Origin of the sequence: Burkholderia sp. Tr-862 (genome assembly GCF_011753085.1) — a bacterium.
GTDB classification, from domain to species: Bacteria; Pseudomonadota; Gammaproteobacteria; order Burkholderiales; family Burkholderiaceae; genus Burkholderia; species Burkholderia ambifaria.
The window spans coordinates 1-42,779 of record NZ_VWWG01000053.1 but is presented as its reverse complement, the minus strand read 5'-3'; the positions used below and the strand labels follow the sequence as shown (position 1 = coordinate 42,779).

General features: G+C 67.2%; 39 protein-coding genes and 1 tRNA gene. 19 read left to right on the top strand and 21 right to left on the bottom strand.

Annotation, left to right across the window (positions count from 1 at the left end; genetic code table 11):
• The 7 genes from F3J14_RS16790 to recA all read right to left on the bottom strand — a co-directional run.
• On the bottom strand, positions 1-574 hold a 574-nt coding region (locus F3J14_RS16790; RefSeq protein ID WP_166723956.1), incomplete at its 3' end, for a pilin.
• A gap of 97 nt (positions 575-671) precedes the next feature.
• Positions 672-1,376, bottom strand: coding sequence for a TerC family protein (locus F3J14_RS16785; protein WP_166723955.1), 705 nt, complete (start codon positions 1,374-1,376; stop codon positions 672-674).
• 158 nt (positions 1,377-1,534) lie between these two features.
• The gene (gene sucD, locus F3J14_RS16780) at positions 1,535-2,416 is read right to left on the bottom strand and encodes a succinate--CoA ligase subunit alpha (RefSeq protein ID WP_006477916.1); all 882 of its coding nucleotides are present in this window, start codon (positions 2,414-2,416) and stop codon (positions 1,535-1,537) included.
• 69 nt (positions 2,417-2,485) lie between these two features.
• Positions 2,486-3,652, bottom strand: a complete 1,167-nt coding sequence (gene sucC, locus F3J14_RS16775; RefSeq protein WP_006755512.1) for an ADP-forming succinate--CoA ligase subunit beta — start codon at positions 3,650-3,652, stop codon at positions 2,486-2,488.
• Positions 3,653-3,720: 68 nt separating this feature from the next.
• A complete protein-coding gene (locus tag F3J14_RS16770) occupies positions 3,721-4,329 on the bottom strand; it encodes a DUF2889 domain-containing protein (protein ID WP_006755513.1) in 609 nt (202 codons plus the stop codon).
• Positions 4,330-4,474: 145 nt separating this feature from the next.
• Positions 4,475-5,344 carry a recombination regulator RecX gene (gene recX / locus F3J14_RS16765; RefSeq protein ID WP_166723954.1) on the bottom strand — a complete coding sequence of 290 codons (870 nt, stop codon included), beginning with the start codon at positions 5,342-5,344 and terminating at the stop codon, positions 4,475-4,477.
• Positions 5,344-6,423 (bottom strand): recombinase RecA, encoded by a 1,080-nt coding sequence (gene recA / locus F3J14_RS16760; RefSeq protein WP_006755515.1) that lies wholly within the window; start codon positions 6,421-6,423, stop codon positions 5,344-5,346. Before recA ends, recX begins: the two co-directional genes overlap by 1 nt.
• Positions 6,424-6,610: 187 nt before the next feature.
• On the opposite strand from recA, the gene F3J14_RS16755 reads away from it, so the two are divergent.
• The 4 genes from F3J14_RS16755 (at position 6,611) to F3J14_RS16740 (ending at position 11,004) form a co-directional block, all read left to right on the top strand.
• On the top strand, positions 6,611-7,339 hold the full coding sequence (locus tag F3J14_RS16755; protein WP_166723953.1) for a response regulator transcription factor: 729 nt from the start codon (positions 6,611-6,613) through the stop codon (positions 7,337-7,339).
• 16 nt (positions 7,340-7,355) lie between these two features.
• Complete coding sequence (locus F3J14_RS16750) at positions 7,356-8,909, top strand: sensor histidine kinase (protein ID WP_166723952.1); 1,554 nt, start codon at positions 7,356-7,358, stop codon at positions 8,907-8,909.
• Positions 8,910-9,141: 232 nt separating this feature from the next.
• Entirely contained in the window at positions 9,142-10,800 is a 1,659-nt protein-coding gene (locus tag F3J14_RS16745) for an MFS transporter (protein WP_166723951.1), read from the top strand.
• A 127-nt stretch (positions 10,801-10,927) separates the two neighbouring features.
• A tRNA-Met gene (locus tag F3J14_RS16740) sits at positions 10,928-11,004 on the top strand.
• Positions 11,005-11,111: 107 nt separating this feature from the next.
• On the opposite strand, the gene F3J14_RS16735 is transcribed toward F3J14_RS16740, so the two are convergent.
• Together F3J14_RS16735 and F3J14_RS16730 are read right to left on the bottom strand one after the other, a co-directional pair.
• Positions 11,112-12,083 carry a LysR family transcriptional regulator gene (locus tag F3J14_RS16735; RefSeq protein ID WP_166723950.1) on the bottom strand — a complete coding sequence of 324 codons (972 nt, stop codon included), beginning with the start codon at positions 12,081-12,083 and terminating at the stop codon, positions 11,112-11,114.
• A gap of 197 nt (positions 12,084-12,280) precedes the next feature.
• Positions 12,281-13,249 carry a GlxA family transcriptional regulator gene (locus F3J14_RS16730; protein ID WP_166723949.1) on the bottom strand — a complete coding sequence of 323 codons (969 nt, stop codon included), beginning with the start codon at positions 13,247-13,249 and terminating at the stop codon, positions 12,281-12,283.
• Between the two features lie 115 nt (positions 13,250-13,364).
• Between F3J14_RS16730 and F3J14_RS16725 the strand changes: the two genes are divergently transcribed.
• Together F3J14_RS16725 and F3J14_RS16720 are read left to right on the top strand one after the other, a co-directional pair.
• Positions 13,365-14,048: a DJ-1/PfpI family protein gene (locus F3J14_RS16725; protein WP_166723948.1), complete on the top strand. Its 684-nt coding sequence runs from the start codon at positions 13,365-13,367 to the stop codon at positions 14,046-14,048.
• A gap of 83 nt (positions 14,049-14,131) precedes the next feature.
• The gene (locus tag F3J14_RS16720; protein ID WP_166723947.1) at positions 14,132-14,443 is read left to right on the top strand and encodes a cupin domain-containing protein; all 312 of its coding nucleotides are present in this window, start codon (positions 14,132-14,134) and stop codon (positions 14,441-14,443) included.
• Between the two features lie 43 nt (positions 14,444-14,486).
• Here the strand turns inward: F3J14_RS16720 and F3J14_RS16715 are convergent, their stop codons facing one another.
• From F3J14_RS16715 to F3J14_RS16700, 4 genes are all read right to left on the bottom strand, one after another.
• On the bottom strand, positions 14,487-14,771 hold the full coding sequence (locus F3J14_RS16715; protein ID WP_166723946.1) for a PAAR domain-containing protein: 285 nt from the start codon (positions 14,769-14,771) through the stop codon (positions 14,487-14,489).
• A 128-nt stretch (positions 14,772-14,899) separates the two neighbouring features.
• The gene (locus F3J14_RS16710) at positions 14,900-16,102 is read right to left on the bottom strand and encodes a porin (RefSeq protein WP_166723945.1); all 1,203 of its coding nucleotides are present in this window, start codon (positions 16,100-16,102) and stop codon (positions 14,900-14,902) included.
• Between the two features lie 113 nt (positions 16,103-16,215).
• Positions 16,216-17,688, bottom strand: a complete 1,473-nt coding sequence (locus F3J14_RS16705; RefSeq protein WP_166723944.1) for an amidase — start codon at positions 17,686-17,688, stop codon at positions 16,216-16,218.
• A gap of 32 nt (positions 17,689-17,720) precedes the next feature.
• Entirely contained in the window at positions 17,721-19,037 is a 1,317-nt protein-coding gene (locus F3J14_RS16700; protein ID WP_166723943.1) for an MFS transporter, read from the bottom strand.
• A gap of 210 nt (positions 19,038-19,247) precedes the next feature.
• Between F3J14_RS16700 and F3J14_RS16695 the strand changes: the two genes are divergently transcribed.
• The 3 genes from F3J14_RS16695 to F3J14_RS16685 all read left to right on the top strand — a co-directional run bounded on the left by F3J14_RS16695 (position 19,248) and on the right by F3J14_RS16685 (position 24,698).
• A complete protein-coding gene (locus F3J14_RS16695) occupies positions 19,248-20,165 on the top strand; it encodes a LysR substrate-binding domain-containing protein (RefSeq protein WP_166723942.1) in 918 nt (305 codons plus the stop codon).
• Between the two features lie 292 nt (positions 20,166-20,457).
• The gene (locus tag F3J14_RS16690) at positions 20,458-21,345 is read left to right on the top strand and encodes a LysR family transcriptional regulator (RefSeq protein ID WP_166723941.1); all 888 of its coding nucleotides are present in this window, start codon (positions 20,458-20,460) and stop codon (positions 21,343-21,345) included.
• Positions 21,346-21,590: 245 nt separating this feature from the next.
• Entirely contained in the window at positions 21,591-24,698 is a 3,108-nt protein-coding gene (locus tag F3J14_RS16685) for a biosynthetic peptidoglycan transglycosylase (protein ID WP_166723940.1), read from the top strand.
• A 34-nt stretch (positions 24,699-24,732) separates the two neighbouring features.
• Here the strand turns inward: F3J14_RS16685 and F3J14_RS16680 are convergent, their stop codons facing one another.
• The gene (locus F3J14_RS16680; protein WP_166723939.1) at positions 24,733-25,080 is read right to left on the bottom strand and encodes a GFA family protein; all 348 of its coding nucleotides are present in this window, start codon (positions 25,078-25,080) and stop codon (positions 24,733-24,735) included.
• A 154-nt stretch (positions 25,081-25,234) separates the two neighbouring features.
• On the opposite strand from F3J14_RS16680, the gene F3J14_RS16675 reads away from it, so the two are divergent.
• Positions 25,235-25,480, top strand: coding sequence for a DUF1272 domain-containing protein (locus F3J14_RS16675; protein ID WP_166723938.1), 246 nt, complete (start codon positions 25,235-25,237; stop codon positions 25,478-25,480).
• A gap of 27 nt (positions 25,481-25,507) precedes the next feature.
• Here F3J14_RS16675 and F3J14_RS16670 read toward each other — a convergent pair whose 3' ends face one another.
• Positions 25,508-26,212 (bottom strand): FadR/GntR family transcriptional regulator, encoded by a 705-nt coding sequence (locus F3J14_RS16670; protein ID WP_166723937.1) that lies wholly within the window; start codon positions 26,210-26,212, stop codon positions 25,508-25,510.
• Positions 26,213-26,345: 133 nt separating this feature from the next.
• Here F3J14_RS16670 and dgoD point away from each other — a divergent pair, with 133 nt between their 5' ends.
• Complete coding sequence (gene dgoD, locus F3J14_RS16665) at positions 26,346-27,494, top strand: galactonate dehydratase (RefSeq protein WP_006751313.1); 1,149 nt, start codon at positions 26,346-26,348, stop codon at positions 27,492-27,494.
• A gap of 146 nt (positions 27,495-27,640) precedes the next feature.
• Here dgoD and F3J14_RS16660 read toward each other — a convergent pair whose 3' ends face one another.
• Complete coding sequence (locus F3J14_RS16660) at positions 27,641-28,573, bottom strand: CopD family protein (protein WP_166723936.1); 933 nt, start codon at positions 28,571-28,573, stop codon at positions 27,641-27,643.
• Positions 28,574-28,950: 377 nt separating this feature from the next.
• Between F3J14_RS16660 and F3J14_RS16655 the strand changes: the two genes are divergently transcribed.
• The 3 genes from F3J14_RS16655 (at position 28,951) to F3J14_RS16645 (ending at position 32,605) form a co-directional block, all read left to right on the top strand.
• Positions 28,951-29,715 (top strand): c-type cytochrome, encoded by a 765-nt coding sequence (locus F3J14_RS16655; RefSeq protein ID WP_041489853.1) that lies wholly within the window; start codon positions 28,951-28,953, stop codon positions 29,713-29,715.
• Between the two features lie 19 nt (positions 29,716-29,734).
• Positions 29,735-31,033 (top strand): cytochrome c, encoded by a 1,299-nt coding sequence (locus tag F3J14_RS16650; RefSeq protein ID WP_166723935.1) that lies wholly within the window; start codon positions 29,735-29,737, stop codon positions 31,031-31,033.
• A gap of 129 nt (positions 31,034-31,162) precedes the next feature.
• Positions 31,163-32,605 carry a DEAD/DEAH box helicase gene (locus F3J14_RS16645; protein ID WP_166723934.1) on the top strand — a complete coding sequence of 481 codons (1,443 nt, stop codon included), beginning with the start codon at positions 31,163-31,165 and terminating at the stop codon, positions 32,603-32,605.
• Here the strand turns inward: F3J14_RS16645 and F3J14_RS16640 are convergent.
• The 3 genes from F3J14_RS16640 to F3J14_RS16630 all read right to left on the bottom strand — a co-directional run bounded on the left by F3J14_RS16640 (position 32,599) and on the right by F3J14_RS16630 (position 35,958).
• Positions 32,599-33,108 (bottom strand): hypothetical protein, encoded by a 510-nt coding sequence (locus F3J14_RS16640; RefSeq protein ID WP_166723933.1) that lies wholly within the window; start codon positions 33,106-33,108, stop codon positions 32,599-32,601. The genes F3J14_RS16645 and F3J14_RS16640 overlap by 7 nt on opposite strands.
• Positions 33,109-33,174: 66 nt before the next feature.
• On the bottom strand, positions 33,175-34,002 hold the full coding sequence (locus F3J14_RS16635) for a ferritin-like domain-containing protein (protein ID WP_006751307.1): 828 nt from the start codon (positions 34,000-34,002) through the stop codon (positions 33,175-33,177).
• Between the two features lie 315 nt (positions 34,003-34,317).
• Positions 34,318-35,958 (bottom strand): gamma-glutamyltransferase family protein, encoded by a 1,641-nt coding sequence (locus F3J14_RS16630; RefSeq protein WP_166723932.1) that lies wholly within the window; start codon positions 35,956-35,958, stop codon positions 34,318-34,320.
• Between the two features lie 225 nt (positions 35,959-36,183).
• Between F3J14_RS16630 and F3J14_RS16625 the strand changes: the two genes are divergently transcribed.
• Together F3J14_RS16625 and F3J14_RS16620 are read left to right on the top strand one after the other, a co-directional pair.
• Complete coding sequence (locus F3J14_RS16625; protein WP_012364650.1) at positions 36,184-36,963, top strand: DeoR/GlpR family DNA-binding transcription regulator; 780 nt, start codon at positions 36,184-36,186, stop codon at positions 36,961-36,963.
• Positions 36,964-37,263: 300 nt separating this feature from the next.
• Positions 37,264-37,461 carry a hypothetical protein gene (locus tag F3J14_RS16620; protein WP_006751304.1) on the top strand — a complete coding sequence of 66 codons (198 nt, stop codon included), beginning with the start codon at positions 37,264-37,266 and terminating at the stop codon, positions 37,459-37,461.
• Positions 37,462-37,550: 89 nt separating this feature from the next.
• Here the strand turns inward: F3J14_RS16620 and F3J14_RS16615 are convergent, their stop codons facing one another.
• Positions 37,551-37,919, bottom strand: coding sequence for a hypothetical protein (locus tag F3J14_RS16615; RefSeq protein ID WP_006751303.1), 369 nt, complete (start codon positions 37,917-37,919; stop codon positions 37,551-37,553).
• A gap of 162 nt (positions 37,920-38,081) precedes the next feature.
• Here F3J14_RS16615 and glpD point away from each other — a divergent pair, with 162 nt between their 5' ends.
• The 3 genes from glpD to F3J14_RS16600 all read left to right on the top strand — a co-directional run bounded on the left by glpD (position 38,082) and on the right by F3J14_RS16600 (position 42,014).
• Positions 38,082-39,605 carry a glycerol-3-phosphate dehydrogenase gene (glpD, locus tag F3J14_RS16610; RefSeq protein ID WP_166723931.1) on the top strand — a complete coding sequence of 508 codons (1,524 nt, stop codon included), beginning with the start codon at positions 38,082-38,084 and terminating at the stop codon, positions 39,603-39,605.
• Between the two features lie 105 nt (positions 39,606-39,710).
• Positions 39,711-41,213 carry a glycerol kinase GlpK gene (gene glpK / locus F3J14_RS16605; protein ID WP_006751301.1) on the top strand — a complete coding sequence of 501 codons (1,503 nt, stop codon included), beginning with the start codon at positions 39,711-39,713 and terminating at the stop codon, positions 41,211-41,213.
• 84 nt (positions 41,214-41,297) lie between these two features.
• Entirely contained in the window at positions 41,298-42,014 is a 717-nt protein-coding gene (locus F3J14_RS16600; RefSeq protein ID WP_014896123.1) for an MIP/aquaporin family protein, read from the top strand.
• Positions 42,015-42,140: 126 nt separating this feature from the next.
• Here F3J14_RS16600 and F3J14_RS16595 read toward each other — a convergent pair.
• The coding region (locus tag F3J14_RS16595; protein WP_166723930.1) for an oxidoreductase C-terminal domain-containing protein at positions 42,141-42,779 on the bottom strand (639 nt) is incomplete at its 5' end.

Here is a 42,779-nt window from a genome sequence, read left to right as displayed (position 1 = left end):
ATACGCTCGCGGGCAACGTCGCCGCCTCCGCCGGCAACGGGCCCGCGCCCGGCGCCGGCAGCGATGACGCGGCCTTGCCGGCGGCAAAGCACTCCCACGCGATCGCGCCGGCCTGCATCGCGCCCTTTTTAAGCGGCACCCGTGCGGTGGGGGTGTCGGCCTTGTCCGGCGCGGACGGCACCAGGACCAGCGTATTCGCGCCGGCCGCGGCGACGCGGGTGGTGAACGCCACCGTGATCTGGCCCGTATCGGCGTCGATCCGAACGGATTCGACGTTCCGGGTGGCGACCGGCGGGCTGTAGCCGCCATCGAGGCCCGCGCCACTCGCGGCATTGTCGGCGACTGCCAGCCGCGCGGACGACGCGAGCGCGAGCCCCTCGCCGACGCGCGACCGCGCGAGGTAATCCTGGTACGCGGGAATCGCATAGGCGGCGATCACGCCGACGATCGCGAGCACGATCATCAACTCGATCAGCGTGAAGCCGGCCGGCCGCCAACGCGGCGCCGGCCGGCGCGCGCGCCGCAGATCGGCGGCGACACGACGGAACAGGGAAACTGAAAAGGCTTCGAACATGACTGGCTCCGGAAACGAAAAACGCCTGCCGAATCAGGCAGGCGTTTCGATCGTAGCCAGCGGGCCGCGGCCCCGGCAGTCGGCCGGACGGCCAACGTCATTGCGGGTGCGGAACGCCGCGGCGGCGCCGGAGCGCGTATCCGGCGCCAACGACGAACAGTGCGCCGGCGATGCTCGCGCCGTAGATTGCGGCCTGCGTATCGAGCACCGGCCAGCGATCGCCGACCGGGTCGTGCACCATCAGCCCGCCGGCAATCCAGCCGAGCAGCCCGGCGCCCAACGCGACGACGATCGGGAACCGGTCGAGCAGCTTCAGCACCAGCGTGCTGCCCCACACGATGATCGGCACGCTGACGACGAGCCCGAAGATCACGAGCGCCAGCCGGTGCGACGGATCGGCCTGCTCGGCCGCGCCGGCGATCGCGATCACGTTGTCGAGGCTCATCACGGCGTCGGCGATCACGATCGTCTTCACGGCGTCCCACAGCCGGTCGGCCGGCTTCACGTTGTCATGCGCGTCGGCGTCCGGCGCCATCAGCTTGATGCCGATCCACAGCAGCAGCAGGCCGCCGCCGAACTTCAGGAACGGCACGTCGAGCAGCGCGACCGCGAACGCGATCAGCACGACCCGCAGCAGGATCGCGCCGGCCGTGCCCCACACGACGCCGCGCAGTCGCTGATTGGCCGGCAGATTGCGGCACGCGAGCGCGATCACGACCGCGTTGTCGCCGCCGAGCAGGATGTCGATGATGACGATCTGGAACACGGCGCCCCAGTGCAGCGACGTCAGGAATTCAAGCATGAGTGGATATGGGTGCGGGGCGACGACCCTCTGACAGGCGGCCCGGTTCATTACCGGCACATGCATCGCGCATGCCCGGGGCTTACAAATTCATTGCGCGAGCATAACAAAAAACGCCGGCGGAGCCGGCGTTTTTTGCTGGACGAACCACGCGGGAATTACAGCGCCTTCTTCAGCAGACGGCCCATTTCCGACGGGTTGCGCGTGACGGTGATGCCGCACGCTTCCATGATTTCCAGCTTCGCTTCGGCCGTATCCGCACCGCCCGAGATCAGCGCGCCGGCGTGGCCCATGCGCTTGCCCGGAGGCGCCGTGACACCCGCGATGAAGCCGACGACCGGCTTCTTCATGTTGTCCTTGATCCACTCGGCTGCATTGGCTTCGTCCGGACCGCCGATTTCGCCGATCATCACGACTGCGTCCGTATCCGGATCGTCGTTGAACATCTTCATCACGTCGATGTGCTTCAGACCGTTGATCGGGTCGCCGCCGATACCGACTGCCGACGACTGGCCGAGGCCCAGTGCCGTCAGCTGAGCAACGGCTTCATACGTCAGCGTGCCCGAACGCGACACGACGCCGATGCGGCCCTTGCGGTGGATGTGACCCGGCATGATGCCGATCTTCAGTTCGTCCGGCGTGATCGTGCCCGGGCAGTTCGGCCCGAGCAGCAGCGTCTTGCGGCCTTCGCGACGCATGCGGTCCTTCACTTCGATCATGTCGCGCACGGGGATGCCTTCCGTGATGCAGATCGCGAGATCCAGGTCGGCTTCGACGGCTTCCCAGATCGCGGCGGCTGCGCCTGCCGGCGGAACGTAGATGACCGACACGGTCGCGCCGGTTTCTGCCTTCGCTTCCTTGACGCTCGCGTAGATCGGAATGCCTTCGAAATCTTCGCCGGCCTTCTTCGGGTTCACGCCCGCGACGAATGCTTCGCGGCCGTTTGCGTATTCACGGCAGGCGCGCGTATGGAACTGACCGGTTTTGCCGGTAATGCCCTGCGTGATGACCTTCGTGTCCTTGTTGATCAGAATCGACATGTATTTTGACCTCTGTTCGATTGGCGTCGCGTGCAAAACCGCGCCGCCATGCGTATTCATTGAGCGCGCTTATTTGCCTGCGGCAGCCGCGACGACCTTCTGCGCAGCCTCTTCCATGCTGTCCGCCGAGATGATCGGCAGGCCCGAATCGGCCAGCATCTTCTTGCCCAGGTCCTCGTTCGTGCCCTTCATGCGCACGACGAGCGGCACGTTCAGGTTCACGGCCTTCGAACCGGCGATCACGCCTTCCGCGATCACGTCGCAGCGCATGATGCCGCCGAAGATGTTCACGAGGATCGCCTTCAGGTCCGGGTTCTTCAGCATCAGCTTGAACGCTTCGGTGACCTTCTCGGTCGTGGCGCCGCCGCCGACGTCCAGGAAGTTCGCCGGCTCGCCGCCGAACAGCTTGATGGTGTCCATCGTCGCCATCGCGAGGCCTGCGCCGTTCACGAGGCAGCCGATGTTGCCGTCGAGCGAGATGTACGCGAGGTCGAACTTCGACGCTTCGATTTCAGCCGGATCTTCTTCGTCCAGGTCGCGGTACGCGACGATTTCCGGGTGGCGGAACAGCGCGTTCGAGTCGAAGTTGAACTTCGCGTCGAGTGCGATGACCTTGCCGTCGCCGGAGACGTTCAGCGGGTTGATTTCAGCCAGCGATGCGTCGGTTTCCCAGAAAGCCTTGTACAAGCCTTGCAGGATCGCGCGCGCTTGCGGAATCGAAGCAGCCGGCACGCCGATCTTCGCGGCGAGGTCGTCTGCCTGCGCGTCGAGCAGGCCCGTCGACGGCTCGACGATGACCTTGTGGATCAGTTCCGGGTGCTTTTCGGCGACTTCTTCGATGTCCATGCCGCCTTCGCTCGAACCCATCAGCACGATCTTCTGCGAGATGCGGTCGACGACGAGGCTGACATACAGTTCCTGCTTGATGTCGGCGCCTTCTTCGATCATCAGGCGGTTGACCTTCTGGCCTTCCGGACCGGTCTGGTGCGTGACGAGCTGCATGCCGAGGATCTGGTTCGCGTATTCGCGAACCTGTTCGATCGACTTCGCCACCTTCACGCCGCCGCCCTTGCCACGGCCACCCGCGTGAATCTGAGCCTTCACGACCCACACCGGGCCGCCCAGCTCTTCTGCCACCTTGACGGCCTCGTCAACCGAGAACGCCGGCTTGCCGCGCGGTACCGCGACTCCGAATTTCCGCAGGATTTCCTTACCCTGGTACTCGTGAATCTTCATGCGTGATTCCCTTCAGTCTGAGAGTTGGATGAAAAGTCGCTTAAGACGCTTCTTCGAATGATTTCCGTTCATTCCTTCGTGCTGCCTTCACCGGGCACGTCCGGCCGGCTCGCGCCATACCAGCGCGGGTAGTACTGCCGCACGACCTCGCCGTCGAACCGCAACGCCCGGCAGCGGCCGAGCTGGAAAGGCGCTTCGTCGTGCGCGCCGCCGTGATCCGGCCCTTCGCCACCTTCCTCGCGCACGTTCCACACATCGCCGGCGAACGCCTGGATCGCTGCCGTCGGCAGCACGGCGCACAGTTCGGTGAGATGGGAACAGCCTGCGACGCCGGCGAGCAGCCGGTTCGCGTTGCGGCGGAAATTGCGGAAGAGATTGAGCCCGATGAGGGCCCGATAGGCGGGAGAGGCGGATTGACAGTGACCGGGATAGGGAACCCATTCCGAAGACGCTTCGGCGTCGACGACGTTGAGATCACGATCGATAGTCACGCGCAGCCAGAGTTCGTGGATCGGCAGGCCCTGGGGCCGGATGCCCGACGCAAGCGCGACATCGCGCGGCTTGTGGTCGGTCAGGCAGGCTTCGATGTCCCACAAGCCGTCGCCGCGCTCGTAGGCTTCCGCTCGGATTGCGCGTCGATGTCGCAACTGACGGGGCACGGGCTCGGATAGCGGCATGCTGGAGGTTGAGGCCGAAGAGGAAAACCCGTGGATTTTAGCATATCGGGTATTTGAGGCAGCCGGCCGCGACGGCGGGTATTCCCGCCTGTCCGGAAACGGTTGCATTGCAGCAAAATCGCGCGCAGCGCGCGTGACGAGCCGGTCAGTCGTCGACCAGGAAATCGTCGCCGACCTTCAGCAACTTCACGATGATCCCGCTCGAGAAGCCGCGCGCGGCAAGGAAGCGCGCCTGCTTCGCGCGCTCGGCCGGCGTTTGCGGCAGTGCACCGAATTTCTTGCGCCAGACGGCCTGCGCACGTGTCCATTCGGTCTCGCGCAACTGCGCGTTGACTTCCTCGACGAGCGTGTCGCCGACCGCGTGACGCTTCAGTTCGCTGACGATGCGCGCGGCGCCGACGCGCGACGCACGGCGATGCACGAGGCTCTCGGCAAAGCGCGCGTCGGACAGCCAGCCTTCCTTTTCCAGCGCATCGAGCACCGGCTCGACGGATTCGTCTTCGCCGACGTACGGCCCAAGCTTGCGCGCGAGTTCCGCGCGGCTGTATTCGCGCCTGGACAGATAGCCGAGTGCGCGGCCCTTCAACGAACGCGGCGGCTTCGACGACTTGCGCTCGCGGGCGCCGGGATCGTCGCCGGCAGATGTGCTTGAAGATGCGCCGGACGCCCGGCGGGCGCGGCGCGGATGCTGGCTGCTGCGGGTATAGACGTCTTCCCTGGCCGGCGTCGACGCATCGGCTGCGCGCTCGCCGGGGAAGCTGACGCCGGAAACACGACGGCGGGAGCGGTCGTGCGCGTCGAACGATTCGTCGTCGTCGAACGGATCGTCCGGCGCGGCAATCTCAAACGAAACGAGGGCATCGTCGGATGCCCTCGTCGCGGTGCGGTTCGCGGCGTTGCTGCCTGCGACCTGCCGGTCGGCACCCGAGGATCCAGCTCGCCGACCGGAGCGACCCGCCGTTTCGGGCGCGTCGCTCTCCTCCGGCTTGCCTGCCTGACCTCGGCGCCCGACCATCACTCTTCTTCGTCCATCGCCTCGGCTTCGTCGTGGTCCGCAGCCGCACCTTCAGGCATGGTGACCACGCCGAGCGATTCGCGGATACGGTTCTCGATCTCGCGCGCGATTTCCGGATTCTCGCGCAGGAATTCACGCGCGTTGTCCTTGCCCTGACCGATCTTCTCGCCGTTGTAGCTGTACCAGGCACCCGCCTTGTCGACGATCTTCGCCTGCACGCCGAGATCGATGATCTCGCCCTGACGCGAAATGCCTTCGCCATACAGGATGTCGAAAATCGCTTCGCGGAACGGCGGCGACACCTTGTTCTTGACGACCTTCACGCGGGTTTCGTTGCCGATCACCTCGTCGTTCTTCTTGATCGAGCCGATCCGGCGGATGTCGAGACGCACCGACGAATAGAACTTCAGCGCGTTGCCGCCCGTCGTGGTTTCCGGGTTGCCGAACATCACGCCGATCTTCATCCGGATCTGGTTGATGAAGATCACGAGGCAGTTCGTGCGCTTGATCGTGCCCGTCAGCTTGCGCAGCGCCTGCGACATCAGGCGGGCCTGCAGGCCCGGCAGCGAATCGCCCATCTCGCCTTCGATTTCGGCCTTCGGCACGAGCGCCGCGACCGAGTCGATGACGATCATGTCGATCGAGCCCGAGCGCACCAGCGCGTCGGTGATTTCGAGCGCCTGCTCGCCGGTGTCCGGCTGCGAGATCAGCAGTTCCGGCACGTTCACGCCGAGCTTCGCTGCATATTGAACGTCGAGCGCGTGCTCCGCGTCGATGAACGCCGCCGTGCCGCCGAGCTTCTGCAGTTCGGCGACGACTTGCAGCGTCAGCGTGGTTTTACCCGACGATTCCGGACCGTAGATCTCGACCACCCGGCCGCGCGGCAGGCCGCCGACGCCGAGCGCGATATCGAGACCGAGCGAGCCCGTGGACACGACCTGGATGTTCTCGGCCACTTCGCCGTCGCCCATGCGCATGATCGAGCCCTTGCCGAACTGCTTCTCGATCTGTGCGAGTGCGGCCGCCAGCGCCTTGCTCTTCTCGGCGGTCATCCCGGAGCCCTTCTTGCTATCTTCCATGAATCGTCCTTTGCTATGATGAGCAGCGTCTGTAAGAGGCGCGCCCGCTTTCAAGCGCTGCCCATGAATGCAGACACTGTATAAAAAAACAGTGTTTTGTGCAAGCCCGCAATGCAGAGCGTTGTACACGAATAACTTCGGAGACAGCCGCGCCGGCGCGAATGCCCGCCGGCCATCGGTCAGCACCATGCGAATTCTCATCGCCGAAGACGACAGCATACTCGCGGACGGCCTCACCCGGTCACTCCGCCAATCGGGCTATGCGGTCGACCACGTGAAGAGCGGCATCGACGCCGATACGGCGCTGTCGATGCAGACATTCGACCTGCTGATCCTCGATCTCGGGCTGCCGAAAATGTCCGGGCTCGACGTGCTCAAGCGCCTGCGCGCCCGCAATTCCAACCTCCCCGTGCTGATCCTGACCGCCGCCGACAGCGTCGACGAACGCGTGAAGGGGCTCGACCTCGGCGCCGACGATTACATGGCCAAGCCGTTCGCGCTCAACGAGCTGGAAGCGCGCGTGCGCGCGCTGACCCGGCGCGGCGCGGGCGGCGGCCCGACCGTCGTGCGCCACGGCTCGCTCGCGTTCGACCAGGTCGGCCGCATCGCATATGCGAACGATCACGTGCTCGATCTCTCCGCGCGCGAGCTCGGCCTGCTCGAGGTGCTGCTGCAGCGGATCGGCCGGCTCGTGTCGAAGGAGCAGCTCGTCGATCATCTGTGCGAATGGGGCGAGGAAGTCAGCAACAACGCGATCGAAGTCTACGTGCACCGGCTGCGCAAGAAGATCGAACCGAGCGGCGTGCGGATCTCGACCGTGCGCGGCCTCGGCTATTGCCTCGAGAAGGTCGCGCCTGCCGCGCCGGCCGACACGGCAGCGCCCCAGCCCGCGGTGGCCGGCACGCCGCTGCGCTGAAGCCGGGCGCGCCGCGATGGCCACCCCGGCCCATTCCCGCCACCCGAGCGGCACGCCGGCGTCGGCCGCCGACGAGGCACGCGACGCGCGCTACGAGAACCCATTCGCACCGCCCGACGAAACCGATGCGCCCGAGGCGCCGCGCCCGCGCTCGCTGTTCGGTGAAATCCTCGACTGGATGCTCGCGCCGCTGCTGCTGCTGTGGCCGATGAGCATCGCCGTCACCTATCTCGTCGCGAAGACGATCGCGAACGGCCCGTTCGACCGCGCGCTCGAAACCAACGCATACGTGCTCGCGCGGCAGATCCATCCGGTCAACGGCGTCGCCGAGCTGACGCTGCCGCAGCAGACGCGCGACTTCCTGCGCGCGGACAACGTCGACAGCGTGTACTTCCAGGTGCTCGGCACGCGCGGCGAGCTGGTCGCGGGCGAGGCCGACATGCCGCTGCCGCGCGACGAGGACCGCCCGCCGCCGGGCGTCGTCGTGTTCCGCGACGACCTTTTGCGCGGCAACGACGTGCGCGTCGCGTATACGACTGTCGCACTGCCGGAGCCGAGCGGCGCGCAGCCCGTGCTCGTGCAGGTCGGCGAGACGCTCGACAAGCGCAATGCACTCGCGAACGACATCATCAAGGGCGTGATCCTGCCGCAGTTCGTGATCCTGCCGCTCGCGATCCTGCTCGTCTGGTTCGGGCTGTCGCGCGGGCTCGCGCCGCTCAACGCACTGCAGGCGCACATTCGCGCGCGGCGGCCCGACGACCTGTCGCCCGTCGAGGCGCAGCGCGCGCCGCCCGAGATCGAGCCGCTCGTCACGTCGTTCAACGACCTGCTCGCGCGGCTCGAGCAAAACATGGCGTTGCAGAAGCGCTTCATCGCCGACGCCGCGCACCAGATGAAGACGCCGCTCGCGGGGCTGCGCACGCAGGCCGAATTCGCGTTGCGCCACCCCGTGCCGCCCGACGTGCAGCGCTCGCTCGAACAGATCGCGACGAGTTCCGAGCAGGCCGCGCGGCTCGTCACGCAACTGCTCGCGCTCGCGCGCGCCGAGAACCGCGCGAGCGGGCTGACGTTCGAGCCGGTCGAAATCGGCACGCTGGCGCGCCGCACGGTACGCGACTGGGTGCAGGCCGCGCTCGCGAAGCGCATGGACCTCGGTTACGAAGGCCCGGAGGACGACGCGCCGCTCGACGTCGACGGCAATCCCGTGATGCTGCGCGAGATGCTCGGCAACCTGGTCGACAACGCGATCCGCTACACGCCCGAAGGCGGCCGCATCACCGTGCGCGTGCGGGCCGAGCAGGCGGCGCGGCGCGTGCATCTCGAAGTCGAGGACACCGGGCCCGGCATCCCGGCCGCCGAACGCGACCGCGTGGTCGAGCGCTTCTACCGGATCCTCGGCCGCGAAGGCGACGGCAGCGGCCTCGGGCTCGCGATCGTGCGCGAGATCGCGACGCAGCACGGCGGCACGCTGACGCTCGACGATCATGTCTATCAGCACGCGCCGCGCCTCGCCGGCACGCTCGTGCGCATCAGCCTGCCGCTGTCGGAACCCGTCGCGGATCCAGCCTGACACGCGCGGGCCTCCTCCACCGCGCACCACGCCGCGATCGCATCGAAACCAGCGCTTTACCGTCCGTTTGCCACCCGATCGAGGGGCGAAGCGGCTGATTCGGCGCGGGTTAACGCGCAGTCGTTTTGTGCCCGGGAGTCAGTGCGCCGTAAGTTTCCGTGCCAATAATCGTCGACAGGCCCGCCCACCCAAGGCGGCCGCATATCTATATCAAGGGACTTGGAGACGATTCATGGCAACCTTAGGCGGGCAAATTTCGCACTCGCCGATGACGGCCGAAGAAAAGAAGGTGATCTTCGCGTCGTCGCTCGGCACCGTGTTCGAGTGGTACGACTTTTACCTGGCCGGGTCACTCGCGGCCTACATCAGCAAGAGCTTCTTCTCCGGGGTCAATCCGACCGCCGCCTTCATCTTCACGCTGCTCGGCTTCGCGGCCGGCTTCGCCGTGCGGCCGTTCGGCGCGATCGTGTTCGGCCGGCTCGGCGACCTCGTCGGCCGCAAGCACACGTTCCTCGTGACGATCGTGATCATGGGCCTCTCGACCTTCGTGGTCGGCTTCCTGCCCGGCTACGCGACGATCGGCATCGCGGCGCCCGTGATCTTCATCGCGATGCGGCTGCTGCAGGGCCTCGCGCTCGGCGGCGAGTACGGCGGCGCGGCGACCTACGTCGCCGAGCATGCGCCGGCGAACCGCCGCGGCTTCTACACCGCATGGATCCAGACGACCGCGACGCTCGGCCTGTTCCTGTCGCTGCTCGTGATCCTCGGCGTGCGCACGCTCATCGGCGAGGAATCGTTCGGCAGCTGGGGCTGGCGCGTGCCGTTCGTCGCGTCGATCCTGCTGCTCGCGGTGTCGGTGTGGATCCGGTTGCAGTTGAACGAATCGCCGGTGTTCCTGCGCATCAAGGCCGAGGGCAAGACGTCGAAGGCGCCGCTGACCGAAGCGTTCGGCCAGTGGAAGAACCTGAAGATCGTGATCCTCGCACTCGTCGGGCTGACCGCCGGCCAGGCCGTCGTCTGGTACACGGGCCAGTTCTACGCGCTGTTCTTCCTCACGCAGACGCTGAAGGTCGACGGTGCCAGCGCGAACATCCTGATCGCGATCGCCCTCCTGATCGGCACGCCGTTCTTCCTGTTCTTCGGCTCGCTGTCGGACCGGATCGGCCGCAAGCCGATCATCCTCGCCGGCTGCCTGATCGCGGCGCTCACCTACTTCCCGCTGTTCAAGGCGCTCACGCACTACGCGAACCCGCAGCTCGAACTCGCGACGCAGAAGGCGCCGATCACGGTCATCGCCGATCCGGCCACCTGCTCGTTCCAGTTCAACCCGGTGGGCACGTCGAAGTTCACGAGCTCGTGCGACATCGTGAAGAGCGCGCTCGCGAAGGCCGGCCTGAACTACGAGAACGTCGCGGCGCCGGCAGGCTCGACCGCCCAGATCAAGGTGGGCGACACGGTGATCCCGGCCTATGACGGCAAGGCGGCCGATGCGAAGGCGCAGGGCGCGGCGTTCGACAAGACGCTCGCGTCGACGCTGAAGGGCGCCGGCTATCCGGCCAAGGCCGACCCGGCGCAGCTCAACTGGCCGATGACGATCGTGATACTGACGATCCTCGTGATCTATGTGACGATGGTCTACGGCCCGATCGCCGCGATGCTGGTCGAGATGTTCCCGACGCGGATCCGCTACACGTCGATGTCGCTGCCCTATCACATCGGCAACGGCTGGTTCGGCGGCTTCCTGCCGGCGACCGCGTTCGCGATCGTCGCGGCGAAGGGCAACATCTATTCGGGGCTCTGGTATCCGATCGTGATCGCGCTGGCCACGTTCGTGATCGGTCTGCTGTTCGTCAAGGAGACGAAGGACTCGAACATCTACGCGCAGGATTGATGAGGTCGGGCAGGCGGGGGACACCCCGCCTGCAACCCGGGCCGATAGGCGTCGCCGGCAACTTTTTTCGGGGAAGATGAAAAAGGTGTTGACAGCCCGGCGGCACATCTGCATAATTCAATTCTTCGGCGAATTAGCTCAGTCGGTTAGAGCGACGGAATCATAATCCGCAGGTCCGGGGTTCGAATCCCTGATTCGCCACCAAATGCGAAAAGCCGCTGTTCCGCAAGGAACAGCGGCTTTTTTCATTGCTTCATCCGGCACATGCGGTGTCGCACACCGCCCGTCCTTCAGGCGCACGCGCGCGGGCGCTACGCCACCACCGATCCGCGCTCCTCGACAGAATCCGCACGCACCTTCCCGCGCCAGTTCTCGCCGCCCTCCAGCGCGGGCGTCGACTCGAACAGCTCCGCGAGCCAGTCCGCGAACACCCGCACCTTCTGCGACAGATGCCGGTTGTGCGGATACACGATCGAGATCGGCTTGGGCTTCGGATTGCAGTCGGGCAGCACCTCGACCAGAGAGCCATCGCGCAGGTTCGGCAGCACCATGAACAGCGTCGGCTGGATCATCCCGAACCCTTCGAGCCCGCACGTCACGTATGCATCCGAATCGTTGACGGTGACACTGCCGTTCATCCGCACCTCGAGCGGCTTGCCGTCGATCATGAACACCCACGGAATCGCCCGCGCGCCATGGCTCGCGCGGAAATTGACCGCATGATGGTCGGCCAGGTCGGCGATCTCGTGCGGCTCACCGTGACGCGCCAGATAGTCGGGCGACGCGCAGGTCACGCGCTTGAGCATCCCGATCCGCCGCGCGACCATCGACGAATCCTCGAGCGGCCCGACCCGGATCATGCAGTCGATGCCCTCCTCGACCGGATCGACGTAGCGGTCCGACAAGCCGAGGTCGAGCGTGATGTCCGGATAGCGCTGCCGGAAGATCGACAGCGCCGGCAACACCACGCGCCGCCCGAGCGAACTCGGCATGTGCACGCGCAGCACGCCGCTCGGCTTGCGGTTGCCGGTCTGGAAACTTGCGTCGGCCTCCGCGATCTCCGAGATGATCTTCATGCAATGCTCGTAGTACGCGGCGCCCTCCGGCGTCAGCGACAGCCGGCGCGTCGTCCGGTGCATCAGCCGCACGCCGAGCAGCGCCTCGAGATTCTGGATGATGGTCGTGACCGACGCGCGCGGCATCGCGAGCGTGTCGGCCGCGCGCGTAAAGCTGTTCGCGTCGACCACGCGGGTGAAAACTTCCATTGCCTGGATGCGGTCCATGCTGCGCCCCCTTCGAATCGCCAACAGGACAGAATAGAGCGCGCAACGGGCGCGGCACAAGCCCCCGTCCATTGTTCTCCACTTCTGAATAGTCAACGCGCTTCGGACTGGAAAGTAACCGGCTTTCGTTCAGTTCGGCGCGACGATCGTTCCGTCCCCGGCTGCCGCGCGCCGGCCGGCCGCGGCACGCCCGCGCGTTAGCGCACGAACCGCTCGCGATAGCCCTGCGGCGACACGCCGAGCACGCGCACGAAACTGCGCCGCAGCGTCTCCTCCGAACCGAAGCCGCACCGCGTGGCGATCCGCTTGACGGGCCACGCGGTTTCGCCGAGCAAACGCTGCGCGGCCTCGACGCGAATCTGTTCGACCGCGCGCGCGGGCGTGCGGCCGGTCCCCGCGCGGTAGTGACGCACGAAGCTGCGCTCGCTCATGCTGACGCGCTCGGCGAGCGCGGGCACCGACAGGTCGGCCGTCAGGTGCTCGGCGATCCACGCATGCAGTTCGCCGAAGCGGTCGTCGGTGCACTGCATCGACAGCATCGCGCTGAACTGCGCCTGCCCGCCCGGCCGCTTCAGGAACACGACGAGTTCGCGCGCGGCGTCGAGCGCGACCGCTCGCCCGAGATCCTCCTCGACGAGCGCGAGCGCGAGATCGATGCCGGCCGTCACGCCGGCGGACGTCCACAGCGCGCCTTCGCGGATGAAGATCGGATCAGGCTCGACGCGCACGTTCGGGTAGCGCGCCGCGAATTCGTCGCAGCGCGCCCAGTGCGTGACCGCACGCCGCCCGTCGAGCAGGCCGGCCTCGGCGAGCAGGAACGCGCCGGTGCAGACCGACGCGACACGTCGCGCGCGCTGCGCCTGCTGCCGGACCCAGCGCACCATCCGCACATCCTGCGACGCGGCGCGCACGCCCTTGCCGCCGGCCACGATCACCGTATCCGGCCGTCCGGCGGAGCGCAGCGAATCGGCCATCACGACGAGGCCGGACGACGTCTCGATCGGCCCGGCCTCGGCGGCGACGACGCGCGGCGCATACGGCGCGGGCTGACCACGTTCCTCGGCGAGTTCGTTGACGGACGCGAACACCTGCAGCGGCCCAGTCACGTCGAGCAACTGCGCACGGGGGAACGCGAGAATCAGGATCGAGCGCGGCGCGGTAGACATGGTGATTGGCTGAAAACGTGGGTGATATGGCAATTTCGCCAAACACTACGCGCCTAGAATCGATCTGTCCATCGTGCGCCGGTCGCGGCGCCCCCCTTCCCTACGGAGTGTTCGCATGACCCTGCATATCGGCCTTCTCGTGTTTCCGGGCGTCCAGCAACTCGATCTCACCGGCCCGCACGACGTGCTCGCCTCGCTGCCCGACGCGGCTGTCCACCTCGTCTGGAAATCGCGCGACACCGTCGCGTCGAGCAGCGGCCTCGCGCTCACGCCGACCTGCACATTCGACGACTGCCCGCCGCTCGACGTGATCTGCGTGCCCGGCGGAATCGGAATCAACGACCTGCTGCTCGATGCCGAAACGATCGCGTTCGTACAGCAGCGCGCGGCCACCGCGCGCTACGTGACGTCGGTCTGCACGGGCGCGCTGCTGCTCGGCGTGGCCGGCCTGCTGCGCGGACGCCGCGCGACGACGCACTGGGCGTTTCACGGGCTGCTCGAGCCGCTCGGTGCGGTGCCCGTGCACGAGCGCGTGGTGCGCGACGGCAACCTGATCACCGGCGGCGGCGTGACGGCCGGCATCGACTTCGCATTGACGATCGCCGCCGAACTCGCTGGCGACGAAGAGGCGCAGTCGATCCAGCTGGCGCTCGAATACGCGCCCGCGCCGCCGTTCGACGCGGGCTCGCCGGATACGGCACCCGCGTCGGTCCTGAAGCGCGTGACCGAGCGCTCGGCGGCAGCGCTGGAGAAGCGCAAGCAGACGATCGATGCGGCCTTGCGCGCGATGGCGCGCTGATCCCGAACACACTGAATCCGGCGGGCAAGCGACGCGACCATGCCACACCCGCCCTGCACGGCATCCACACTCACGGACCTTCGATGAACATCATCCGCGGCACCGCGTTCACCGCCGAGCGCCCATGGGGCGCGCTGGACGTCGCGAACCTGAACGGCATCACGGTCCGCCTGCACTGGACCGATCAGCCGTACCGATGGCATGTGAACGACGGAGAGGAAGTTTTCGCGGTGCTCGACGGCCGTGTCGAGATACGCTACCGGGAAGCGGGCATCGAGCACGCGACGGTGCTCGAAACGGGAGACGTATTCCACGCGACGATCGGCACCGAGCACGTCGCGCACCCGCTGGGCGAAGCACGCATCCTGGTGATCGAGACCGAAGGCAGCGTCTGACGACGGGCAGCCCGCGGCGGGCGTCGCACCGATTCGACGGGCATCAGCCCGAAATGGTGCCCGTGCCCTGCGACGGGATCAGCTTCGGTTGCGGCGTGCACTGGCACTGGCATAGGTCGTGTTCGAGCGCGACGACCTTGCCCATCACGGTCATCGTCCGCTCGCCGCCGTCGGACACGATCACGCCCTGGGTCTTGCACGCGGCGCAGAACACGGGCGCGCCGAGATAGGCGAGCTCGCGGCCGTCGAACGACGAATTGGCGATGCCGTCGAGCACGACGCCGCCATGGTCGGTCGTGTCGCCCTTCAGAATGAATTTGCGGCTCATGGTTCGGCTCTCCCTCGGAAAACGCCGCGCGGCACGGCGTCGGGCCGCGTCCGGGCAGTCGGTATCCGCCCGTCGGTCGCGGGCGTTTCGCGAGGATATCACCGCGCGCTCGAGCGCCGCCGTGCGGATCAGAACTTGTGCCGCATGCCGACCCGCGCCAGGAACTGCCGGTCGTTCGCGGCTGCACCCGGACCGTTGATCGCCGCGACGGCCGCGTGCCCCGTCGAGTCGGTGCCCGATGCGCGCTGATAGACGGCGCTCACGTAGACGTCGGTGCGCTTCGACAGGAAATAGTCGAGCCCCGCCGCGACCTGGTGATACGTCGCGCCGTCGCGGCCGTTCACGCCGCCGCCGCGCGTGTAGTCGTACGCCAAGCCGCCGAACAGGTAAGGCATGAACTGGTAGCGCACGCTCGCCTCGGCGTTGTTGAACACCGCGTTGCCGGACACGCCGCCCGGGTTCGGCCCGGACGACAAGTCGCCGAGCTGGCGAAACGACGTGTTCGTATACATCGCGCCGAGCGTCATCGCGCCGATCGCATAGGTGCCGCCCACCGCCGCGACCTGCAGCGTGCGCGCGGATGCATAGCCGGAATACACCGGCGACAGCATGTTGTTGCCCGGCACGCCGCCGACGGTTGGCGCAGGGCTGCCGGTCGTGCCGAAGAACGACACGTTCGGGTTGCGCGCATTGAGGTAGCCGGCCGCCACCGCGAGCGGCCCGCGCGTGTAGCCGACCGTGGCCGACCACACCTGGTTGCGCGTCGCCGCGCCCGCGATGCCGCCCACCCCATACATCGCCGCGAAGCGGACCCCGCCGTAGTCGTTGCTCGTGAACTTGATCGCGTTATTGGTCGAGTTCGCGTTGTTCACGTTGTCGAGGTCGCCGGGGTGCGCGACCATGTAACCGCCGAACAGCGCGGCGGCCTCGAGCGGCCCGAGGAAGTCGACGTTGGTGTCGTACTGCCGCCCGAGCGTGACGGTGCCGAACGGCCCCGACAGCCCGACGAACGCCTTCTTGCCGAAGATCAGCCCGCCCTGCCCGAGCTTGCCGGTGCTCGGATCGAAACCGTTCTCGAGCGTGAAGACCGCCGCCAGCCCGCCGCCGAGATCCTCGCTGCCGCGCAGCCCCCAGCGGCTCGCCTGCTGCACGCCACCCAGCATCCGCAGCGCGGGCTTGCCGCTCACCGTGCCGTTCGGGCCAATCGTCGCGATGTTGCTCGCATAGGTCAGCCCCTCATCGATAATGCCGTACAGCGTGACGCTGCTCTGGGCGTGCGCCGCACCCGCGATCAGCGCGACACCCGCGCCGGCCAACAGCTTCTTCTTCATCGAACGATCTCCAGTGCGCGGGTCGAATGGCGACACACGGGCGCACGCCCCCCGCAGGCGCGCGGCCTGCTCCGGTGCAAACCGGAACGGTCGGGGTCAGTCGGGAAAGGCGGTCAGCGCAGTGCGTCGGCAACAACCGGCGGCGGCGTCCAGCGCCGGCCGGCCGCGACTTCGTACGCATGGCCGAACTGCAGCACGCCCCAGTCGTCGCGGTAGCCGCCGACGATCTGCATGCCGATCGGCAGGCCGGCCTCGGAGAATCCGCACGGGACCGACAGGATCGGCGCCTCGGTCGATGACAGCAGCCAGCACACGCGCATCCAGTCGATGTAGGTCGTGTTCTCGACGCCGAGCACATCGGCGGGCACGCGCAGCGCAGCGTCGAACGGCATCACCTGCGTCGTCGGCAGCACGTAGAACGCGTAGCGCTGCATGAACGCGCGCATCCGCTCGAACAGGCGCGTCTTGCGCACGAACAGGCGGCCGAGATCCGCGGCGGCGAGCGAACGATGCAGCCGGTATTCTTCGCGGAGTTCGGGTTTCAACGCCGCGCGCTGCCGCTCGTCGAAGCCGTCCATCAGCGTGCCGATCATCCAGGCACGCTCGATCCGGAACAGGTCTTCGGCTTCGGCGAGATCGGGGTCGTCGAATTCGACTTCGCAGCCGAGCGACGTGAACACGCGCGCCTGCGCATCGACCGCGCGCCGGATCTCGGGATCGACCGGCACGCCGGGCAAGCCGCGCGACATCGCGATGCGCGTGCCGCGGAAATCGCGTTCGAGCGGCTGCGCGAAGCGCGCGCCCGGCTCCGCGATTTCGGTCGCGGTTTCGCCGCTCGGCCCGGCGATCGCGGACAGCAGCAGTGCCGTGTCGGCGACATCGCGCGCCATCGGCCCGTCGACGCCGAGCGTCGCCCAACCGTTCTGGTCCGGCGCGCGCGGCACGCGCCCGGGCGACGGCCGCAGCCCGACGACGTTGTTCCACGCGGCCGGGTTGCGCAGCGAACCGCCCATGTCGCTGCCGCACGCGAGCGGATTCATCCCGCATGCGAGCGCCGCGGCCGCGCCACCGCTGCTGCCGCCGGCGGAGCGCGTCAGGTCCCACGGGTTGCGCGTCGCGCCGAACACCTCGTTGAACGTATGCGAGCCGGCGCCGAATTCCGGCGTGTTCGACTTGCCGATCATCAGTGCGCCGGCGCTCGCACAGCGCCGCACGATCAGCGCGTCGTGCGGCGGGACGTGGTCGGCGAACAGCGGCGAACCGAACGTCGTGCGCACACCGCGCGTCGCGGTCAGATCCTTCTGCGACACCGGCAGCCCATGCAGCGGCCCCTGCCATTCGCCGCGCGCCCAGCGTGTGTCGAGCTCACGTGCGCGGGCGCGCAGCGCATCGGGGTCGACCACGGTGACGAGCGCATTCACGCGCGGGTTGATCATTGCGATGCGCGCGAGATGCGCATCGAGCAGGTCGCAGGCGCTGATCTGCCGGGACTTCAGCAACTCGAGCATGGTGCGCGCGGGCAGGTCGCACAGATCGCCGGCGGCAACGTCGGCCGGCGACGGCGAAAACGAAACGGTGGGGGTCATGGAATGAATCGAAGAAGAAGGAAATCGGTCGGTCAGTGATCCTGATCGCTTCGGTCCGAGGCGAACGCGAGCGCGACGAGCGACAGCAGGCCGCAGACGATCACGTACCACGCGGGCGCTGCCGGATTGCCGGTCGCCCCGATCAGCCAGGTGACGATGAACTGCGCGAAGCCGCCGAAGATCGACACGCCGCCCGCATACGCGATCGACAGCGCGGTCGCGCGCGTGCTCTTCGGAAACAGCTCCGCGAGGATCACGCCGTTCGCGCCCGCATTGATCGAGTGCAGCGCGGCGAGCAGCATCACGACCGCGTACATCGTCGCGATCGACGGCACCGCGCGGATCAGCCAGAAGCCAGGCAGGATCAGCACGGTCAGCGCCACGCGCGTCCACAGCGCAACGCGCTTGCTGCCGACACGATCCGACAGGCGTCCGCCGATCGGTGCGGCGACGAACATCACCGCACCGGACAGGATCCCGCACCACAGCGCGGTATCCATCGACAGGTGCAGCACGCGGATCGCGTACGTCGACATGTAATAGAGGACGATGAAGTGCGCGGCGGTGCCGCCGACCACGAGGCCGAGCGCGGTCAGCACGGCGCCGCCGTCGCGCCGCAGCACGGTGCCGAGCACCGCGGACGAGCGCCGCGCGGCCGCGGCCGGCGCGTGCTGTTCGATCGCATTGAAGCGCGCGCGCAGATACAGGCCGACCGGCGCGATCAGCACGCCGGCGAGAAACGGCACGCGCCAGCCCCACGATTCGAGCGCGGCCGGTTCGAGGAAATACGACAGGAGGAAGCCGACGAACGAACCGGCCAGTGCCGCCGCGCCCTGGCTCGCGAACTGCCAGCTCGTGTAGTAGCCGCGTTCGCCAGGCGGTGCACGCTCGGCGAGCAGCGACGTCGATACGCCGACTTCGCCGCCGGCGGAGAAGCCCTGCAGCAACCGTGCGAGCACGACCAGCACGGGCGCCGCGACGCCGATCTGCGCGTAGGTCGGCAGGACGCCGATCATCCCGGTGCCGATCGCCATCGTGACGAGCGTGAGGTTCATCGCCGGCACGCGGCCGAAGCGATCGGCGACCAGCCCGATCACGACGCCGCCGACCGGTCGCGCGATGAAGCCGACGCCGAACGTCGCGACCGACATCAGCAATTGCTGCTGCGCGGACGCAGCCGGGAAAAACAGTTTTCCAAGCAGCACCGCGAAGAAGCTGAACACGGTGAGATCGAAGAATTCGAGGCCGTTGCCGATCGTGATCGCGACGATCAACTGGCGATTGGACGGGGATGCGGCAACGTCGCCGACATGCCCGCCGAACATGCTGTCCGCTCGGGGCGCCTTCATGAAGGTATGTCTCCGTACTGGTTATGCGTATCGGGTGCGTGTCTGGTGCGGGGCCTGTTCGACAGCCTGCGCATGCAGTCTAGGCATTCAAAATACGCAGCCCGGAGCGACATTTTTCGATCGTGATAACGCCCGGTTATCGCGCGCTTTGCCCGCGCGATCGCGGTGTAGGATACGAACGTCGCTACTGCCGCCGCGCCCCGCCACGCCGTGAAACACCACCAGCTCCGGGCGCTTGCCGCCATCGCCGAACACGGCAGCCTGCGCGCCGCCGCGCGCGCGATTCATCTGTCCCAGCCCGCGCTCACGAAGGCGATCCGCGAACTCGAGCAGGACCTCGGCGTGCCGCTCGTCACGCGCAACGCGCGCGGTGCGCAGCTCACGCGCTTCGGCCAGGCCGTCTATGCACGCGCGCGGCTGATCCTCGCCGAGATGCAGCACGCGCGCGACGACGTGATCCATCTGTCGGGCGGCAAGGAAGGCGCGCTCGCGTGCGCGCTGACGCCGCTGATGTCGCTCGGCTTCCTGCCGGCCGCGCTCGACGCGTTCCGCCAGCGCATGCCGACGATCCGCCTCGACGTGCGCGAAGGCTTTCTCGACACGGCGCTGCCGCGCCTGCGCGACGGCTCGCTCGACTTCGTGATCGCGATCGTCGATGCGACGCGGCTGTCGCCCGAATTCACGTTCCGGCCGCTCATCGAATCGGAGCTGATCCTGATGACGCGCGCGAGCAATCCGCTGCGCCACTGCACGTCGCTCGCGCAGCTGCAGGATGCGCAGTGGGTGCTCAACACGTCGCCGGAAAGCATCGGCCGACTGCTGCAGAACGTGTTCGTCGCGCACGGCTACCCGGCACCGCAGCCGATCGTCGAATGCACGTCGTTCAGCGCGGCGTTCTCGCTGTCGGTGCATACCGACAGCGTGTCGTGCGTGCCGAAGCTCTTCATGGAGATCGACTGGATACGCGAGCGGATGGTCACGATCGACGTGAAGGAGACGATTCCGACCGTGTCGGCCGGCGTGCTCACGCGGCGCGATGCGCTGAACACGGTCGCATGCGACTACCTGATCCACTGCTTCGTCGAAGCCGTGCGCCGGTACGATCCCGCGAAACTGCTGTGGCGATAGCGACCTGTCCTATCCGATTCGAATCGCACTACGAATATCGATCGTCTTTATAAGAAAAATCACGTCTATTTTCGTACAATTACTAAATACAAATAGATTAAGAAGGTTTATATAGGACCAATCCCAAGAATAAAATCCAACGGGGAGATGGCCCCCTGAACCCGTTATTCTGAAACCGTTCCAGCGGTCGATCAACACATCATTTCATAATACTTATTCGCCTGAATCGGTCGTTCAAATAAACGAATCGACAGATAGAATTAAACAAACAATTCTATTTCTCGATAAAAAAATGGACGAACTCCTGCCAATGCGGCTATTCATCAAGGTGGCCGAACTTCACAGTTTCGCGCGTGCAGCCACGGAACTGAACATCTCCAACTCGTCGGCCACCCGCCTCATCATGGGCATCGAGGACCGGCTCGGCGCACGCCTGCTGAACCGCACGACGCGCAGCCTGTCGCTGACCGACGCCGGTCATCTGTATCTCGCGCAGATCCGTCACGTGATCGAGGAAATCGACCGCGTCGAGGAAACGATCGCGTCGATGCATCACGAACCGATCGGATCGCTGAAGATCGCCGCGCCGGTCATGTTCGGCATGCACGTGCTCGCACCGGCAATCGATGCGTTCAAGACGCTGCATCCGGCCATCGTGCCGGAAGTCACGATCGTGGACCGCCATGTCGACCTCGTGTCGGAGGGCTTCGACGTCGGGCTGCTGCTGTCGCAACGCATCAGCACCAACACGCTGGTGACGCGCCCGCTCACGCGACTCAAGCGAATCGTCTGTGCGGCACCCCGGTATGTCGAAACACACGGCGCACCGACCCATCCGCACGATCTCGCGTCGCACGCGTGCCTGACGTTCCATGCCGATTTCGCGGGCGAATACCTGTCGTTCGATCACGAGCCGACGCGCGTCGCCGTGCGGCCGAATAAATCCGCGTCGTCGAACAACATTGGGTTGATCCGGAACTGGGCGTTGTCGGGCATGGGCATCGCGGTGCTGCCCGACTTCCTCGTCGAATCGGATCTCGCCGACGGACGGCTGCTCGCGCTGCTTCCCGACTATCGGCTGGAGGAACTCGAGATGAATATCGCGTACCCGAGCCGGCGGCACTTTCCGCGCAAGACCCGGCTGTTCGTCGATCACCTGGTCGAGTATTTCGTCAGGTGAAAGAAGGGTTCGATCGCGCACCTTTTTTTGCATCGACGACAGGCGCCGTCGACCCACCCGCGGCCCGCCGCGAAACCACGCCAGCCGGGCCCCGGGCAGCCGCGCCACTGCCCGCGAACGGTGCGGGCACACCTGTTGCGTCGCTGCATCTCAGTAGTGAACCGCTCTTGGCAGCCGGCCGTTGAGGACTACACTAATCCTTAATGAGGTGCGGCCGGAGCCCGTGCCTCCAGGGAGACGCCGCCATGAATCGGCCACTGAATCGCATCCTGCCGCGCGTGACCGGTGGTGCATCGGTCTGGACGTGGATCAAGTGGTCGTTGCTGGCCGCGCTGGTGATCGCCGTCGCGATCATTGCGCGGCTCGTGATGACCGAGATCGCGACGTCGCGCATGCAGGCGCACTACCTGTCCGAACTCACCCGCGACGTCGGCTACACAGTCGAGGCCGGCACGAGCGACCACATCCGCTTCCCTGCCAACGGGCCGTACGACCAGCGCCTGGGTTATTCGATGATCCCGGCGTTCCAGCAGCGTCTGCTCGCGCGCGGCTTCGTCGTCGGCAAGCAGGCGCGCGATTCCGACCGGATGCTGTCACTCGCTGATCACGGCCTGTTCCTTCCTTACGAAGAGAAAGACCAGACCGGGCTGATGCTGTTCGACTCGACCGGCTCCCCGCTGTTCGCGACCGTGTTCCCGCAGCGCGTCTATACCGACTTCGACACGGTGCCGCGCGTGGTCGCCGATTCGCTGATGTTCATCGAGGATCGCTACCTGCTCGATGCGAACCAGCCGAACCGCAATCCGGCGATCGACTGGGGGCGCTTCAGCCGCGCGCTCGCCGACCAGGCGATGCACGTCGTCAACCATCACCAGGCGCGCCCGGGCGGCAGCACGCTCGCGACGCAGATCGAGAAGTTCCGCCATTCGCCCGACGGCCGCACCGCGACACCGCCGGAGAAGCTGCGCCAGATCGCGTCCGCGTCGATCCTCGCGTACCTGAACGGCCCGCAGACGATGCTCGCGCGCCGCGCGATTTTGGTGCGCTACCTGAACTCGGTGCCGCTCGCCGCGCGGCCGCACGTGGGTGAAATCACCGGTATCGGCGACGGTCTCGCCGCGTGGTACGGCCGCGACTTCAACGACGTGAACCGCATCCTGTCCGCGCCGACGACCGGTGACAACGTCGACGCACAGGGCAAGGCGTTCCGCGAGGTGCTGTCGCTGATCATCGCGCAGCGCGCGCCGTCGTACTTCCTGAATCACGGCTATCCGGCGCTGCAGAAGCTGACCGACAGCTACCTGCGGCTCCTGTCGAACGGCGGCGTGATCTCTCCCGCGCTGCGCGATGCGGCGCTCGCCGCGCAGATCGAGCGCAGCGCGCCGCCGGCCGCCGCGCACGTGCAGTCGTTCGTGTCGCGCAAGGCCGTGACGTCCGCGCGCGCGTCGCTGCTCTCGGCGCTCGGCATCAACGACCTGTACCAGCTCGACCAGTTCGACCTGGAAGCCACCAGCACGCTCGACAACGGCGTGCAGCAGGCGGTCGCCAACCGGCTCGCGCTGGCGTCGACCCGCGCCGGCGCGCAGGCAGCCGGCCTGTACGGCTTCGAGATGCTCGCGCCGAAGGACGACCCGTCTCATCTGACGTACAGCTTCACGCTGTACGAGCATCGCAACGGCGCGAACATGCTGCGCGTGCAGACCGACAGCGTGAACCAGCCGTTCGACGTGAACCGCGGCGGCCGCATCAACCTCGGCTCGACCGCGAAACTGCGCACGCTGATCACCTACCTGCAGATCGTCTCCGAGCTGCACGCGCGCTACGGCAACCTGTCGAACGCACAACTCGCGCACGTGAAGCCCGATCCGATCGACGGGCTGTCGCACTGGGCGCTCGACTACCTGTCGCATACGCGCGACCGCTCGCTGCAGGCGATGCTCGATGCGGCGGTCGAACGCAAGTACTCGGCGAGCCCCGACGTGTTCTACACGGGCGGCGGCGCACAGGTGTTCTCGAACTTCGAAAAGTCGGACAACGGCCGCATCCTAACGCTGCATACGGCGTTCGAGCATTCGGTCAACCTGGTGTTCGTGCGGCTGATGCGCGACATCGTCCATTACGAAATGCTGAAGGCCGCCGGCCCGTCGACGTCGTGGCTCGGCGATCCGGAGCAGCGCAAGCATTACCTCGAGCAGTTCGTCGACGGCGAAAGCAAGGTCTACGTGAAGCGCTACTACACGCGCTACGCGGGCAAGACGCCCGACGACGCGCTCGCGCTGATGCTGCAGGACGTGCGCAAGTCGCCGCCGAAGATCGCGACGGTGCTGCGCAGCGTCGCGCCGAACGAATCGCTCGCGTGGTTCGCGGCTCACATGCGCGCGCAGCTGAAGGGCACGCCGGCCGCGACGCTGTCGGACGACGATCTCGCCGCGCTCTACGCGAAGTACGCGATCGACCGCTTCAACCTCAACGATCGCGGCTACATCGCGAGCGTCCACCCGCTCGCGCTGTGGACCCTCAATTACCTGCGCGCCCACCCGAACGCGCCGCTCGCCGACGTCCAGCGCGACAGCCGCGATGCACGCTTCTACACGTACTCGTGGCTGTTCAAGACGCGCTACCACGCGACCCAGGACCGCCGTATCCGCCGCATGGTCGAGTTGCGCGCGTACGCGGAAGTCACGAAGGCGTGGCGCGCGCTCGGCTACCCGTTCGCGGAAGTCACGCCGTCGTACGCGGCCGCGATCGGCGCATCGGGCGATCAGCCGGACGCGCTCGCGAAACTGATCGGCCTGATCGCGAACGGCGGCCAGAAGGCGCCGACCGAGACGATCACGCGCCTCGACTTCGCGAAGGGCACGCCGTACGAAACGCGCTTCGTGCGCGCGGCCGCGCAGCCGCAGCCGGTGCTGTCGCCCGAGATCGTCAACGTGGCGCGCACGCTGCTGCGCGACGTCGTGCAGCACGGCACCGCGCGGCGTCTCGCGGGCGGCTTCACGCTGCCCGACGGCAAGACGCTCGAGGTGTACGGCAAGACCGGGACGGGCGACCAGCGCTTCAATGTCTACGCGCGCGGCGCGCGGCTGATCGAGTCGCGCAAGGTCAACCGCAGCGGCACGTTCGTGTTCGTGCTCGGCGACCGCTTCTTCGGCGTGCTGACGGCGACCGCGCACGAGCCGTACGCGGCGCGCTACGACTTCACGAGCGCGATGGCCGTGCAGTTGCTGAAGTCGATGGCGCCGGCGCTCGCGCCGCTGATCGAGCGCCCGGTCGAAGCCGGCACGCGCACGACGGGCCCCGCGCCGCAGGCGGAAACGCCCACGCCGCAGGCCGCGCCGGTCGAGCCGTCCTGACGGCCGCCCGCGCGCTCACGCGACGACGCGCCGCTCAGTGCGAGCGGCCGTCGTAATGCGTGACGGGCAGCGCGTCGATATCGACATCCTCGAGGCATCGCACGTTGATCGCGGCCATCGCGGTGCCGTTCGGATGCGTACCCTCGCCGAACGCGTGAATCCCGCAGCGCTTGCAGAAGCGATGACGGATCACGTGCTTGTTGAACATGTAGGTCGACAGATTGTCGTCGGGCGTGAGGAGCGTCATGTGGTCGCGCGGCACGAACCACATCAGCGCGCCCTTGCGCCGGCAGATCGAGCAGTTGCAGGCCATCACGCCCTGCAGGTCGCCTTCCGCCTCGAACTTCACGTCGCCGCAGTGACAGCTTCCGCGATAGAGCATGGTCGTCTCCCGGTGCGGCCCGTGCGCGACGACGGCACCCGGGCGGGACACCGTTGGCCGGGCCGATCCATGCAGGTACAGTAGCGCGCACATGCGCCGCACGCAATGTCCGGCGGCGCCCGTCCCGACCCGCCCCAAACCAAGGAAAACCGTCATGCTCGAACTGCGCCCCGGCTGCGAATGCTGCGACAAGGACCTGCCGCCCGATTCGGCGGAGGCGCGCATCTGTACCTTTGAATGCACGTTCTGCGCGACCTGCACCGAAGAGGTGCTGAAGGGCCGCTGCCCGAACTGCGGCGGCGACCTGGTCGCTCGCCCGCGCCGGCCGGCGAGCCTGCTCGCGAAGTATCCGGCGTCGACGGAGCGCATCCACAAGCCGGGCGGCTGCGCGAACGCCTGACGGCGCCGCCTCGCCCGCCGCTTCCCGTCACGACATCTCGATCCGCGCGCGCGTGATCGCAAGCAGCGACGCCATCGCGCGGCGCGCGCCGTCCTCGTCGCGCACGCCGATTGCGTCGGCGACGGCCGCATGCTCGGCGAGCGACGCATTGAACACGTGCGCCCGGCGCGCGTTCAGGTGCAGCTGCGCCTCGAGCGTGCGGTCGATCAGCGCGCCGAGCGGCACCAGCAGCTCGTTGCCGCCGGCCTCCAGCACGCTCAGGTGAAAGCGCAGGTCCGCGCGCACCCATTCGTCGACGTTGCGCGCGGCGGCCATCGCGCGCACCGCGTCCTCGATCGCGTCGAACGCGCCGGGCCCGTGCGCACGCGCGGCCAGCGCGGCCGCGTGTGGCTCGATCATTTCGCGCATCTCCTGCAGCTTGAGCGCGAACGCGAGCGGCGGCGCAACCCGCGCGTACCAGTCGAGCAGGTCGGCGTCGAGCAGGTTCCAAGCGCGGCGCGGCCGCACACGCGTGCCGACCTTCGGCCGCGATTCGACCAGCCCCTTCGACGTCAGCGTGCGCAGCGCCTCGCGCAGCACCGTGCGGCTCACGCCGAACATCTCCATCAGGTCCGGCTCCCGCGGCAGCAGCGATTCGGGCGGATAGTCGCCACGCAGGATCGCCGTCGCAAGGCGGAAGGACGTTTGTCCATGCAGGTCGCGTTGAATGATCGTTCTCCGTTGGCCGGGCACGCCGCGGCTGTCCACTATCTGCACAATAGTGCTATTAATACTATTTTTTAGCGCGCTACGCTAGGATAACCGTCACGTACTCGACGGCGCCGCATCCGCACGTCCGCGCCGCTCAACCCAGGAGACTCGCGACATGAAAATCATCCGCCTCGAAACCTTCGTCGTCCCACCGCGCTGGCTGTTCCTCAAGATCGAAACCGACGAGGGCATCGTCGGCTGGGGCGAGCCGGTGGTCGAGGGCCGCGCGCACACGGTCGAAGCCGCCGTGCAGGAACTCGCCGACTATCTGGTCGGCAAGGATCCGCTGCTGATCGAGGATCACTGGCAAGTGATGTACCGCGCCGGCTTCTACCGCGGCGGTCCGATCATGATGAGCGCGATCGCGGGCGTCGACCAGGCGCTGTGGGACATCAAGGGCAAGCATCACGGCGTGCCGGTGCACGCGCTGCTCGGCGGCCAGGTGCGCGACCGCATCAAGGTGTATTCGTGGATCGGCGGCGACCGGCCGAGCGATGTCGCGAACAACGCGCGCGCGGTGGTCGAGCGCGGCTTCAAGGCCGTGAAGATGAACGGCTCCGAGGAGCTGCAGATCGTCGACACCTACGACAAGGTCGAGCAGGTGATCGCGAACGTCGCGGCGGTGCGCGACGCGGTCGGCCCGCACGTCGGGATCGGCGTCGACTTCCACGGCCGCGTGCACAAGCCGATGGCGAAGGTGCTCGCGAAGGAGCTCGATCCGTACAAGCTGATGTTCATCGAGGAGCCGGTGCTGTCGGAGAACGCCGAGGCGCTGCGCGACATCGTGAATCAGACCAACACGCCGATCGCGCTCGGCGAGCGGCTCTACTCGCGCTGGGACTTCAAGCACATCCTCGCGGGCGGCTACGTCGACATCATCCAGCCCGACGCGTCGCACGCCGGCGGCATCACCGAGTGCCGCAAGATCGCGACGCTCGCGGAAAGCTACGACGTCGCGCTCGCGCTGCACTGCCCGCTCGGCCCGATCGCGCTGGCCGCGTGCCTGCAGCTCGATGCGGTCAGCTACAACGCGTTCATCCAGGAACAGAGCCTCGGCATCCACTACAACCAGGGTAACGACCTGCTCGACTACCTGCGCAACCCCGAGGTGTTCCGCTACGAAGACGGCTTCGTCGCGATCCCGCAGGGCCCGGGGCTCGGCATCGACGTCAACGAGGAGAAGGTGCGCGAGATGGCGAAGACGGGCCATCGCTGGCGCAATCCGGTGTGGCGCCACGCGGACGGCAGCGTCGCCGAGTGGTGATGCAGGGGTGAAGTGAGACGAGATGAGGTGCGATGCGCGGCGGACAAGCCGCGCATCGGCGTCGAGACGGCCGCCCGACAGGCGGCCGTTCTTGCATCTGCAGCATGCGGCTCATGCGGGGACGGGGCCCCGCGCCGAACCCGCCGTCAACCGAGCGCCGCGAACCCCGGCACGCAGAACGACAGCACGGCGGCCGCGACGAACACGGCGATCATCGTCAGCGCTTCGAGATGCAGGATGTTGCGGAACGTGTGCGCGTCTTCGGTCGACGCGGTACGGCGCAGGCGCGGCAGCGCGGAGAAGCGGTTCAGGCCGCCGAGCACGAGCGCGAGCGCGACGAGCAGCAGCTTGAGCAACAGCACGCGCCCCCACGTGCTGCCGTCGAGCGGCGCGAGCGAGCCGCCGAGCCCGCGCAGCGCATTGAGCACGCCGGTGCCGAGCACGAAGACGACCGCGATCACTGACGTTCGCGACAGTTGCTGGCCGATCCGGATCAGTGCGCCGCGCGCGACCGACGAACCGAGCACCGGCAGCACCGCGAGCCCGGCCGCGAGCACGAGGCCGCCCCACACCGCGGTGGCCAGCAGGTGCAGCGTCTGCACGCCGACCGCCGCGGACAACGGGCCCGTGTCGGCCGCATGGCCGAGCGACGCCTTGCCGGCCGCGACCACGATCACCGCGAGCCACAGCACGGCGTGCGCGAGCGGGCCCTCGGGCTTCGCCAGCGCGACGATCGCGAGCAGCACGGCGCCGGCGAACGCGACGCTCCATGCAAAGCCCGCATGCGTCTGCATGAGCATGGCCGGAATCGCAGCGAACGCGCCGCCGAGCCCCGCGCCGCTCATCGACGCGGCTTCATACACGAGCCAGCCGAGATCGGCGAGCACGAGCGCCAGCGCCGCCGCGACCAGCGAATGTTGCGCGCGCAGCCATGCATGATGCGACGGCGCGACGACCGGCCGCGCGCCGTCCTTGCCGAGCCACCCCTTGAGCAGCGCCGAGCCGACCGCCATCGCGAACGTCGCGTCCATCAAGGCCGCGAGCGCGACCTGCCCGATCCACAAGCTGTCGATCCTCATTGCGCGCGCCCTCCCGAAAACGGCCGGCGGGCAACGCGGCGGCAAGTGGAACGACAGCGGGAAGACGGCAACGGCACGGTAGGGAACGTCATCGATGAATCCGGAAACGGGGGAAATGACTGGATCTGCGGCGGAGGCGGCGCCGCGCGACCCGCGAGTGTACGGTCTTCGATGGTCAAAGCGCACGCCGGTTCACATCATCCGTACATATAGCGCGGCAAATTGTCGCAAGTCGCAAACAGACAGGAACCCATGTCCTTTTGCCAAATAGCCGCCATTACCCATCGATGATAGAATGCCGCGTCGCAGCAGCCCGGCTGCCCTGCCATCCATGCGCCGAGCCGATCGTAGCCCGGACAGGTCCCCGACGAATAAACATGGAGTCTCGTGTGTCTTCAAGACGCCTCTTCCGTCCGTTGCTCGCCGTTCTCTTGATCGGTGGCGCGGGCCTTATGAGCGCTGCTCAAGCGCAGACCAAGCCCACGGAGCAAGCGCACGCCCAGCAGGCGCCGCTCAAGGCACCCGATACGATGGCCGAGCGTGTGCGCGGCTGTACCGCATGCCACGGCGTTCACGGCCAGGGCACCGACAACGACTATTTCCCGCGTCTTGCCGGCAAGCCGGCCGAGTACCTGTACAACCAGCTCGTCAACTTCCGTGACGGACGGCGCAAGTACCCGCCGATGAACTACCTGCTGACGTACCTGAACGACGATTACCTGAAAGAGATCGCCGAGCACTTCTCGGCCGAGCGTCCGCCGTACCCGACGCCGGCCAAGCCGACGCTGCCGGCTGCCACGCTCGCGCGCGGCAAGCAACTCGTCACGCAAGGCGATCCGTCTCGCAAGCTGCCGGCCTGCGTGGCCTGCCACGGCGCTGGGCTGACCGGCATGCAGCCGGCGATCCCGGGCCTCGTCGGCCTGCATGCCGATTACCTGAGCGCACAGCTCGGCGCATGGCGCTCGGGCAACCGCCACGCGAAGGCACCGGATTGCATGCACGATATCGCGTCGAAGCTGTCGGATGAAGACGTCACGGCCGTGACCGCGTGGCTCGCCGCGCAACCGGCGCCCGCCAACCCCGTGCCGGCCCCGGCGCGTTCGATGAAGACTCCGCTCGCCTGCGGCAGCGAACCGCAATAAGGCAAGGGAGACAGACACAATGAAACGCAAGTCCCTGTTTGCACTCTCGGCTGTCGCGATCGTCGCGGCCGTCGCCCTCGTGCCGGTCCTGTGGCCGGGCAACGACACGCTGCACGGCGCTGCCGCCGTCGCGGCCACGCCGGCCGACCAGGCCGCGCTGATCAAGAAAGGCGAATACCTCGCGCGCGTCGGCGACTGTATCGCGTGCCACACCGTGCGCGGCGGCAAGTCGTTCGCGGGCGGCCTGCCGATGGCGACGCCGTTCGGCACGATGTACACGCCGAACATCACGCCGGACGACAAGGACGGTATCGGCAAGTGGACGTCGGACGACTTCTACCGCGCGATGCACACCGGTCGTTCGAAGGACGGCAGCCTGCTCTACCCGGGCTTCCCGTTCGCGAGCTACACGAAGGTCACGCGCGCCGATTCGGACGCGATCTACGCGTACCTGCGTTCGGTCCCGCCGGTCTCGGTGCCGAGCCGTCCGCACGAACTGAAGTTCCCGTTCAACAACCGCAACCTGCTGATCGGCTGGCGCACGCTGTTCTTCAAGGAAGGCGAATACAAGCCGGATCCGACCAAGTCGGTCGAATGGAACCGCGGCGCGTACCTCGTCGAAGGCCTCGGTCACTGCTCGATGTGCCACACGTCGATCAACATGATGGGCGGCCCGGTGAGCTCGGCAGCCTTCGCGGGCGGCCTGATCCCGCTGCAGAACTGGTATGCTCCGTCGCTGACGAACGACAAGGAACTCGGCCTCGGCGACTGGCACGTGCAGGAGCTGTCCGACCTGCTGCAGGCCGGCGTGTCGAACAAGGGCGCGGTGTTCGGCCCGATGGCCGACGTCGTGCACAACAGCCTCCAGTACATGAACGACGAAGATACGCGCGCAATGTCGACGTACCTGAAGTCGATCCCGCAGAAGGCTGAAGCGCCGAAGAACATGCAGTACGAGCCGTCGAAGCAGTTCGGCAACACGCTGTTCGACCAGGGCAAGAAGATCTACGCGGACAATTGCGCGACCTGCCACGCCGAAACCGGCGCAGGCAAGCCGCCCGCGTATCCGCCGCTCGCGGGCAACCATTCGATCGTGATGGAATCGGCAGTCAACCCGATCCGCATGGTGCTGAACGGTGGCTACCCGCCGAGCACGTTCAAGAATCCCCGTCCGTACGGGATGCCGCCGTTCGCACAGTCGCTGTCGAACCAGGAAGTTGCGGCAGTCGTCACGTATATCCGGATGTCGTGGGGCAACAACGGTACGCCGATCTCGCCGCAACAGGTGAGCGACCTGCGTTCCGCGCCGCTTGACTAAATAACGCGCGACACAGACGGGGGCGCGGCTGCGGGAAAACCGCAGCCGCGCCCCTTTGCTTTTTGCGACGCCATTCCCCGCGCAGGCCGCGCGAGGCGTCGCAGATCATAAAACTCAAGAGTGGTATCTATGTCTTTCGAATCTCTCGGCTTGGCCGAACCGCTGGTCAAGGCGGTCAATGAGCTCGGCTACACATCGCCGACCCCCATCCAGCAGCAAGCCATCCCCGCCGTCCTCGGCGGCGGCGACCTGCTCGCCGGCGCACAAACCGGCACCGGCAAGACCGCCGGCTTCACGCTGCCGATCCTGCAGCGCCTGCACACGTACTACGCCGAGCATCGCGGTGCGAAGCGCGCGGTGCGCGCGCTGATTCTCACGCCGACGCGCGAACTCGCCGCCCAGGTCGAGGAAAGCGTGCGCGCGTACAGCAAGTACGTGAAGCTGCGCTCGACCGTGATGTTCGGCGGCGTCAGCATCAATCCGCAGATCGACGCGCTCAAGCGCGGCGTCGACATCGTCGTCGCGACGCCGGGGCGTCTGCTCGACCACATGCAGCAGAAGACGATCGACCTGTCGAATCTCGACATCCTCGTGCTCGACGAAGCCGACCGGATGCTCGACATGGGCTTCATCCACGACATCAAGCGCGTGCTGGCGAAGCTGCCGCCGCAGCGCCAGAACCTGCTGTTCTCGGCCACGTTCTCCGACGAGATCAAGTCGCTCGCCGACAGCCTGCTCGATTCGCCGGCGCTGATCGAAGTCGCGCGCCGCAACACCACCGCGGAAAGCGTCGCGCAGAAGATCCACCCGGTCGATCGCGATCGCAAGCGCGAGTTGCTCACGCACCTGATCCGCGAACACAACTGGTTCCAGGTGCTCGTGTTCACGCGCACCAAGCACGGCGCGAACCGGCTCGCCGAACAGCTGACGAAGGACGGCATCAGCGCGATGGCGATCCACGGCAACAAGAGCCAGTCGGCCCGCACGCGCGCGCTCGCGGAGTTCAAGAGCAGCACGCTGCAGGTGCTGGTCGCGACCGACATCGCCGCACGCGGGATCGACATCGACCAGCTGCCGCACGTCGTCAACTTCGACCTGCCGAACGTGCCGGAAGATTACGTGCACCGGATCGGCCGCACGGGCCGTGCAGGCGCGACCGGTGAAGCCGTGTCGCTCGTGTGCGTCGACGAGAAGCAACTGCTGCGCGACATCGAGCGGCTGATCAAGCGCGAGATTCCGCAGGAAGTGATCGCGGGCTTCGAACCCGATCCGAGCGCGAAGCCGGAACCGATCCAGCAGCGCCGCGGGCAGCAGCCGCGTGGCGGCAATGCCGGCGGCGGCGGCAATCGCCAGCCGCGTGCAGGCGGCTCAGGCCAGCCGGCCGCGAAGCGCGAAGGCAGTGCACAGCCGAAGGCCGCGAAGGCAGCCAAGCCGCGCACGGCCGGCGGCGCGGGCGGCAATGCCGGCGGCGGCGCTCGTCCGTCCGGCGGCAATAGCGCACGCCCCGCGAACGGCAACGCCGCGCACCCGAACCGCAACCGTTCGTCGCGCAGCGGCCAACGCGGTCACTGAAGCCGCGCGGCCGCGCGCCGCAGGTGCTCGACCTGGCTTTGCCAGCGCGCGAGCACCTCGGCGCGCGCGTCCCCTTCCAGCGCAAACGTGACGCCGGTCGCGAGACGCGCATAGCCGACCCGCTGCGCATCGCCACGCGCGATCGTCGCAGCGAAGCCGGCCAGTCCGCCGAAGTCTCCTTCGAGCGGCTCGATCCTCAGTTGTGCCTGAAAGAATGCGCCGTCCGCGACGAGCGTCAGCGCAGCCGCGCGCCGCTGCGCGATCGCACGCGCCGCGCGCGATTGCGGCCATAGCGCGAGCAGCAGCGTATGCGCGTCGCGCGCATGGATCTCGCCGACGCTGAGCAGCGTCGTGCGCAGCTGGTCGTCGTCGGTCGCGACGATCAGCGACGCGGCGAAGTCGGCGTGGCGCTCGAGCGCGGTGCCGTCGAACAGCGCGACGATGGCCGGCGGCCACGCGTCGAACGTCCATTGCTCGAGCGCGTGGCGATGGGAATCGGTCATGATGGCGGCCCCGGTGAAAAGCAGACGATGATGCCGCAGCATACGCGCTGGGCCGCGCGGTGACGATCAGCGCATGAACACGTGCCGCGTGATCTTCGTCAGCGGATAGTGGACGCCCGGCTGGATCTTCGCGGGCAGGTCGAGCGGCTTGAGCAGCATCTTCACGCACATGTCGGCCGACAGGTTGCGCCGCACGAGCGAGCTGATGCGGGCGACGCGCTCGCGGTTGTACTGGCTGTCGCCGACGCGATCCGGATAGCGGATCGCGAACACGTGGCGCAGCGCGATCTCCGAATCCTCGTTCTTGATTTCCATCACGCGACGCATCAACGCGCCGAGCACCGCGAGCCGGCCGTTGCCTTCGAGCTTGTTGTACTTCTTGAAGAACTTGAAGAAGTGCTTGTAGTGACGCACTTCGTCGGTGCGGATGTTGTCGGTAATTTCCTTCAGCACCGGCTCGTCCGAGCATTCGTTGATCGCGCGATAAAGCGTGGCCGTGCCCGTCTCGACGACGCAGCGTGCGACCATCTCGAGCGCGCGGGTCTTCTCGAACGCGTCGACCGAGCAGGTCTTCGAATACTCGGCGAAGAAATTCGCGAACGCGGTATCCCAGTCGAACTCGGGCCACACGTGCGCGATGTACGCCTTCAGCGCGCGCCCGTGCTGCAGTTCCTCGGGCTCCCACGCACTGTTGAGCCACGCGGACACTTCCGGGTCGTCGTTGAAGAACTCGCTCAGGTTGCTCGTGTAGAGATCCGAGCCGCTTTCGATGAACGACGACGCGCACAGCAGCAGCAGCAGATCCTCGTTTGCGGCGGCACGCTGACGATCGATCCGGTTCAGGTCGATGTCCTCGATACGCCACGGCATGACATGCGTCGTTTCAGTAGGCATGGTGATGCGCTCCCAGTCGTCGCGCGGCCGCCCGGCCGATGCCTTCGGCACGGGCCCGGCGCGCCCGCAGGCGACGTGTTGCTTGCATTTATAGTGGATTGGTCCGGCCGAACCATGCTGGCATCTTAGCCGCACTTGAATGTTCGTGCTTCAAAGCACTGACCATGCCCGACAGGCGCAGTTCCGCCGCGGATGTTGCGGTTCGTTAGACGAGTTCTTCGAACCGGTTGCGCACGCTCGACGGTAGGCGCGGCACCAGGCAAAACGGGCGGCCATTCGGCCGCCCGTCGCGCGCAAAAATCTGGAAGCGTTCCGTCAGAAACCGGCCGCGAGGCCATCGCGACGGCTGTCGCTCGCGGCCACGTAGCCGCGGTCGGGATCGTCGGGATCGAGGCGCCACACGAACTGCCCCGAGCCGAAATCCATGTAAGGATCGTCGATCGACTTGATCGTATGGCCGCGCGCGGCGAGCGCCTCGACCGTGTCGCGGTTCATCGTCGCCTCGACGTCGAGCGTGAAGTCGCGATTGACCTTCCAGCGCGGCGCGCAGCAGGCGGCCTGCGGCTGCTGTCCGTAGCCGAGCATCCGCACGATGGTCTGCAGATGGCCCTGCGGCTGCATGTCGCCGCCCATCACGCCGAAGCTCATCACGGCCTCGGTGCGACCGTCGATCTCCTCGGTGACGAACGCCGGGATGATCGTGTGGAACGGCCGCTTGCCGCCCGCGACGACGTTCGGCGAGCCCGGGTCCATCGAGAAGCCGTGCCCGCGGTTCTGCAACGCAATGCCCGTCCCGGGCACGACGAGCCCCGAGCCGAAGCCCATGTAGTTCGACTGAATAAAGCTCACCATCATCCCGCGCTCGTCCGCCGCCGACAGATAGATCGTGCCGCCCGAATGCGGCCGCCCGGCGGCGAAGTGCGTCGCGCGCGTGCGATCGATCAGCTTCGCGCGTTCGGCAAGATACGCGTCGTCGAGCATCTGCTCGGGCGTCAGTTCCATCGCACGCGGATCGGCGACGTAGCGATAGACGTCCGCGAACGCGAGCTTCATCGCCTCGATCTGCAGGTGCTGCGAGTCGACCGAATCGACGGGCCATTCGGTCACGCCGGCATGCTCGGCGATCCCGAGCGCGATCAGCGCGGCGATGCCCTGCCCGTTCGGCGGGATCTCGTGAATCGTGTGGCTGCAGAAGCGCTTGCCGATCGGCTCGACCCATTCCGGGCGGTATCCGTGCAGATCGGCTTCGGTCAATGCGCCGCCGCCTTCGCGCGCGAACGCCGCGAGCTGCCCGGCGAGCTCGCCCTCGTAGAACGCGCGCGGGCCGTCCTTCGCGAGCGTGCGCAGCGTCCGCGCATGGCCCGGCAGGCACACGCGTTCGCCGATGAGCGGCGCCCGCCCGCGCGGCATGAAGGTATCGGCGAAGCCCGGCAGACCCTGCAGCTCGGGCACCGCGGCCGCCCACTTGTGCGCGACGATCGGCGACACCGAATAGCCGCGCTCGGCGAGCTCGATCGCCGGCTCGAGCAGGTCCGCGAACGGCAGCGAACCGAACTTCGCATGCAGCGCTTCCCAGCCCGCGATCACGCCCGGCACCGTCACGGTGTCCCAGCCGCGCGTCGGCTTGTTCGCGATGCCGTGCGCGTCCTCGCCGTGGCGCTTGCGGAAGTAGTCGGGGTTCCACGCGGCCGGCGCGACACCCGACGCATTCAGCCCGGACAACCGCCCGCCGTCCCACACGAGCGCGAACGCATCGCCGCCGAGCCCGCACGACACGGGCTCGACCACCGTGATCGCGGCCGCGGCGGCCAGCGCCGCATCGACGGCATTACCGCCCTTCCACAGCATCCGCAGCCCGGCCTGCGCGGCGAGCGGGTGCGACGTCGACACGACGTTGCGCGCAAACACCGGAATGCGGATCGTCGGATACGGGTTGTGCCAGTTGAAGCCAGTCATCGGTTCCACCTCGTCGAAAGCTGAATGAACGCGCCGCGCGCAAGATCGGCGTGCGCGGACAGTCCGCCATTGCAGCGCGATCCGTGCGATCGCGCAAATTCATTTGTCAAATGAATCCATGCACTTTCCACATGAATGACGAGTAACCGCGCGCCCCTGCGCCGGCCGAACGCCCTTTCCGCCCCTTACAATACGCGCTCCGCCTCACGATCCGACCGCCCAGCCATGACCCGAGATCCCCGCCTCACCCTCAACGCGCGCCAGCAGGAATTGCTCGAATGGGTGCAGCGCGACGGCTTCGTGACCGTCGACGATCTCGCCGCGCACTTCGCGGTCACGCCGCAGACGATCCGCCGCGACGTCAACTGGCTCGCGGACCTGAACCTGCTGCGCCGCTACCACGGCGGCGCGAGCCTGCCGACCAGCTCGGAGAACGTGTCGTACACCGCGCGCCAGCGGATGTTCCACGACGAGAAGCGGCGCATCGCGGCGCTGGCGGCGTCGCACATCCCCGACCAGGCCTCGCTGTTCATCAACCTCGGCACGACGACCGAGGAAGTCGCACGCGCGCTGAACCGCCATCACGGGCTGCACGTGATCACGAACAACCTGAACGTCGCGTCGATGATGAGCGGCTATCCCGACTGCGAGGTGCTGATCACGGGCGGCATCGTGCGGCCGTGGGACAAGGGCATCGTCGGCGAACTCGCGATCGACTTCATCCGCCAGTTCAAGGTCGACTACGCGATCATCGGCACGTCGGCGATCGAGGCCGACGGCACGCTGCGCGACTTCGACACGCGCGAGGTGCGCGTGGCCGAGGCGATCATGCAGCATGCGCGCACGGTCTATCTCGTCGCCGACCACTCGAAGGTAGGCCGCCCGGCGCTGGTGCGCCAGGGGCATCTGAGCCAGGTCCATGCGCTCTTCACCGACAAGCCGCTGCCGCCGGAGATGGCCGACGCGGTGGCCGCCGCGGGCACCGAAGTGTACGTCGCCGAATGACACTTGCGATGCTGCACCGCACCCGAAACTTCAAGTGAAATCAAGAAGTTGGCGCACCGACCGAACCGCTAGCGGCCTGCGTGCCTGTCAAACTGAAAATTAACGGGGCACGATTTGTCGTTGCCCGCGCGCTCGACTAGACTCCAGTTCCCCGGCCCGTTCGCACGATGCCCGTGCCAAGGCGTGTGCGAATCCCAAGGCCGGCGAATACAGCTTTCCCCCCAAGCCATACCCCGCGGGGTATCGCGCAGCGGCGTTCGCGCCAGCCGCGCGGGCATACTGGTCGCCATGGAGAGAACGATGCTGAGTCCGCATGAATTCGCCACGCTATTGCTTGTGAAGGACGCTCCCGATCAAACCAACATGGATCGGGACGAAATCGACGCACTGCTCGAACAGCAGCTCGTCCGCCTGGAAGGGCTCGGCTCGGGACGCAAATACTGCGTGACCGAGACCGGCGACGCCGCGTTGCGATCTATCAAATACCGATATTCCTGAAACACCACCGATCCTGACCTGAGCGCGCCGGCCGGATTCCCGGCCGCGCCGCTTTTCCAGCTTTTCCCGCCTCCCTCAGCTTTCCCGCGTCAGCCGCCGCGCAGCGTCGGATCGACCGCGGCCCGCCAGCTGACAGCCTGCGCGCGTGCGCCGTTGAAATACGCGACCCATCCGGCGCGCCCCGCCGCATCCGGTGCCGCATAGCGCGCCGAAAGTTCGTTTACGAACGCGCAATAGTTCGCTTGCGTGAGCCCGCGATACCGTTTCGCCACGTACGCGTCGTACAGCGTCGAGTAGACCGGCTGCGCGTCCGCGCCCCAATCGTGGGCGGTGCCGCCGCACGACGTCTGCAGGTCGACGAATGATGGCGCACGCCAGTTGCCGGCAAGCGGCGGCGTGCCGGCGCTGCACCCTGCCAGAACGACGGCGCAAACGCCGGCCCACATCCCAATACGCATGATTCACCTCGCGAAACGGTCGATTCCGCCAGTATCGTCCGGGATCGCCGCGCGCGCTACTGGCCCCGCTTTTTCGAACTTTACTTTTTCGATTTCGTTCGTTAAATTTCGAATTCGAACATTTCATGTTCGCCCATTTCCATCAGACGATAAGGACAGCAGGTGACCCAACCGAATCGCTACGATCTGCTCGTCGTCGGCGGCGGCATCAACGGCGCGGGCATCGCGCGCGATGCGGCCGGCCGCGGCCTGTCGGTCCTGCTCTGCGAGCAGGACGACCTCGCGTCGCACACGTCGTCGTGCAGCACGAAGCTGATTCACGGCGGCCTGCGCTACCTCGAATACAACGAATTCGGCCTCGTGCGCAAAGCGCTGCAGGAGCGCGAGACGCTGCTGCGCGCGGCGCCGCACATCATGTGGCCGCTGCGCTTCGTGATGCCGCACATGCCGAACCTGCGGCCGGCCTGGCTGATCCGCATCGGCCTGTTCCTCTACGATCACCTCGCGAAACGCGAACTGCTGCCCGGCTCGCGCGGCATCGACATGCGCCGCCATGCGGCCGGCGCGCCGCTGATCGACTCGATCAAGCGCGGCTTCGTGTATTCGGACGGTTGGGTCGACGATGCGCGCCTCGTCGTGCTGAACGCGCTCGATGCGAAGGAGCGCGGCGCCGAGATCCTCACGCGCACGAAGCTCGTGTCGGCGGAGCGCCACGGCGACGAATGGGAAGCGCGGCTGCAGCACGCGGACGGCTCGATCCGCGTCGTGCGTGCGCGCGCGGTCGCGAACGCGGCCGGCCCGTGGGTCGGCGACGTGCTGCACGGCGCGCTCGGTCGCGGCGCGCAGCACAGCGTGCGGCTCGTGAAGGGCAGCCACATCATCACGCGGCGCCTGTTCGATCACGACCACGCCTATATCTTCCAGAACCCGGACAAGCGGATCATCTTCGCGATTCCGTACGAGCACGACTTCACGCTGATCGGCACGACCGACGTCGAATACACGAACGATCCCGCGAAGGTCGCGATCGATCGCGACGAGACGCAGTATCTGTGCGATTCGATCAACCGCTACTTCAAGCGCAAGATCTCGCCGGCCGACGTGCACTGGACCTATTCGGGCGTGCGCCCGCTGCTCGAAGACGAGAACGCGGCGAACGCATCGGCCGTCACGCGCGACTACCGCCTCGAGCTGGACGACGGCGCCGGCGCGCCGCTGCTGTCGGTATTCGGCGGCAAGATCACGACCTTCCGCAAGCTCGCGGAAGAAGCCGGTGACCTGCTGTGCGGCGCGCTCGGCCGCGATGCGAAGACCTGGACCGCCGGCGCGCCGCTGCCGGGCGGCGACATCGCGAACGCGAAGTTCGACGTGTTCGCCGATGCGTTCGCGAAGCGCCATCCGTGGCTGCCCGCCGCGCTCGTGCGCCGCTATGCGCGTGCGTACGGCACGCGTGCCGAACGCGTGGTCGACGGCGCGCGGTCGCTCGCCGACCTCGGCACCGAAATCGCGCCGGGCCTGCACGATGCCGAACTGCGCTACCTGCGCGACGTCGAATGGGCGACCTGCGCGCAGGACGTGCTGTGGCGTCGCTCGAAGCTCGGCCTGCACGTCGCGCCGGGCACGCTCGACGCGGTGACGGCCGCGGTCGACGCATGGTTCGCCGCCGCGCACGCGCCGCACGCGTGATCCGTTTGCAGTTGCAGTTGTCTTACCGACATTGATTCACCGACGCGCCGCCCGACATGCGGCGCGCATCACAACTACGCCGATCCACGGATGGAGATGAGAGACATGCAGGACCAGTACATCCTCGCGCTTGACCAGGGCACCACGAGTTCCCGCGCAATGCTGTTCGATCGCCAGGGCAATATCGTATCGATCGCCCAGAAGGAATTCGAACAGATCTACCCGCAACCCGGCTGGGTCGAGCACGACCCTCAGGAAATCTGGTCGACGCAGGCGGGCGTCGCGGCGGAAGCCGTCACGCGCACGGGCCTGAACGGCACGTCGATCGCCGCGATCGGCATCACCAACCAGCGCGAGACGACGATCGTCTGGGATCGCGAGACGGGCCAGCCCGTCTACAACGCGATCGTCTGGCAGGACCGCCGCACCGCCGACTTCTGCGATTCGCTGAAGAAGCAAGGCCTCGAAGCGAAGGTGCGCGCGAAGACCGGCCTGCCGATCGACTCGTACTTCTCCGCGACGAAGATCCGCTGGATCCTCGACAACGTGCCTGGCGCGCGCGACAAGGCACGCCAGGGCAAGCTTGCCTTCGGCACCGTCGACAGCTGGCTCGTGTGGAACTTCACGAAGCACGAGCTGCACGTGACCGACGTGACGAACGCGTCGCGCACGATGCTGTTCAACATCCACACGCGCGAGTGGGACAGCGAGCTGCTCGAACTGCTCGACATCCCGCGCAGCATGCTGCCGGACGTGAAGGCGTCGTCGGAAATCTACGGCCACACGAAAACCACCGTGTTCGCGTCGAAGATCCCGCTCGCGGGCATCGCCGGCGACCAGCACGCGGCGCTGTTCGGCCAGATGTGCACGACGTCGGGCATGGTGAAGAACACCTACGGCACCGGCTGCTTCCTGATGATGAACACCGGCGACAAGCCGATCGAGTCGAAGAACAACCTCGTCACGACGATCGCCTGGCAGATCGGCGACGACGTGCAGTACGCGCTCGAAGGCAGCATCTTCATCGCGGGCGCGGTCGTGCAGTGGCTGCGTGACGGCGTCGGCATCATCAAGACCGCCGCCGAAATCGAAGCGCTCGCCGCGAGCGTGCCGCATACCGACGGCGTCTATCTCGTGCCGGCCTTCGCCGGCCTCGGCGCGCCGCACTGGAACGCGCGGGCGCGCGGTTCGGTGTTCGGCGTCACGCGCGGCACGACGTCAGCGCACCTCGCGCGCGCGGCGCTCGACGCGATCGCGTACCAGTCGCTCGACGTGCTGGCCGCGATGGAGGCCGACTCGGGCATCAGCATCGGCGAGCTGCGCGTCGACGGCGGCGCGAGCGCGAACGACCTGCTGATGCAGTTCCAGGCCGACCTGCTCGGCGTCGACGCGGTGCGTCCGCAGATCACCGAGACGACCGCGCTCGGCGCGGCCTACCTCGCCGGCCTCGCGATCGGCTACTGGAAGAACCTCGACGAAGTGCGCAGCCAGTGGCAGCTCGATCGCCGCTTCTCGCCGTCGATGCCGAAGGAGCAGGTCGAGCAACGCATGGCCGGCTGGCAGCGCGCGGTGCGCGCCGCCAAGGCATGGGCCGACGACACGCAGTAACCGCAGCACACCTATACAAACGAAATACAACAACACCGGCGGACCGCGCGGCGCGCGAGTCCGCCGTCATCTACGAGAGACAACATGTCACCTTATATTGCGGAATTCATCGGCACGGCGATCCTCGTGCTGCTCGGCAACGGCGCGGTCGCAAACGTGCTGCTTGCGAAGACCAAGGGCAAAGGCGCGGATCTGATCGTCATCGTGATGGGCTGGGCGATGGCGGTGTTCGTCGCCGTCTACGTGACGGCTTCGTTCAGCGGCGCGCACCTGAACCCGATCGTCACGATCAGCCTCGCGCTCGCGGGCAAGTTCGCATGGTCGAAGGTCGGCGGCTACATTCTTGCTCAGATGCTCGGCGGGATGGCGGGCGCGTTGCTCGTGTGGCTCGCGTATCGCCAGCACTTCGCGAAGGAAGTCGATGCGGACCTGAAGCTCGCGGTGTTCTGCACGGCGCCCGCGATCCGCAGCGTCACGCACAACGTGCTGACCGAAGCGATCTGCACGTTCGTGCTGATTCTCGGCGTGCTGTACCTCGCGTCGCCGCAGGTCGGCCTCGGCGCGCTCGACGCGCTGCCCGTCGGCTTGCTCGTGCTCGGCATCGGCATCTCGCTCGGCGGCCCGACCGGCTATGCGATGAGCCCGGCGCGCGACCTGTCGCCGCGCCTGATGCATGCGCTGCTGCCGATCCCCGGCAAGCGCGACAGCGACTGGCGCTATGCATGGGTGCCGGTGATCGGCCCGCTGCTCGGCGGCGCCGCCGCGGCCGGCCTGTATCTGCGTCTGCACGCGATGGCCTGAGCAACGTTTCACTCGAGTTCGAGCGCGCGGCTGCAGCTGCCGCGCGCTTTCGGTTCCTCCGCCCTCCGCCCTTCTCCCTCTTCCCTCCTGGCACGGCCGCCGCTGCGCCGGCACCCGACACCACCGCTAGCGATCACCCGCGGCCGGCACCAGCGACTTCAGCCTCACCCCCGCATCCGCGACGGCGGCCGGGCTCACGCCGATCCCGTGCTCGACCAGCAGGCGCGCGACGCGCATCTCCTTCACGAATCCCGACGCACGGCCGAAGCCGCTCGCCGCGACGAGCCGCTCGCCCGCATCGAAGTGGAAATGGATTTCCGCGTCGTCGCCGAGCACGCGCGCGACCGTCCGCTCGCCGAGCGCAGGCTCGCCGGCGACCTGCAGCTGCGCGTCGTATTGATCGGACCAGAACCACGGCAGCTCGCGATACGGTTCGTCGGCGCCGAGCATGTTGCGGGCGGCGACGCACGCCTGCGTTTCGGCGCCGTGCCAGGTTTCCTGACGCACGAGCCGCCCCGACGCCGCGCTCGGGAACACCGCGACATCGCCGGCCGCATAGATGCCGCGCGCCGACGTCTCGAGCCGCGCGTTCACGACGATGCCTCGCTCGACGACGAGGCCCGCGTCGCGCGCGAGCTCGTCGGCCGGTTCGATCCCGATACCGGCGACCACCGTATCGCCGATCAGCGTGTCGCCGTCGTCGAGCACGACGGCCAGCGCGCCGTCCGCCATCCGCTCGATCGCGACGGGCCGGCGGTTCAGGGA

What these genes read in the sequence shown, in the direction of transcription:
- recX (WP_166723954.1), bottom strand. Translation starts at nt 5,344, where the DNA reads ATGGTCGGGCGCCGAGGTCAGGCAGGCAAGCCGGAGGAGAGCGACGCG.
- F3J14_RS16710 (WP_166723945.1), bottom strand. Translation starts at nt 16,102, where the DNA reads ATGAAGAAGAAGCTGTTGGCCGGCGCGGGTGTCGCGCTGATCGCGGGT.
- F3J14_RS16730 (WP_166723949.1), bottom strand. Translation starts at nt 13,249, where the DNA reads ATGTCTACCGCGCCGCGCTCGATCCTGATTCTCGCGTTCCCCCGTGCG.
- F3J14_RS16640 (WP_166723933.1), bottom strand. Translation starts at nt 33,108, where the DNA reads ATGACCGATTCCCATCGCCACGCGCTCGAGCAATGGACGTTCGACGCG.
- dgoD (WP_006751313.1), top strand. Translation starts at nt 26,346, where the DNA reads ATGAAAATCATCCGCCTCGAAACCTTCGTCGTCCCACCGCGCTGGCTG.
- recA (WP_006755515.1), bottom strand. Translation starts at nt 6,423, where the DNA reads ATGGAAGATAGCAAGAAGGGCTCCGGGATGACCGCCGAGAAGAGCAAG.
- F3J14_RS16755 (WP_166723953.1), top strand. Translation starts at nt 6,611, where the DNA reads ATGCGAATTCTCATCGCCGAAGACGACAGCATACTCGCGGACGGCCTC.
- F3J14_RS16685 (WP_166723940.1), top strand. Translation starts at nt 21,591, where the DNA reads ATGAATCGGCCACTGAATCGCATCCTGCCGCGCGTGACCGGTGGTGCA.
- F3J14_RS16635 (WP_006751307.1), bottom strand. Translation starts at nt 34,002, where the DNA reads ATGCCTACTGAAACGACGCATGTCATGCCGTGGCGTATCGAGGACATC.
- F3J14_RS16625 (WP_012364650.1), top strand. Translation starts at nt 36,184, where the DNA reads ATGACCCGAGATCCCCGCCTCACCCTCAACGCGCGCCAGCAGGAATTG.
- sucD (WP_006477916.1), bottom strand. Translation starts at nt 2,416, where the DNA reads ATGTCGATTCTGATCAACAAGGACACGAAGGTCATCACGCAGGGCATT.
- F3J14_RS16770 (WP_006755513.1), bottom strand. Translation starts at nt 4,329, where the DNA reads ATGCCGCTATCCGAGCCCGTGCCCCGTCAGTTGCGACATCGACGCGCA.
- F3J14_RS16690 (WP_166723941.1), top strand. Translation starts at nt 20,458, where the DNA reads ATGGACGAACTCCTGCCAATGCGGCTATTCATCAAGGTGGCCGAACTT.
- sucC (WP_006755512.1), bottom strand. Translation starts at nt 3,652, where the DNA reads ATGAAGATTCACGAGTACCAGGGTAAGGAAATCCTGCGGAAATTCGGA.
- F3J14_RS16745 (WP_166723951.1), top strand. Translation starts at nt 9,142, where the DNA reads ATGGCAACCTTAGGCGGGCAAATTTCGCACTCGCCGATGACGGCCGAA.
- F3J14_RS16725 (WP_166723948.1), top strand. Translation starts at nt 13,365, where the DNA reads ATGACCCTGCATATCGGCCTTCTCGTGTTTCCGGGCGTCCAGCAACTC.
- F3J14_RS16615 (WP_006751303.1), bottom strand. Translation starts at nt 37,919, where the DNA reads ATGCGTATTGGGATGTGGGCCGGCGTTTGCGCCGTCGTTCTGGCAGGG.
- F3J14_RS16705 (WP_166723944.1), bottom strand. Translation starts at nt 17,688, where the DNA reads ATGACCCCCACCGTTTCGTTTTCGCCGTCGCCGGCCGACGTTGCCGCC.
- F3J14_RS16645 (WP_166723934.1), top strand. Translation starts at nt 31,163, where the DNA reads ATGTCTTTCGAATCTCTCGGCTTGGCCGAACCGCTGGTCAAGGCGGTC.
- F3J14_RS16675 (WP_166723938.1), top strand. Translation starts at nt 25,235, where the DNA reads ATGCTCGAACTGCGCCCCGGCTGCGAATGCTGCGACAAGGACCTGCCG.
- F3J14_RS16785 (WP_166723955.1), bottom strand. Translation starts at nt 1,376, where the DNA reads ATGCTTGAATTCCTGACGTCGCTGCACTGGGGCGCCGTGTTCCAGATC.
- F3J14_RS16715 (WP_166723946.1), bottom strand. Translation starts at nt 14,771, where the DNA reads ATGAGCCGCAAATTCATTCTGAAGGGCGACACGACCGACCATGGCGGC.
- F3J14_RS16680 (WP_166723939.1), bottom strand. Translation starts at nt 25,080, where the DNA reads ATGCTCTATCGCGGAAGCTGTCACTGCGGCGACGTGAAGTTCGAGGCG.
- F3J14_RS16630 (WP_166723932.1), bottom strand. Translation starts at nt 35,958, where the DNA reads ATGACTGGCTTCAACTGGCACAACCCGTATCCGACGATCCGCATTCCG.
- F3J14_RS16600 (WP_014896123.1), top strand. Translation starts at nt 41,298, where the DNA reads ATGTCACCTTATATTGCGGAATTCATCGGCACGGCGATCCTCGTGCTG.
- F3J14_RS16700 (WP_166723943.1), bottom strand. Translation starts at nt 19,037, where the DNA reads ATGAAGGCGCCCCGAGCGGACAGCATGTTCGGCGGGCATGTCGGCGAC.
- F3J14_RS16750 (WP_166723952.1), top strand. Translation starts at nt 7,356, where the DNA reads ATGGCCACCCCGGCCCATTCCCGCCACCCGAGCGGCACGCCGGCGTCG.
- F3J14_RS16620 (WP_006751304.1), top strand. Translation starts at nt 37,264, where the DNA reads ATGCTGAGTCCGCATGAATTCGCCACGCTATTGCTTGTGAAGGACGCT.
- glpK (WP_006751301.1), top strand. Translation starts at nt 39,711, where the DNA reads ATGCAGGACCAGTACATCCTCGCGCTTGACCAGGGCACCACGAGTTCC.
- F3J14_RS16655 (WP_041489853.1), top strand. Translation starts at nt 28,951, where the DNA reads ATGGAGTCTCGTGTGTCTTCAAGACGCCTCTTCCGTCCGTTGCTCGCC.
- F3J14_RS16735 (WP_166723950.1), bottom strand. Translation starts at nt 12,083, where the DNA reads ATGGACCGCATCCAGGCAATGGAAGTTTTCACCCGCGTGGTCGACGCG.
- F3J14_RS16660 (WP_166723936.1), bottom strand. Translation starts at nt 28,573, where the DNA reads ATGAGGATCGACAGCTTGTGGATCGGGCAGGTCGCGCTCGCGGCCTTG.
- F3J14_RS16720 (WP_166723947.1), top strand. Translation starts at nt 14,132, where the DNA reads ATGAACATCATCCGCGGCACCGCGTTCACCGCCGAGCGCCCATGGGGC.
- F3J14_RS16650 (WP_166723935.1), top strand. Translation starts at nt 29,735, where the DNA reads ATGAAACGCAAGTCCCTGTTTGCACTCTCGGCTGTCGCGATCGTCGCG.